The sequence below is a fragment of the Streptomyces sp. NPDC045021 genome (genome assembly GCF_056432645.1).
The window spans coordinates 397,951-455,270 of the sequence record NZ_JBWKIQ010000007.1; the positions used below are offsets into that span (position 1 = coordinate 397,951).

Consider the following 57,320-nt stretch of genomic DNA (forward strand, 5'->3'; position numbering starts at 1 on the left):
CGCCGCCCGGGCGGCGGGGGGGGGGGGGGGGGGGGGGGGGGGGGGGGGCCCGCCGCCCCCCGGGGGGGGGGGGGGCGGGGGGGGGGGGGGGCGCGCCCCCCCCCCCCCCCCCCCACGTCCGGGTCCTGCTCGAACGCGGCCTCCACCTCGGCGGGTTCGATCCGCACACCGCTGATCTTCACCTGGTTGTCGAGCCGGCCGAGGAACTCCAGTCGCCCGTTCGGCCGCATGCGCACCCGGTCCCCGGTGCGGTAGAAACGGTCCGTGCCCGGCGCGTCCAGCCCCTCGGGCGGGGCGGTGAAGCGCCGGGCCGTCAGCTCCGGGTCCAGATAGCCGATCGCCAGACAGGCGCCGCCGATGAGCAGCTCGCCCGCGTCTCCGCGATGGGCGACGCGGCCGTCCGCACCGGTGACGACCACCGTCGTGCCGGGGATCGGCGATCCGATCGGCGGCGCGGCCGGGTTGTCCGGCTCGCCGTCCGTGGCCCGCATGGCGTGCGTGGTGGTGACGACGGTGGCCTCGGCCGGCCCGTAGGCGTTGTGCACCGTGGCGGTCACGTCGGGGCCTGGCCGGCGGCGCATCCGGTCGCCGCCGACGACGAGATGGCGCAGCTTCAGATCCTGCGGCCAGGGGCGGTCCAGGATCGGTTCCGCCATGGGGGTGGCCGCGACGCAGACGGTCAACGAGGCGTCGCGCCACCATGCCGTGAGCTCGGCCGGGTCCCAGCGGACCGCGTCGGGGGCAGGCACCAACGCGGCGCCCGAGGTCAGTCCGGCCCACAGCTCCAGCACATGCGGGTCGAACGCGACGCCGATCAGCAGGGACTGCCGGTCGCCGGGGACGAGGCCCGTCTCCGCGCGGTACCAGTCCAGCAAGGTGGACAGGGCGGGCTCCGCCACCGCGAGTGCCTTGGGGCGGCCGGTGGAACCGGAGGTCAGCACGGCGTAGAACGCCCCCGGCGGTGCCGGGCGGGCGCCGGCCGCGGGCGGGGCGAAGGCCGCGACGACCGTGCGGGCGGCGTTCGTTCCCTCGGCGGGCAGCGCCAGTTCGATCCGCTCGGCGGCCCGGTGGTGGGCGGGCAGTACGGCGGGGTCGCCGATCAGGCCGACCACCGCGACATCCTCGGTGACCGCGCCGATGCGGCGCTCTCCGGGGCGCGGGCCCAGCGGCAGATAGACCGCGCCGAGCCGGGCCAGCGCGATCGCGGTGACAACCAGCGCCGCCGAGCGGTCGAGGCAGACGCCGACGATGTCGCCGGGGCCCACTCGGCCGCCGAGTGCGCTGACGACCTCGTCAGCCGCCTCGTCCAGCTGCCGGTAGCTCCAGGTGTGGGTGCCGTCCACCACGGCGGGGGCCTGCGGGGAGCGGCTCACCCAGTCCTCGTAGCGGGAGAGCACTCCGGACGTGGCGGCCTCGGGGAGGGGTGCGCCGTGCGCGACGCTCGGAAGGACGGTCGGCGTGGTGGTGCTCATGTCGCGGGTCAGGGTGTTCGTCATGACGACTCCTTCGGCGTGGTCGTGGCGGCGGATACGGGGACGCGTGAGGGCGCGAGCAGCCCCAGGGCGCGGGCCTGGTCGGCCAGGACCGGGTTGCGGAAGAGCAGCCGCAGCGGCGGCCGGTCGCCGAGCCGTGGCTCCAGCCAGGCCGCCAGATGCGCGGCGAGCACGGAGTGCCCGCCGATCTGGAAGAAGTGCGAGGAGGCGGTGAACCGGCTGTGGCCCAGCACCTCGCGCCAGCCCTCGGCGAGCAGCGCCAGGGCCGGATCGGCGGCGAACGCGGCCGGATCCATGGCGGGGGGCGCTTCGTCCGCCTCGTCCGCCGGGGTCGCGGGCTCCAGCGCGGCGGCGAGCCGGGCGAGCGCGACCCGGTCGGGCTTGCCGCCGGCCAGCGTCGGCATGGCGGCCAGCCGCGCCCAGCGGCCCGGTACGAGCGCGCCCGGCAGCCGGTGGCTCAGTTCGATGTGCAGCGTCTGCTCGTCCCACGGCTCCCGCTCGTCGGCGCTCTCCAGGAAGCCGACCAGTCGGGGTCCGTCGGTCGCCTCCCGGTCCAGGACGACCGCGCAGGACCGGCCGCCGAGCACGGCCGAGGCGGCGGCCTCCACCTCTTCCAACTCGATGCGGTAGCCGCGCAGTTTGATCTGGTTGTCACGCCGTCCGAGGAAGTGCAGGAGCCCGTCGCGGTCCCGGTAGCCGAGGTCGCCGGTGAGATAGACCCGCTCGCCGCCCAGCGCCGCGATCGTCACGAACCGTGCCGCGGTCGCGTCCGGGTTGCCGGCGTATCCCTCGGCCAGGCCGGCTCCGGCGATGGCGAGTTCACCGACCGCACCGTCGGGCAACGGACGAAGTGCCGTGTCCAGGACGTGGATCCGTTCGCCGGGCAGTTCGGTGCCGAGCGGGATCTCGGCGCCGTCGCCGAGGTTCTCGCGGGTGATCTCGTGCACGGTGGAGCTGATCGCCGCCTCGGTGACGCCGTAGACGTTGAGCACGGCGGCGTCGGTGTCGGCCAGGAACGAGCGCATCGCGTCGGCCGGGATGCGCTCGCCGCCGAGCACCAGCAGCCGCGGTGCCCAGCGGCGGTCGCGCAGCACGGGCCGCAACTCCTCGCGGGTGGCGAGGAAGTAGCTGGTGGGCAGGTTCGCGACGGTGACCCGGGCGGCGGCCAGCAGCTCGGCCAGTTCCGCACCGGTGGGCACTTCCCGCTCCGGCACGACCAGGCAGGCGCCGGCGTACAGCGACGGAAGGACCTCTTCGAGGGCGACGTCGAACGACGGCTGGGCGAACAGCAGCACCCGGTCGCCGGCCGCCAGCGCGAACCGCTCCGCCGCACCGGTCAGATGGATCTCCAGCGCCGGCCTGCCCACTGCCACGGGCTTGGGTATGCCGGTCGATCCGGAGGTGTGGATGATGTACGCCGCACCGGGCACCACCGGCGCCGGGTGCGCGGCCGGGAAGACGTCGGCGTCGAGCGCGGTCACCGGAAGGCCGTCGGGCAGGGTCGCTCCCGCGGCGGCGGAGGTCAGCACGAGCGCCGGCCCCAGCCGGTTCAGCAGCAGTTCCAGGCGGGAGTCCGGGTCGGACGGGGAGAGCGGGCAGTACACCGCTCCGGTCCGCAGGCAGGCCAGCAGCGCCACCACCGAGTCGGCGCCGCGCGGCAGTACGACGGCGACCGGCTGGCCCGTTGTCACGCCCGCCGTCAGCATCCGCCGCGCGACCGCGGCGACCTGTTCGTCGAGGTCGCCGTAGGTGAGCCGGCGGGCGCCGATCAGCAGCGCGGGCAGCGCGGGGTCGTGGGCGGCGGCCGGATCGAGCGGATCCCGACCCCGAGCCACTGCGGGCTGGGCCGGCACCGGTCCGGCGGCGGGCGCCGGGAGCGCGAGGTCGGCGAGCAGGGTGCCGGGAGCGTCCAGATAGGCGCGCAGCAGGTCGAGGAAGCGTTCGGTGAGCAGCTTCGCGGTGTCCTCGCCGAAGAGGTCGGCGTCGTAGTCCCAGACCAGGGTCATGCCCGGTGCCCCGTGCCGGGGACCGACGCCGCGCCGGTCGTCCGGGAGCAGCACCACGTCGAGGTCGAAGCGGGTGGTGCCGGTGTTGAAGCCTTCGAAGAGGGTGATGTCCAGGCCGGGCACGTCGATCTCGGGCAGTGCGGCGTCGTGCGCGCTGAACATGACGCTGAACAGCGGGTTGTCCGCCCCCGAGGTGTGCAGGCCCAGGGCGCGGGTCAGCTCCTGGACCGGTACCTCCTGGTGCGGCAGGGCACGGAAGAGGGTGTCGGTCACCTCGTCCATGGTGTCCTCGGCGGGGGCCGCCGGGTCCAGCCGCAGCCGCAGCGGGATCGTGTTGACGAACATGCCCACGGCGCTCTCGAAGCCGCGCGGTCGGTTGCCGACGGCGGTGCCGACGACCATCTGCTCGCGACCGCTGTGCCGGCGCAGAAGTTCGGCGAACAGCCCGAGCAGCGTGGAGAACGGGGTCAGCCCGCGCTCCAGGGTGTGCGCGCGCAGCCGCTCGGTCAGGTCCGCGCCGATCGACTGGCGCAGCTGCCCGCCGTGGTGCCGGCGCCGCGCTCCGGGCCGGGCCAGACCGGGCAGCGGCATGTCGAAGGAGGCGTCGCGCAGTTCGGCGGCCCAGTACTCCAGACTCGACCGCCGCTGCGCTGTCGCCCGGTCGTCGTCCGCGTCCAGGGATCGCACATGGTCGACGTAGGAGGTGGCGGGCGGCAGCACGACCGGCTCACCGAGGACGTCGGCGCGGTAGACGGTGAAGACATCGTCCAGCAGGATCGCGAACGAGTGCCCGTCGTGGATCAGGTGGTGCTCGACGTGGATGAGCCGGTGCTGGTCGTCGGCGAGCCGGGCCAGCGTCCAGCGCAGCAGCGGCGCCTGATAGGTGTCGAGCGGGGTCTCCGCCTCCGTGCGGAGCAGCTGCGCGAACGCGGCCTCCGGGTCCGCCTCCCCTGTCAGGTCCACGGTTCGCAGGCGCGGCTCGCAGAGGTCGGCGTCCCGCTGCGCGGGCATCGCGCCGGGGACCGCGACGAGTTCCAGGCGCAGTCCGGGGTGGCGGTCGAGGGCCGCGGTGAGTCCGCGGCGCAGCGCTTCGGTGTCCAGCGTGCCCCACAGGTCGAAGGAGGCGGTGAAGTTGTAGGCGCGGCTGCCCGGCTGCACTTGTTCGTGCAGCCAGACGATCTCCTGCGACGGAGAGAGGGGGAGCATCGGCGATCCCTGGGGTTGTCGGGTCGGTTTCTTCGGGTGCGGGGGGAGGCATGGTCGTGCTTCCGCCCCGCTTTTCAGCGGCCGGTCCGCGGATCACGCGGTCCGGTCGCACTGGTTCGGGATGTCATGGCCCTATGGCGGGACGGGCAGGGCGGTGCGACGGGTGCGGCCAGGTGGGACATGGTGCGGCTGTGGGACATGGCGCGGCTGTGGGACGTGGCGCGCCGGGTGAGGCGACGCGCCGGTCAGGGTGCGGCTGTCAGCCGACGGGGACGTCGGACCGAATGGGGGCGCGCACCGCGTCGTGGAAGGCTGCGAAGCCGTCCTGGGCCGCGTCGTCGTCGAGCACCGAGCGGTCCCACACCATCCGGATGTGGAGTTCTGGTCCGTGGGTGACGGAGACCGCGAACGGGGCGCGCACCTGCCGGCCGTCGATGTGGACCTCGCGGCCCTCCACCCCGCCCAGCCGCAACGCGGAACGGCGCCGGGCGTCGTCCACCGTCAGCAGGCCGTCCAGCCGGCCGGACCACTGGGAACCGGCCGACCGGGCGGCGTGCACCACCTCGTCGAACGGGGTGTCGGCCCGGTCCAGGTCGTCCCACCACTGGGTGGCCGTCTCGTCCGGGGCGTGCGGGACGTCGACCGTCGCGGCCGGGAAGACCACGGTGTTGAGGAAGCAGCCGAGGACCGGCGGCGCGCCGGGCGGGCGGCCGCCCCACGGGTAGCCGATCGGGGGCACATGGCCGGGCCCGTAGAGCACTCGGGCCGCGGCCCGGCAGGCGTCGAGCAGTGCGGGGAACGGTACGCCGGGAGCGGGTGCGGGCAGCCGCAGTTCGGCGGCGCCGGTGGGCAGGGCGCCGGGGGCGGGTGTCCGCGGCCGGAGCTGCGGGGCCCGTTCGTGCACCGCGCGCAGCCGGTCGCCCCAGTACTCCAGCGCGGCGGAGGATCCCGCGCGTCGCTCGGCGTCGAGCTGCAGTTGGACCGCCTCGCGGTAGGCGGCCAGTTCGGCGGCCGCCTCGGCGGGCTCCGGTCCTGCGGATCCCGGTCCCGCGGATCCCGGCTCGTCGCGGTAGGCAGCGCTCAGCTCCTCGACGATGCGGGCGAGGGACTGACCGTCGCACGCGGTGTGGTCCAGGACGACGGCGAGCACTTCCTCCCCGGCGGCCGGCCCGTCCTGGGCCAGGTACAGCCGCAGCGGCGAGCCCTGCGCGGTCCAGGCGCCCAGCACCCGGCGCAGCGCGGCGGCCGCGTCCTCGCCGGGGGCGCGGACGACACGCTCCACCGGTACGTCCGGCTCCGCCAGGCGGAGCACGGGGGTGCCGCGCACCACCTCCGGGTGGGCGCGCAGCACGGGGTGCAGGGCTGCCAGCCGGTTCGCGGCCGCGCGCAGCCGGATCGGATCCACGGTGCCGCGGGGGAAGGCGAAGAACATCGGGACGATGTCGGGCCGTCCCGAGGGGTCCATGGAGCGGACGAGGACGAAGCGCCGCTGGGCTCCGGTGACGGGTAAGAGGGAAGTACCGCCGTCGTCGGCGGCGATGCGCTGGAAGCGGGCCAGGTACTGGCCCGTGATGGTTCGGGGCACGTGATCCTCTCTGACGTGGCAGGGCGGTTCGGGGCGGGGGATCGGTCGGGGCGGAGTGATCGGTCCCGGGCGCGGCGATCGGTCCCGGAGCGCGGCCGGGCCGGGTCAGCCGACGGAAGCGGACTCGGTCCGGCCGCCGGAGTCGCCCGCGAGGGCGCCCTCGGAGTCGTCCGGGGCGGTCGGCAGATCACGCATCCGGCGCAGCGGGGACAGCAGCAGCCGCAGCGGTACGACGAGGAAGCCGACCGCGCAGACCCACAGGGCGGCGCGCGCCCCGAAGCCACTGGCCACGGCGCCGCCCACCAGGGCTCCGAGCGGCAGCGTGCCCCACACCAGGAAGCGCAGCGTGGCGTTCATCCGGCCCAGGAGCCGGGGCGGGCAGAGCGTCTGGCGGAAGCTCACCTGGGCGACGTTGTAGACGACCGCCCCGAAGGAGACCACGCCGGAACCGACGGCGAACAGGACGGCGGCGGCCCCCCGGCCGGACAGCGGCCACAGCAGCGCGAACGGGCCGGTCGCCAGCGCGGACAGCCAGATGATGCGGGCCTGGCCGAGCCGGGCGGCGAGCCTGCCGGCGCAGAGCGCACCGGCGAGTCCGCCGGCGGCGGACGCGGAGAGCATCAGACCGATGGCGGCCGGCTGCAGGCCGATCACCCGTACCAGGAAGATGGTCTGAGTGGCCATCAGCATCGCGGTGAAGAAGTTGCTGAGGCCGGTGGTGGCCGCGATGACCCGCAGCAGCCGGTGGCCGAGCACGAAGCGCAGCCCCTCGCCGATCTCCTTGCGCAGCGACGCGCCCGGCACCGGTTCCGGCTTGCTCTCCGGCTTGTCGATGCGCGCCAGGAACAGTGCCGAGACGACGTAGCCGATGGCGTCGGCCCCGATCGCCAGATGCGCCCCGACGAGCTGTACCAGCCCGCCGCCGAGACCGGGTCCGGTGACCTGGGCGGATGAGCGGACGGTCTCCAGCGCTCCGTTGGCCGCCATCAACTGTTCCTTGGGCAGGAGTTCGGGCAGATAGCTCTGGTCGGCCACGTCGAAGAAGACGGTGGCCGCGCCGGTGACCAGGGCGACGATGTACAGCTGCACCATCGTCAGGACGTCGGCGACCGCTGCCAGCGGGACACTCGCCATGGCCAGCGCCCGCACCGCGTCGGCCCGGATCATCAGCGAACGTTTGCGCATCCGGTCGACCAGCGCCCCTGCGGGCAACCCGATCAGCAGGAACGCGGCGGTCTCGGCGGCGGTGAGCAGCCCCACCTGGAACGCGGGCGCCTTGAGCTCGAGGACCGCCACCAGCGGCAGCGCGACCAGGGTGACCTGGGCACCGACCTGGCCGGCCGCGGCGCCGGCGAGCAGCAGGCGGAAGTCGCGCATGCGCAGCGGACCGCTCGACGCGGTTCGGGGTAAAGGGGACATGTGCCTGACCTTCACCGCAAACAACGTCAACAGTCAAAGCGCAAAGAACACTTTCGGTCGAATCTTTTGCACTACCTCCACTAAATCAGCAAATCTTCCGTCAGATCCGGGCAACCTCGGGATGAACTATGCACGTTGCAGCCTTGTGGCAAGAGGATCCGACAGCTCCTGCCCGGCCGGGGCCGCCCGATCACCGGCAGTGCGCCAGGAATCGCACCTCTGACCGAAAACAGTCCTCGTCCCCCTTCGATGCCTTATGCACCTACCGACCCGTCGTGATGGCCGGACCGTCGTATACCGTGCTGCTCGACAGCGAAGGCGCGGATGCGAGGGCGGGTTTCCATGGCGGAGCGGGCACTGATTGCCGATGTGGCGGGACGCAAGCCCCAGGTGGATCCGGCGGCATTCACCGCGCCCACCTCGGTCGTCGTCGGAGACGTCACGATGGCGGCGGGCTCCAGCGCCTGGTACCACGCGGTGCTGCGCGGCGACTGCGAGTCGATCAGCATCGGCGCCGAGAGCAACATCCAGGACAACTGCTCGGTCCATGCCGACCCCGGCTTCCCCGTCGTGGTCGGGGAGCGGGTCTCGGTGGGTCACAACGCGGTGCTGCACGGCTGCACCGTCGAGGACGACGTACTGATCGGCATGGGCGCCACCGTCCTGAACGGCGCGCACATCGGAACCGGCTCGCTGGTCGCCGCGGCCGCGCTCGTACCGCAGGGGATGCGCGTGCCGCCGGGTTCGCTGGTGGCCGGGGTCCCGGCCAAGGTGCGGCGCGAGCTGACCGCCGAGGAGCGGGAGTCGGTGCTGCTCAACGCCGCGGGCTACGTCGAACTCTCCCGCGCCCACCGGGCGGCCTTCGAACGGGCCGAAGAAGGACCGGTCGACGAGGCCTGAGGAGCTCGGTGCCCGGTCCGCCGGGTCACTCGCCGGTGGGGGCCGCCACGGATTCGGCCGCGCCTTCCACCGGTGCCTCCGACGTCTCCGCCGGTGCGGCCGCCTTGGCGCGCCGCTGCACGAACAGGAACGAGCCGATCCCGAACAGCACGGCCGCCGCCAGCCCGAAGTAGCCGAACCGCTTGATCCACGGTTCCGCCACCACTCCGACGTTGTAGATGACGGCGGTGGTGCCGCCCGCCCAGACGATGCCGCCGAGGGCGTTCGCGATGAGGAACTTCCAGTACGGCATCTTCAGGACGCCCGCCAGCGGGCCGGCGAAGATCCGCAGCAGCGCGACGAAGCGGCCGACGAAGACCGCCCACATGCCCCAGCGCTCGAACGACCGCTCGGCGGTGGCGACATGGCCGGGTGAGAAGTGTTTGGGGAACTTCCGGCCGAGCTTGTCCAGCAGCGGTTTGCCGCCCTTGCGGCCGATCGAATAGCCGATGGAGTCACCGATCACCGCACCGGCGATCGCGCAGGCTCCGACGATCCACGGGTTGACCGAGCCCTGCGAGGCCATCAGCGATGCGGTGACGAGGACGATCTCACCGGGGAGCGGGATACCCAGGCTCTCGATCCCGATGACCAGCCCCACCACCAGGTAGACGGCGAGCGGCGGAATCGTCTCGATCCATTCCTGCACGTGCACTGCCGAGTCCTCCCCTGGACACCATCCGGACCGTGTGCCGTGGCGCACGTCAGTGAAGCCTAACCGAACCGTTCCGCACGGCAGTGCGGTCGGCGGAGCGCTCCCCCGGGCCCTGTCACCACAGGTCCGGGTCGTCCGCCAGTCGCTCCTTCGCGCGGTCGGCCAGCGCCGGGTCCGGCAGTGGTGCCAGGTCGGAGTGCTTGACGGACCAGGCCGCCACGTACGGGCACAGCGGTACGACGGCCTTCCGCTCCGCGGCGGCCAGCTCGTACAGCGCCCCCGCGAGCGCGCCCGCGATGCCCTCGCCCTGGTGCCCCGGATCGACCACCGTGTGCACGGCCACCAGCGCGCTCCCAGCACCGGTCCCGTCGTCCTCCAGCACGAAATAGTCGATCCGGCCGATCAGTTCGTCCCCGGCCCACGCCCCCAGGCGGCCCGCCGCCCTGTCGTCACGAATATCCATGGGGTCCATCATGCGCGACGGCCGCCGGGTGCGCGGTACCGGCGGGGCGGATCGCGGTGGGGCCGAAGCGGGCGCGGGCGCGGTCCGCGGCGGCCTCGATCAGCCGGGACTTGTCGTCGCCGGGTTCCAGGCTCAGCTGCCGGGAGGTCAGCTCCTGCGCCAGCAGGCCGTCGGCGCGCAGGGCGATGGTGCGGACCCGGGCCCGCTGCAGGCCGAGCGCGTCGTAGAGCTGGTAGGCGGTGCTCCGCAGCGCCGCGCTGTGGCCCGACGACTCGTGCAGGGTCCGGGTGCGGGTCGTCGTCGAACGGTCGGCGTACCGGACGGTGAGGGTCAGGGAGCGGGCCGCCTGGCTCTCGGTGCGCAGCCGCGCGCCGAGCTCCTCGGTGAGCGACAGCAGGGCCCGGCGGTGCCGCACCGGGTCCAGCTCGTCCTGTCCGAAGCGCCGTTCACCGCCGATCGAGCGGGCGGGAGCGCCCCGGACGACCGGCGTCGGGTCGATACCGCGGGCCCGGTCGTACAGCCGTCGGCCCGCGGTCGCGCCCAGCGCGCGCTGCAGGGTGCCCAGCGGGGTGGCGGCGATGCGTCCGACGGTGTCCAGCCCGTAGCCGGCCAGCGTTTTCGCGGAGGCGGGCCCGATGCCGTCCAACGCGGCGGCCGGCTTGTTCCGCAGGAACGCCTCGACGCCCCGCGCGTCACCGCCCAGCACCCGGACCGCGCAGGCGGGGCCGTCGGCGGCGGCCATCCGGGCCAGGAGCGGATTGGGGCCGACGCCGATCGTGGAGTCGACGCCGTGCAGGGCCAGGGCCCGTACCCGGATGAGGTGGGCGAGGCCGGCGGCGTCCCGGTCGAAGTACCGCAGCGCGCTGCGGACGTCGGCGAGGGCCGCGTCCGGTGGCAGTGCCTGGACGACCGGGGTGATGCCGCGGAGCAGGTCGAGGAGCATCTCGTAGACCTCCTCGTGCGGCACGGCGCCGGCGGGCGCGTGGAGGTGGACATAGAGGATGTGCGGCGCGGTGACGTGCTGTGCGGGGCCGGCCGTCCGATCGGCTGCGGGATCGCTCATCCGGCGCTCCCCGGGCTGGAGTGCCACAGCTTTCTGCTGGGGGCGGTGCGGTCGCCGGGCGGCTGGAGGTCGGCCCAGGGGTGCAGGTCGGCGCCGGTCTCCAGTCGGATGCGCCGGCCGCCGACCGGATCGACGACGGGCGCGCCGGGCCGTGCGCCCTGATCCGCACCGGAGTCCGGGTCCGTGTCCGGGTCCGTGTCCGCCTTCGCCGCCGGTTCAGCCGTCTGGCCGGCCGCCGGTGCAGCCGTCGGTTCCGCCGGCTCCGCCAGGCGTGCCGCGACCGCCACGAGGCCGCCGTCCTGGCGGATGTCGGCGAGTTCCGCGAGGTCCCAGGCGGCGGAGCCGACGACGCCGAAGGCACGTTTCCCGCGCCGCTGGAGGGTGCCGCGGACCAGCAGCAGGCCGGAGTGGAAGACCGTGTGCGCCGCCTGCTGGTGGCTGTCCTCGAAGAACGCCAGGTCCACGAGGCCCGACCCGTCGTCGAGCGTCACGAAGATGATCCGTTTCCCGGACGCGATCAGCGGTGTCTGGGTGGAGGCCCTGATGCCCGCGACGAGCACGGTCTCGCCGTGCCGTACCTCGTGCAGCCGCCGGGCCGGCGTCGTGTCCAGTTCCTCCAGCAGCGCGTGGTGGTGCTCCATCAGGTGCTGGGTGGTGTCCATGCCCAGCACCTCCAGCTCGGCGCCGGTGCGCTCGCCGGCGTTCATGTCGGACAGGCCGGGCGGGACCGCGGACTCCTGTGCGGCGAGCGGCAGCTGCCCCCCGGGCACGGCGGCGCGCCCCTGCCGCTGGAGTTCGGAGACCTGAAGCAGCAGGTCGCGGCGGGTCAGTCCGACGGCCAGCGGGTCGAGCGCTCCGACCTGGACGAGACGTTCCAGCACGGGACGCGACGGCCGGGCCCGCTCCCACAGGTCGGCCGGCGAGGAGTAGGGCTGCCCGGCCTCGATCCGCCCGGCCTCGGCCGCCGACATGCCGCGTACCTCGGAGAGGGCGAGCCGCAGCCCCCACTTATCAGACTCCAGTTCGATTACATAGGCGGAGCGCGACGCATTCACATCCAGCGGCAGGATCGGCACGCCGCGCCGGCGGGCGTCCGCCAGGATCACCCGCTTCGGCCACATCCCCGGATCGTGTTCCAGCAGCCCGGCGTAGAGCGCCGCCGCGAAGTGCGCCTTCAGCCACGCCGACTGCAGCGCAGGAACGGCGAACGCGGCAGCGTGGGCGCGCGCGAAGCCGTAGGCGCCGAACGCCTCCAGGATCCCCCAGACCTCGGCCAGCACCGTCGGTGAGTAGCCGTGCGCCGCCGCTTCGCGGTGGAACCACTTCCGCACCCGCAGCCGTCGGACGGGGTCGGCCAGACAGCGGCGCGCCTCCTCCGCCAGATCCGGCTCGCAGCGGGTCAGTGCCGCGATGATGCCGATGACCTGCTCGTGCCAGATCGTCACTCCGAAGGTGTCCCGGAGCACCGGCTCCAGGTCCGGGTGCGGATACCGCGGCGGCCGGGTGCTGTGCCGGGCGGCGATGTACTGCTCCGGCATGCCCCCGGCGACCGGCCCGGGACGGAACAGGCTGATGTCGGCGACGATGTCGTCGACGGTGGTCGGCTGCAGCCTGGCCAGCAGGTCGCGCTGGCCGGGCGATTCGAGCTGGAACATGCCGAGCGTGTCCGAGGCGCGGATCAGCTCGAACGCCGCCGGGTCGTCCGGCGGCACCTGGGCGCGGTCCTCCAGGTCGACGACCCGGCCGGTGGCCCGCCGGATCTCGGCGGTGGCGTGCGCCATCGCCGACCACATGCGCACCCCGAGGATGTCGAGCTTCAGCAGGCCCATGGCCTCGACGTCCTCCTTGTCGAACTGGCTCATCGGGAACGCCTCCCCGCTGGTCGGCACCACCGGGGTGCGGTCCAGCAGGGACGCGTTCGACAGCAGGACGCCGCAGGGGTGCATCGCCACCCCGCGCGGCAGCCCGTCCAGCGCCTCGACCAGTTCCCACAGCGGGCCGTACCGGTCCGCGTGGGCGGCGACCTCCCGCAGTTCCGGCAGTTCGGCCAGGGCCGCCCGCACGTCGCGGGCCCGGATGTGCGGGAACGACTTCGCCAGCCGGTCGATCTCCCACGGCGGCAGGGACAGCGCGGCCCCGGTGTCCCGGATCGCGTGCCGGGCCCGGTACGTCTCGGGCATCGCGACGGTCGCGATCCGCGCGGGGCCGAAGCGGTCGATCACCGCGCGGTAGACGTCGAGCCGGCGTGCCGACTCGGTGTCGAGGTCGATGTCCGGCAGGGAGTTGCGGCGCAGCGACATAAAGCGTTCGAAGACCAGATGGTGTTCGAGCGGGTCGACGTTGGAGATGCCCAGCGCGTAGTTGACCATCGACCCGGCGCCGCTGCCGCGGGCGGCGACCCTGATCCCCAGGTCCCGGGCGTCGGAGACCACGGCGGCGACGGTGAGGAAGTACGTCTCGAAACCGAGCCGGCCGATGATCGTCAGTTCCGCGTCGAGCCGGCGCCGGGCGTCCGGAGCGTGCTTCAGGCCGCGCCGGGTCAGGCCGGCTTCGGCGCGCTGGCGCAGCACCCGGCCGGCCGTCGCCTCGGTCGCCCCGGCCAGCTCGGGTTCCGGGAAGTGCGGCCTGCCCATGCCCAGATCGCCCTTCGGGTCGATCCGGCACGCGTCCGCCGTCTCCCGCGTCACCGCCAGGAGCCAGGCGGCGCCACCGCGCCCGCGCCCGGCGGCCCCGGCGATCCGTTCCGCGGCCTGCGCCATGTCCTGCGGGCTCTTCAGCCAGCGCTGTCCGGAGTCCAGCCGACGGCGGTCGATCGGCCGCAGCAGCCGGGCCGCGTCCAGCACATCGGCCACCCGGTGCTGCGCGGGATCCGCGTACCGGACAGCGTTGGTGACGACGGCGGGGATGCCCAGCCGGTCGGCCAGCCCCACCGTGTGCGCGGCGAGCCGCAGGGATCCCGGTCCCGTGCCGGGGATCCCGTGGTCCACCGCCTCCAGCCGCAGGTCCTCGCCGAACCGCTCGCGCCACGGTGCGAGCAGCCGCTCCGCGACGTCCGGCCGCCCCGCGGACAGCGCCCGTACCGGCTCGGAGGCCGGCCCCAGCAGCACCGTCAGACCGTCGGCCGGCTGCCGCTCCAGGTCCGCCCAGCGCAGCACGGGACGGTCGCCGCCCGCATGCGCGGCACTGACCAGACGGCACAGCGCGGCCCATCCCGCCACGTCCCGCGCCAGCAGGACGATCCGGGCCGCCGACTCGTCGATGTACGCACCGCCGCGTACCGGGGTGCGCCGCCGGGCCGGGGCGGGTCCGGGAGCCGAGCCGGGGACGGAAGCGGGAGGGGCGGGCTCGACGGCGAGGTCCACGCCGAAGACCGGGCGCACTCCGCCGGCGGCGCACGCGGCCGCGAACCGTACGAGGCCCGCGACGGTGTCCCGGTCGGTCAGTGCGAGGGCGTCCATGGCGTGCCCCGCGGCCCGCTCGACGAGGGCACCGGGGTGACTGGCCCCGTAACGGAGGGAGAAACCGCTCGCGGTGTGGAGGTGCGTAAACGACATGCACGCCTCCTGCCGCTCATCGCCCCCTGCCCCCGGTCCGGCCCTCGGACCTCCCTGTTCACCATAAACCACAGATCGAATCTTTGTTCGATACGCAGGGACGGGGGAGAGGTGACAAGACCCACCTGGGGACCGTCGGCGGGCGCGGCCGAAGGGAACGGCCGCGCCCGGCGCGGGTCAGCGGTTGAGGCGCAGCGTCCAGATGATGCTCATCTCGCCGGTGACCGCGCCGTCCTCGCGGCGGATCGTGACGCGGACGGGGAACTCCGGGCGCTCGCCCGCGTCAAGTTCGGCGATGACGTCCGCGGCGGGGCGGCCGAGCTCGGCGGTGGCCGTGACCGGGCCCATCGCGAGCTTCGCGTACGCGATCTCCGCGCGCACCGCCAGCGGCACGGCGCGGGAGAGCTGGTCGCCGAAGGCGCTCAGGACGATCGCGCCACTGGCGGACTCGGCCAGGGTGAACATGGCACCGGCGTGCGGGCCGCCGACGTGGTTGTGGAAGTCGGGCTGGTCGGGCAGCGTGACGACGGCACGCTCCGCGCTGGTCTCCCCGAACTGCAGGTTCAGGGTGCGGACCATGGGCACAGTGGCCGCAAGGAGTTCGCCGGTCGAAGGCAGGGTCTCGGACATGGCCTGGATGTTACCAGCGGGTAGCATCCCTGCCCAGGACATCCTTTTGGCGATCACCCGAAATTACTGACCAGTAATGAGGGGCGGCGTGGAACCGGAAGCCCTCACCCCCTAGTGTTTCTGGCCATGTGGCCAGGAGAGCAGCAGCCCGGGGGACAGCAGTACCCACAGCAGAACCCACAGGGGCAGTACCCGCAGAACCCGAATCAACCGAACCAGCCGAACCAGCCGAACCAGCAACCGCCGTACCAGGCGCCGTCGCCCTACCAGACGCCGTCCCCGTACCAGGCACCCGGCTACGGCTACCCGCAACAGCCCCCGCAGCAGCCGGAGTACCAGCAGCCCGGCTATCAGCAGCCCGGCCAGCCGCCCGGTCAACCGCCGCAGTGGGGACCCCCCACCATGCCCGGCGGCCCCGGCCCCGGCGGCCCGCCGCCCGGCAACCGCAAGAACATGACGATCGCCGTCTCGATCGTCGCCGCCGTGGCGGTGATCGCGGCCGTGGTCATCGGCGGCGTCTACCTGACGGGCGACGACAAGGACAACGTCGCCGACCCGAGCAAGAGCCCCATTGCTTCGCAGAGCGCCACATCGACCCCCACACCCTCCCCCTCGGACACCACGGCGGCGGGCACCGGCGGGACCGGCGACGACTCGCGCGGCAATCCGAGCGACGTCGAGATCAAGCCGGTCGTCCCGGGTTGGCAGGTCGTCCGCCGCGCCGAGCGCAACGTCGCCTTCGACGTACCGCCGAACTGGACGCTGGGCAGCGAGGGCACCCTCATCGGCTTCGAGGACAAGGGCAAGCCCGCCGTCACCATGGGCGCGCCCGCCTTCTTCAAGCAGAACTGGTGCGACAAGGACGACCGCGCCGCGGTGGGGACCAAGGGCGCCAACGGCGCCAAGAGCGTCCAGGAAGCCGCCGAGGTCCAGGCCGAGTCGTGGGCGTACTGGGGATACCAGGAGGACGGCAAGGTCACCGTCGCCAAGACGGCCGCCAAGCCGTTCACCAACTCGCACGGCATCTCCGGCTACTCCTCCTCCGCCACCGCGAAGAACGTGCCCAAGAAGAACAAGTGCACCTCCGACGGTGTCGTCTACACGGTGGCCTGGGTGGACTCCGCCAAGGCCCTGACCGTGTGGGTGCTGTACGCCGATCGCGGCGCGGGCGTCACCGACGGGGTACCGGACGCGACCATCACCACCATCATGGGCAGCATCCGCGAGCTGAAGAAGAAATGACCGCCGCCGGCGGTGGGCCCCGGCGGCCCACCGCCGAAATCCGGTGGCACCGCGGCGGACGGGCCGCGATAGTCGCCAGGTGACTCACGACGCCGCACTCCGGCCCCCCGGCCGCCCGCCCCGGCTGCCCTCCTGGGCCGGGCGCAACTTCCGGCTGCTCACCGCGGCGTCGGTCATCACCAGCCTCGGCAACTCCGGTGCCCTCATCGCGGCGGCCTTCGCGGTCATCGAGTCCGGCGGCAGCGCCACCGATGTCGGCCTCGTGGCCGCGGCCCGCACGCTCCCGCTGGTGGTCTTCCTGCTCATCGGCGGAGCGCTGGCCGACCGGCTGCCCCGCAACCAGGTCATGGTCGCCGCGAACGTGCTCAACTCCGCCTCCCAGGCGGTCTTCGCCGCCCTGATCATCTCGGGGCACGCCCAGCTGTGGCAGATGGCCGCGCTCACCGCGGTCGGCGGCACCGCGCACGCGTTCTTCGCCCCCGCCTCCGAGGGCATGCTGCTGGCGACGGTCGACCCGGCACACGCCAACAAGGCGTTCTCGGTCTTCCGGGTGGGCATGAACGGCGCGAACATCGGCGGCGCCGCGCTCGGGGGCGCCCTGGTCGCCGCCATCGGACCCGGCTGGGTCCTCGCGGTCGATGCCGCCGCCTTCGCGGTCGCGGCGGCGCTGCGCTCGTTCCTCACCAGCACCGAGAACCTGCGGGCAGCCGAGGCCGGCGGGGGGATGTTGCGGGATCTGCGCGACGGCTGGCGGGAGTTCGCCGCGCGCCGCTGGCTGTGGGGCATCGTCGTGCAGTTCTCCGTCGTCAACGCGGTCTTCACCGCCGCCGAGGCGGTCTACGGGCCGCTCGTCTCCAACGAACGGCTGGGCGGCGCCGGGCCCTGGGGCCTGGCGCTGGCGGCGTTCGGCGCTGGCACGGTGAGCGGCGGCGTGCTGATGATGCGCTGGAAACCGCGCCGCATGCTGCTGGCCGGCACGCTCGCCGTCTTCCCGATGGCGCTGCCGCCCGCCGCGCTGGCCCTGGTGGTGCCCGCCGCCGGGCTGGCGGCGCTGATGTTCGTGACCGGCGTCGCGATCGAGGTCTTCGCGGTCGGCTGGATGCTCGCGCTGCACCAGGAGATCCCCGGCGACAAGCTGTCGCGGGTCTCCTCGTACGACTGGTTCGGCTCGGTCGCGATGATCCCGGTCGCCACGGCGCTCGCCGGGCCCGTCATGAACGCGGTCGGCCGGCCCGCCGCTCTGTGGGGGTGTTCCGGTCTCATCGTGCTGCTCACCGCCGCGGTGCTCCTGGTGCCCGAGGTCCGCCGGCTGACCCGCCGCGAGACCGTCTCCGTCGCCGAGGCCGCTTCCGTCCCCGGAACGGCTTCCGTCGCCGGGATTGCCTCTGTCCCCGGGGTCGCTTCCGTCCCCGGAACCGCGCCGGAACAGTCCGACGAGCCGGCTCAGCCGACGGTGAAGGCGCCGTCCGGCGGCTCGGGCGACGGCACCGCCGTGGCGTCGTAGACCGGGGACGCTCCGGCCGCGAGTCGGGCCAGGGCCTTTCCGTCGACCACCCGGGCGGGGAACGCGTCGGCCGCCGCGAGCCGGGCGAGCCGGTCCAGCGGGAGCGGGCCGTGCGAACCGAGCAGCACCGCGTTCCCGAAGCGCCGGCCGCGCAGCATCCCCGGTTCGGCGATCACGCAGTAGTGCTCGAAGACCGCGCGCACCGTGGCGATCTGGGAGCCGAGGAACGCGAACGGCGCGGCATCGGCGAGATTGGCCAGATACAGGCCGCCCTCCGTACGCACCACGGACGCGGCCGACCGCAGGAACTCCACCGACGTCAGATGCGCCGGCACCCGCGAGCCGCCGAACACGTCCGCCACCAGGACGTCGGCGCTGTCCGGCGCCGCCCGCCCCAGCCAGGCGCGCGCGTCGTCGGTGTGCACGACGACCGCCGGATCGTCCATCGGCAGGTGTTCCGACACCAGCGCCACGAGTCCCCGGTCGGCCTCCACGACGTCCTGCCTCGATCCCGGACGCGTCACGGACATCCGGCGCGGCAGGGTGAGCGCGCCGCCGCCGAGGTGCACCATGTCCAGCGGCCGGCTCTCGTCGAAGACCGCGTCCACGGCATGAGCGAGCCTCCGCACGTACTCGAACTCCAGATACGCCGGGTCGTCGAGGTCCACGTACGACTGGGGTGCGCCGTCGACGGTGAGCAGCCAGGCCCGTGCCCGGTCCACGTCGGGCAGCAGTTTGGCGGTGCCGAAGTCCACGGCACGGGTCACCGGTACCGGTTCTGGATCCGCCGCGCCCCTGTCATCCGCCGCGCCGTTGTCGTCCACCGCGCCATTGTCCCAAGCCGGACGGGTCAGCCGCACCACACGTCGCGGACCTGGCCGGCGTGCGCGGCGCTCTGGGCGCGGCCGGCGCGGGCGGCGGCGGCCCGCCTCGTCGGATCGAGCACATTGCGCCCGAACGCGGTCCGCGACGCCTGGTCGGGAGTGATCAGCACCACGCGCGCTCCCGCCGCCTCCAGTGCGGCGGTCTGTGTCCGGGGCGCGGGGACCGGGCCGCCGCCACGGGCCACCGGTGCGAGGACGACCACCCGCTCGTAGCCGGCGGCGAGGTCGGCGTTGGCGCAGGACCGTACGCCCCCGTCGATCCAGCGCCGCCCTCCCGCGGTGATCGGCGGCCAGACGCCGGGCACGGCGCAACTCGCGCCCACCGCGTCGACGATCCTGATGCCGGCGGCGCTGTCGAATGCGGTGAACTCGCCGTTCTCCGCGTCGACCGCGGTCACCAGCAGCCGCTGCTGCGGCCAGTCGTGCGAGACCAGCCGTCCGGCGATGGCGGCCCGTCGTTCCGACTCCGGGGCGGTGTGCGCGGTCCGCGCGATGTGGCCCATGCGCAGGAGATAGCTCTCCACGTCGCGCGAGCGCACTGCGGCCCAGATGTAGCGGGAGATGAGCCGGCGGCTTATCCGGGCGACGGTCTCGCCGCGCGGATCGACGAGTTGGCGCTCGTACAGCTCCTCGACGCCGAGCCGGCCGGAGGTGAGCTGCGCCCCGACGATGGATCCCGCGGAGGTGCCGATCACCAGGTCGGCCGTGGCGAGATCCACCCCGGCCTCCGCGAGTCCGGCGATCACGCCGATCTCCCATCCGACGCCGGTCACTCCGCCGCTGCCCAGTACCAGGGCTGTGCCCTTCATCGCCAGGATCCTCTCGCCACGGGCCGCGGTCGCCGGTTGGGGCGTTCCCGGGAACGGTGTGAGGAGCAGTGTGCCGTGCGCGCCGCGCGACGAACAGACGACGTGCCGTGTCCCCCGCACGGGGTGGTGCGGGGGACACGGCTCCGGACGACCGGGCTCTGGACGAGTCAGCTCCGGGACGACTCGCGGCCGTTACCGGTCAGCCGTCAATGGCGGTAACGGTCCCCGCGCCGACCGTCCGGCCGCCCTCGCGGATCGCGAAGCCGAGCCCGACCTCGAGCGGTACGGGCCTGCCCAGCTCCACCGTCATCTCGGCGGTGTCACCCGGCAGCGCCACCCCGGCCACGCCGAGGTCCACGTCCCCGACCACGTCCGCGGTGCGGATGTAGAACTGCGGCCGGTAGCCGGTGGAGACCGGGGTGCGGCGGCCGCCCTCGGCGGCGGGCACCACGTACACCCGCGCGGTGAAGCGGGTGCTCTGCGTCACGCTGCCCGGCGCCGCCACGATGTGACCGCGTCGGACGATGTCCCGCTGCACCCCGCGCAGCAGCAGCGCCACGTTGTCGCCCGCCTGCGCGGACTCCATCGGCTTGCCGAAGGTCTCCAGACCGGTCACGACCGAGGCCGTGTCCGCTCCGAGCACCTCGACCCGGTCGCCGACCCGCACCGTCCCGCGCTCGACGGCGCCCGTGACGACCGTGCCCCGCCCGGTGATGGTCAGCACGTTCTCCACCGAGAGCAGGAACGGCGCGTCGGTGTAGCGCACCGGCATCGGCACCTGGGTGTCGACGGCGTCCAGCAACTCACCGACCGCCGCGGTCCACCGCGGGTCGCCCTCCAGCGCCCGCAGCCCCGACACCCGCACCACCGCGGCCGACTCCCCCGGATATCCGTGCGCGCTGAGCAGGTCCCGCACCTCCAGCTCGACCAGGTCGGTCAGCTCGGGGTCACCGGCGTCGGCCTTGTTGAGGGCCACGACGATGTGCTCGACACCCACCTGCCGGGCGAGCAGAACGTGCTCGGCGGTCTGCGGCATCACGCCGTCGTGCGCCGAGACGACCAGGATCGCCCCGTCGAGCTGGGCCGCGCCGGTGATCATGTTCTTCACGTAGTCGGCGTGACCGGGCATGTCGACGTGCGCGTAGTGCCGAGTGGCGGTCTCGTACTCGACGTGCGAGATGGTGATCGTGATGCCGCGGGCGGCCTCCTCCGGCGCCCGGTCGATCCGGTCGAACGGCACGAAGGTGCCGGTCCCCCGGTCGGCGAGCACCTTGGTGATCGCGGCGGTCAGCGTGGTCTTGCCGTGGTCGACGTGGCCCATCGTGCCGATGTTGAGGTGCGGCTTGGTGCGCACGTATGCCGTCTTGGACATGGGTGGTTCGCTTCTTCCTCGGAATTCTGCGCGCGGCGGCACGACGGCATGGCCTACGGGCCGGATGACGTGGTGATCGCGCACGGGAACGCGGGGACCCCCTGGGCCGCACCGACCCTCCCCCTGCGGGGTCCGCCGGAATGTCCGGGGAGGGTCAGCTTCGGGCGCCGTCGAGGAATGAAGCGAGGGCAGCCTCCAGCGCGTCCGCGACTGCGGACGTATCTGCGAAGGCATACCGGTTCATGGCGTTGATGATCCGTCACCCGACGGCCCGGCGTCGAACGGTTTTCCGCCTGCGGGGATCCGCACTTCTGCCCGCGAGGACCCACTGCTCTTCGGCCTGCGCAGACCCCGCTCACTCCGCACGTTCACCCGTCTCGGTTACGCTCCTCGGATGCTCGACCGCCTCCCGACGTCCGACGGCCTCGCCGTGCGGTGCACCCGTGCGCTGCTGTCGCCGTGGGCGCGGCTGGCCCTGCTGGTCGCGCTGCTGACGGGCGCGGCCACGGCCGTCCTGCTCTGGCAGCCGCAGCACCTGATCATGGACGGCTGGCCCCGGCTGTCGGGCGGCGCCGCGGTGGTGCTCTTCGCGGCGGCTTACGGAGTGTGCGCGTTCGCCTTCGTGCCCCGCCCGCTGCTCAACGTGGCGGCCGGCACGCTGTTCGGGACGCAGGCCGGGGTGGGCTCCTCCCTCGTCGGCACCGTGTTGGGCGCCGGGCTGTCCTTCTGCCTGGGCCGCGTCCTGGGGCGCGACGCGCTCAGGCCCCTGCTGCGCGGTCGCCTGATCACCTCGGTGGACCGGCAGTTGAGCCGGCACGGCTTCCGCAGCATGCTCGCGATCCGGCTCTTCCCCGGCGTGCCCTTCGCCGCCGCCAACTACTCCGCGGCCGTCTCGCACATGCGCCTGGGCCCGTTCCTCCTCGCCACCGCGCTCGGCAGCATCCCCAACACGGCCGCGTACGTCATCGCGGGCAGCCGCGCGTCGTCACCGACCTCACCGGCCTTCCTGCTGGCCATGGGGTTCATCGCGGTGACCGGCGTGGGAGCCGTCCTGGTCGCCGTCCGGGCCCGCCGCACCCAGAACTCCAGGTCGTCCGGCTGACGTTCCGGCACCGCTTTCCACCGCCCGACGATCGCAAGGACCTGTGCCACCGTCCATGAGTTGGTTCGAATCCATCATTCTCGGCCTCGTCCAGGGATTGACCGAATTCCTCCCCATTTCCTCCAGTGCGCACCTGCGCCTCACCGCGGCGTTCGCGGGCTGGCACGACCCCGGCGCCGCCTTCACCGCGATCACCCAGATCGGCACCGAGACCGCGGTCATCCTCTACTTCCGCAAGGACATCGGCCGGATCATCTCCGCCTGGGCCCGATCGCTGTTCGACCGTCGGCTGCGCTCGGAGGCCGATGCCCGGATGGGCTGGCTGGTGATCGTCGGCAGTATCCCCATCGGCGTGCTCGGACTGCTCTTCCAGGACGCCATCAACGGCCCCTTCCGCGATCTGCGCCTGATCGCCACCACCCTGATCGTCATGGGCCTGGTCCTCGGCTTCGCCGACCGCCTCGCCGCCCGCGGCGGCCCCGCCGACCAGGGCGGCCGGCACCGCGCCGCGCCGCCCCGCAAGACGCTGGCCGACCTCACCACCCGCGACGGCCTGGTCTACGGCCTCTGCCAGGCGATGGCCCTGATCCCCGGAGTCTCCCGCTCCGGCGCCACCATCAGCGGCGGGCTCTTCCTCGGCTACACCCGCGAGGCCGCCGCCCGGTACTCCTTCCTCCTCGCCATCCCCGCGGTCCTGGCGTCCGGCGTCTTCGAGCTCAAGGACGTCGGTGGTGACTCACATCTCGCCTGGGGGCCGACGCTCCTCGCCACCGTCATCGCGTTCGGCGTCGGGTACGCCGTCATCGCCTGGTTCATGCGCTACATCTCCAGCAAGAGCTTCATGCCGTTCGTCATCTACCGCGTCCTGCTCGGCATCGTGCTCTTCGTGCTGGTGACGACCGGTGTACTGGACGCCGGGGCCGCCTCGTTCGAGTGACGGGAACCGTCCGGTCCACACCGGGCCGTGCCGGGCCGTTCCTGAGGCGCCACCGGCCGCAGGCAGCCGCCCACCGACCCCGTCCCGTTTCACAGCGTGACCATTCGCACACGCCTTTCGGCCCGCTTTGGTCGGAGCGGTCGCCGGCGCCCCGTAGCCTGGTCGGTATGCATGCAACACCCGTGGCCGAGGCGAACGACGCCCTCCGCGCCTACCTTCACGAGCACGGATCCCGTGCCTGGACCCCGGCCGAGCTCGCCGAGCTCGAACGCCTGCGGTCCGCTTTCCTGGCAGCGCAGCGCGCCCATTACCGGAAAGCCGCGTAGCGACCGACCGCCCTGCCGGGCCGCCGCTCACCGGCCGCCCGCACCCGACGACCGTCCCGCCGCCCACACCGCCAGCCGGTGTGGGCGGCTTCTGTTTACGGGCTTACGTGTTTGGCGTCGGCATGCCGGCCTACGTGGTGGTGTCGGCACGCGGGCTTACGTGGTGGTGTCGGCGGCGGGCCTACGTATTGGTGTCTGCGGCGGCGTCGCTGAAGGCGCGGATTCGGGCGGTGGCGCGGCTGGTGCGCCAGACCAGTCCCCACTCCAGCGGCGGGGCGTCGTCGAAGGGAACGTACGCGACATCGGGCCGCGCGTAATAGCGGGTGGCCTGGGCACCCACCGGGAAGGTGCCGTGGCCCGCACTGACGAGCGTCAGGATCTCCTGGAACGTCTCGACCGAGGCGCCCGACTCGATGGGGCGGCCCGCGGGCGTCAGGCGCGGCGAATCGGGATCCCGCCAGTGGTCGGGAAGCGAGCAGGGCGCCTGCAGCACCTTGTCGCGCGCCAGGTCCTCGACCGAGACCGACGCCCGGCGGGCGAACGGGTGCCCCGCCGCCACGGCCAGCACGCGCGGCTCGGAGAGCAGCACAGGACCGACGGCGAGATCGGGGTCGCGCTGGGGGAAACAGACCAGCAGCGTCTCGAACTCGTCGGCCCGCAGCCGCCCGAGCGCCTCGCCCATCTGGACCTCCCGGATCAGCACCTCGCAGTCCGGGTGCCGGCCGCGGAACCGGTCCGTGGCCTGGAGCAGCAACTGCCCCGCGGCCGCGCCGACAAAGCCGACCCGCAGCTCACCGCTGATCCCGCGACCCGCGCTGACCGCCCGTTCGAACCCGGCCACGATCTGCTCGTGGGCGGGCCGCACATCATCACGGAGCCGGGCGCCGATCGCCGTGAGCACCACGCGCCGGCTGGTCCGCTCGAACAGCGGGACCCCGACGCGGCGCTCCAACTTGCTGATGGTCTGGCTGATCCGGGCGGTGGTCACCTGCAGCCGCGCGGCGGTCCGCCCGAAGTGCAACTCCTCGGCGAGCGTGAGGAACGCCTCGATCTCGTGCCGTTCCACCGCGTCCTCCGACTGGTCGTCGCTCGTCGCACCCGGCGTTCTCAACACTCTTGTCGTTAAGCCGGGCTTAACGACTCTTCCACAGAAGGCCGTTGATCAACAGCCGGTTCCGGCGGATCTTTGAACCACCGGAACCGCAACGGAGCCGGCGACCCCGACCGAGAACGGAAGCGTCATGTACCTCACCCACGGACACGCACTGTCGGCCCGCACCACCGAGGACATCGTCCGCGAGTTGAAGGACCGCGAGGAGATCATCGACGCTCTCCACCGGTTCGGACTGGGACAGGACCTCAAGAACCGGGACCTGTTCGTCTCGTCCTTCTCCCCCGACGCCGAGCTGGACTTCCGCCCCGCGGCGGCCAAATGGGGTGCGCAGAGCCCGCTGATGGCCGGCCGCGACACCATCGTCGACGTGATCCTCGGCATGTTCACCGGCCGGGTCGACACCTCGCACACCGTCACCAACCCCCGTGTCCAGGTGGACGGCGACACCGCCCGGCTCACCGCACTCGTCGAGGCCCAGCACCTGCTCACGGCCGACCACAGCCGGAACGCCCTGCTCAAGAACGTCTACGCCGTCGACCTCGTCCGGGACGGCGAGCGCTGGGTCATGCGCCGGATCCACATCGACAACATCTGGTACACCGGCGATCCCGCCGCCGTCTTCGGCGGATAGCGCACCCGGATCCGGCCGCGCGTCAGCCAGTTGGCCAGTTGGCCCGTCGGCCAGTTGACCGGTCAGCCGTCGGCAGGTCGCCTTTGACGGCCCCGGAACATCCGGCACATCCTTGACCGGTGCCGCTCGTTGAACTGATCATGGGAGGTCTGGACCACGCGACCTCCACCGATCACGAGCCTTCGTACGCCGAGGGTTGGGGAGACCACCATGACTGACGAGAACAGCGGCCCGGGCCCCCGGGTCCTGGCGGACGACGCGTTGTCCGCGCTGCTCGGATCGCACCAGTTCGGGGTCCTGGCCACCAACAAGAGCAGCGGACACCCGCATCTGACGACGATGCTCTACCACTGGGATCCCCAGTCGCGGATCATCCGCTTCTCGACCACCGCCGACCGGCTCAAGGTCCGCCAGCTCAGGAACGACTCACGGGCCGCACTGCACGTCTCCAGCGAGGACCACTGGTCGTTCGCCGTCGCGGAGGGCGAGGCCGAGGTTTCGGAGATCACGACCCAGGCGGGCGACGCGGTCGGGCGCGAGCTGCTCGCCATGCTGCCGGCCTCGGCCCGGCTTGCGGACGAGGAGCCCTTCCTCGCGCAACTCGTCGCGGAGCAGCGGCTCGTCATCCGGCTGAAGGTCAACCGGCTGTACGGCACCGCTCTCGACGTGACCGGCCAGGGAACGGCCGAGCCGGCAGCGGTCACAGCAGGTCCTACCAGCGTTCCGGGTGGCTGAGCGCGGGCGGCAGCTTCGTTGCGGCATCCCCGCGCGCCGCGTCCAGCTGGGACTGGATGAGGAAGATGGCCCCGGTGAGGTCGGCGCCCCGCAGGTCGGCGTCCCTGAAGTCGGCGCCGATCACGTCGGCCGTCCGCAGGTCGGCGCCCGAGAGGTCCGCTCCGATGAGGTACGCCCCGCGCAGGTTGGCGCCCCGCAGGTCGGCGCCCTTGAGCTTGGCGCCGATGAGGTCGGCTCCCCTGCGGTCCTTCTTCTTGCCCCGGACCTCGGCCCGCACCAGCTCGCTCGCCCGCAGCAGTAGCGCGTTGACGTCGCGCCGGTGGGCGGGCACGTCCAGCTCCACGAGGAGCTCGGGGTTGTACCGGGTGAGGCGTTCGGTCTCCTCCAGGGCGGCCCCGAGCTCACCGTGCAGGGAGCCGGCCGGCCGCAGCGTCAGCGCCTCGGTCAGGTACCAGAGCAGCTCGTGAAGGTCCCTCATGACAGGGAAGACCTGGAACATCTGCTTCGCCGTGCGCGGCGCCTGCCGCCAGTCCTGGCCGCCGAAGGTGACCTGCGAGACCTTCTGCCCGGCGCCGAAGCAGTCGTAGACGGTGCAGCCCCGGAAGCCCTTGTCCCTGAGGCGGGTGTGGATGCCGCAGCGGAAGTCCTGCTGCAGATTGGGGCAGGCCTGACCTGCGTTCTTGTTGATCGCGAAGTCGACCGAGGCGGAGAACGCCGGCACGACACAGCACAGCGCGAAGCAATTCCCGCAGTCGGCTCGCAGGGCCGCCGGGCCACCACCGGAGCCGTGCTCCGGCTCGCCCTGTGTACGTTCGCGGTTCTCAGACAACGTGCTCGGTCTCCTGGTACGAAACGACCGTGCCGACCGCGGCCGCGCCGGCACATCGCCGAACGGACGGGTCCGGCACTCTCACCTCGCACTTTATCCGACCGCGTACCGCGCGATGAGGACGGTGGGACCAGCGAGACCCGCCCCGGGGTCCACCTCGCCCGGAGGTCATGGGCGACTTCGGGCGACTTCACCGGAGTCCTGACGTGGCTCATCAGCAGACCCCATTTGCGCTGCTGATATCTCGCCCCATGAACCAGGACCCGAACACGCGCACTCGTGTGCGACGGTAATTCGAACCTTTGGCCAGACAATCACCGCTCTGTGAATTCACGCGGAAAATTCCGCCGCGACGGCATTGATCCAGCCTGGACTGCGCCGCTACATATTCCCAGCCTTACGGTGTCCATTTCATGCACTCCGGCAAATACGGGTCCCCCGCGGCGGCCGTGGTGGATACTGCAATGTTGCCCTGGGAGCGTCGATGGCCCGACCTGGCCACACGAACCAGGTCGAGACGAACTAGGTCGAGACGATCGAGGTGAGATCCGTCAGGGCACCGATCCGCCAGTCGGCCGCGGCGATGGTCTCCGGATCGTCCGCCCACAGGTGGCCCCACGGCCCGCGCCTGAGATGAGCGACCAGCAGACCGGCGTCCTTCGCCGGGAACACGTCGTTGGCAGGATGGTCCCCTACGTACACGATCTCGTGCGGCTCGGCCTGCGCCAACTCGACGACCCGGGCGAAGAATTCCGGGCTGGGCTTGGCGACACCCCACTCCTCGGACGTCGCGACGACGTCAGCGGGCAGGTCCAGGCCGCGCAACAGCTCTCCGGCGCGGGCCGATTGGTTGCCCGCGACGAGCACGCGGATCCCCAGCTTCCGCAACCCGCCCAGCGCCGGGCGCACATCCGGATAGAGATCGGATTCGTCGAGGAACTCGCCGCGGCCGGCCGTCCGACGGGCCGCGTGGGCGGCCGGGAGATCGAGCCCGGGGCGAATGAGCCGCAACGCGTCCGCGTTGTCGCGGCCTTGGGACACGACGGCGCCGACCAGGGCGGACATCGTATGTCGCGGAATGCCGAGCCAGTCCGCCCATGACTCCCAGTACCGGGTGTCGCTGATGAGAGTCTCGCCGATATCGAACACCATTGCCTCGATCACCCCGTCAGCCTACGAGGGTTCGGGCCCGGCCCGGAATGCCGCGCCGTCTTGAGTTCGCATATGCCGTTCCTGGCACCTGGATTCCGAACGCCGCAAAGGACCCATAGTCTTATCGCATGCGCGGCACACCCTCGACCGATGCGAATGATCGCCTGCGCGCCTATGTCCAGGCGCACGGCGACCGATCCTGGACACCCGCCGAACTCACGGAACTCGCCCGCCTCCGGGACGCCTATCTGGCGGCGCGCCGCGCCGAACTCGCGAGCGCCACGAGCGCCGCGTAACCGCCATTCCCGGCGGACCATTTCGCTCGGCCCACCCGGCCCCCAACTCGGCTCACCCCTACGAGACGGGATCGATGGCAAGCACTGCCAGGGTCCCCCCGCCCGGCTACTCCCGGGGGCGTAGCTGGGGTGCCTACCGCCGGACGACGACATCCGGACGGCCACTCGGGATTCTGGGGGTATGGAAACCTACCGCGGGCCCGTCAAGATCACCCTCGCCATGCTGGCCCTGATGGCGGGGTCGATTCTCCTGCAGATGGCAGCGGGCGCGGACTACCCGGCCGTGCCGCCCGGCGCCGTCATTCCGGTGGTCGCGGCCGGGCTGCTGGCCTGGCGGCCGCGCCGTTGGACCGCCGCGGTCGCGACGTCCGTCGGCCTGTTCATCGGCATCGGATCGATCACGACGCCGAACACCGGCGATCACCTCGGGTCGGGCGACGTCCTGCTCATCGTCTCGACCGTGGTACAGCTCGCCACCCTCCTGGGCATCGTCGTAGCCGGCGCCGTCTCCGTCCTGTGCATGAACCGCCGCACGCAGACCGCGGTCCGCGCCTGACATCCGACCCCGACCCCGACCCCGGCCCCGATCCGATCCCGTTCCCCTGCCCTTGGTCCCACGCCTTCCGCCAGGAGATGTCCCATGCATGCGCGAGCGGCAGTGCCCCAGCCCGACCCTTCGACGCATACGAACCCATCGGGAGCGCCGGAGGCCACGGGAGCGCCGCCGGCGATGTGGCGCGGCGATGTGTGGCGGGCGGCGAGGCGCAGCGAACGGCTCTGCTACGCGACGGGTGCCGTCCTCGTCGTCTCCGGGCTGGTGCACCTGGGAGTGTTCGCCGTGGACGGGGGTCCGTGGGAGGGGCCGGTCTCCTGGCGGAAGCCGTTCACCTTCGGACTCTCCTTCGGCCTGACGTTGATCGCGATCACCTGGGTGACGTCGTATCTGCGGATGAGTGCGCGCACCCGCGCCGTGCTGCTCACCCTGTTCGCGGCCGACTGCGTGCTGGAGGTCGGCGGCATCACGCTCCAGGCGTGGCGCCGGGTGCCGTCGCACTTCAACATGGAGTCACCTTTCAATACTGCGGTGTCCATGTCCCTCGCCTTCGGCGGCGCGCTCCTCGTCGTCATCCTCTCCGCGTTCGCGATCATCTCGTTCACCCGGCGGCCGGAAGGCCCCACCGGCATGCCGCTCGCACTGCGGACCGGCTTCGCCATCCTGCTCATCGGACTCCTGTCGGGTGCCGCGATGATCGCGCGCGGCGTCATCCTGACCCGTACCGGCCATCAGGCCGCCGGCTACCGCAGCACCGCCTCCGTCAAGCCGCTGCACGGCGTCAGCCTGCACGCCATCCTGGTTCTCCCGGTGCTGGCCTGGCTGTTGTCGCTCACCTCGTGGAGTCCGCAGACCCGGTACCGGGCTGTGGTCGCGGGAGCGGGCTGCTACGCGGTGGCCGTCGCCGGTGCCCTGGTGTGGGCGATCCTGAAGTACTGACGACGGAGGTGCGCACTCCCGCGCGACCTCCCTGTCGCGACTCGGCGTGGGTCAGTGCCGGGGCAGGGACGGCTTGTTGTCGGACACCTCGGACACCTCGGACACCTCGAACACCTCGGACATCGGAGACGCCGGGGAAGTCGGCAGGTCACGGGTGCTGCGGACCGGCGAGAAGAGCAGGATCAGGCCGGCGAGCGGGACGCCCGCCGTCGTGATCCACAGGGCGGCACGGAGGCCGAGCACGGTACCCAGCGTGCCGCCGAGCAGCGCGCCGAGCGGGATCGTGCCGAAGTTGATGAACGACGTGCTGGCGGTGAGGCGGCCGAGCAGCTCCGGCGGGCAGTAGCTCTGCTGGAAGCTCGCCTTGATGACGTTGCCCGCCACCACCCCGGCGGAGACGCAGAAACCACCGACCACGTAGAGCAGCACCCCCGCACCGCCGACGGTGAGCGGGATGAGCAGGGCGAACACCGGGAATCCGAGCTCGAACAGGAGCGTGGCGCGCGCCGTCCCGACGCGGGCGGCGACCCGGCGGGCGGCGAACGCACCGGCGACTCCGCCGCTGCCGGCGGCCGCGATCAGCGCGCCGACCGTACCGGAACCCACGCCGACATTCCGCACCAGGAAGACGACCACGATCGACTGGAAGCCCATCAGCGCGAGATTGGATGTCGCACCGAAGAGGGTCAGGGTACGGATCCAGGGATCGCGGGTGGCCAGCCGAAGGCCCTCCCCGACCTCCTTGACCAGCGCCCTGGGCGGACGTTCGGTCCTGACGGCGCGCGGCTCGCGGTGCCGGATGCCCGACAGGCAGAGCAGCGAGACGAGGAACGTCGCGGCGTTGGCGAACATCCCGTTGACCGCGCCCGCCAACTGGGCGATGAGACCGCCGGATCCGAGCCCCACGATCTGCGCGGCCGACGCGCTCCCGTGCAGTTTGGCGTTGCCCTCGGGTTGGTCGGCCGGGGCCAGGATGCTGGGGAGGTACGCCGTGTAGGCGGTCTGGAAGAAGACCACCGCCGTACCCGTCAGCAGGGCGATGGCGAGCAGCAGGCCGATGCTCAGCGCGCCGGACCAGGCCGCGACCGGGACGCTGACGTAGAGCAGCAGGGAGACGGCCGCCGCGACCAGCATGATCGGCCGCCGGCGCATCCGGTCCACCCAGACGCCGACCGGGAGGCCGATGATCAGCCACGGCAGCCAGGTGGCGGCCGTCAGCAGGCCCACCTGGAAGGTGCTGGCGTGCAGCGCGGTGACGGCGACGAGCGGCATCGTCACCCCGGTGACGGACGCACCGAACTTGCCGGCCGTCTCACCGCACCACAGCAGCCGGAAGTCGCGATGCCGGCGCAGCAGGCCGCCGCGTATGCCGTCGTCCGAACGGTCGTCGTCCGAGCGAATGTCGTCGTTCAAGCGCGTGCCCTCTTCCAAGCGTGTGTCGTCGTCCATGTGCGTGTCTTCGCGCAGACCGTTGTCCGTGTCCTGGTTCATGCGTCGCCACGCTCCTTGCGGGGGAACGACTGGAGCTGAACGATGACGGGCAGCGCGTTCTCGCCGGGTTCCGCATCGGGATCCGGGGCGTGCCGGTCAATGACCTCCAGCAACTCCGCGTTGAGCGCGACAAGTTGATCCGGCGTCATCCTCAGGTCGGACCGGTCGACAAGGGTGCCGATGCCCAGCCACGGCCCCTCCCAGTCGTCGGCGAGGTAGTCGGCGACCCGGGAGAACGACTGCTGGACCAGTTCGTGCATGTAGACGGAGAGCGCGCCCCGGGTGTCGGGGTCGTAGCGGAACTCCGTGGTGTTGAGCGTGCGCCGCTCGTTGACCGCCTGCCACCAGCGTTCGCGCTTGGTGCCACGCCCGACCACGTCCTCGATGAAGCCGTGCTCCGCGAGCTGGCGCAGATGCCAGCTGACGGTGCCGGTGTTCTCACCCAGCCGCTCGGCAAGCCGGGTCGAGGTGGCGGGTCCGTCGAGCTTCAGCAGTTCGAGGATCCGCATACGCAGCGGATGCGCCAGCCCGCGAAGGCTACGGGCGTCGATGTTCCGGACGGGCTTGTCGCCTTCGTTCCGGATGGGCTTCTCCGGTTCGGACTCGGACGGCTGCGATGGGCGTGTGGGTTCGTCGGCCATGCCCGCCATCATATGTTGCAGAGGACTCTCTGCATAGAGTCATCTGCAGAGAGTCCTCTGCCAATTCTCTCCGCCGTCGCTCCCCCGTCGCTCCCCGGCTCCCGCCTGCTCACCCGCCTACTGCGCCACCGCCCGGGGCACCATCAGCGCCATGGGATCTCCGGACACGGCGTCGAGTACGGTCCGGTTGCCCAGCGGGCGCGCCAGCCGGAAGTGCGCGGGCGTCGCGCGCAGGGCCGCGTCACAGGCAGCGCCCTCGGGCAGCTTCCAGGGCCCGATACGGCCGATGAGGACGACGACCTCCTTCGTCTCGTACACCTGGCCGGGCAGGGCGTCGACGCACGACCCGTGCTGCACCCGAGCGGAGAGGACGAGGCCGTCGGTGGACGTCCCGCTCCAGTCCGCCACCGGGCCCAGACCCTTGATCTCGGGGGCCGGACGACCGTCCTGCGATCCGCCGGGCGGCTGGTCGGGGGCCACGGCCGCATAGACGAACGGCCGGGTGTAGCCGTCGATCGTGAACTCCCAGACGGGGATGGTGGCCATGCCCCGGCTCGTCGGCAGCGTCCTGGTGGCCGCCTTGGCACCGGTCACCCGCAGCCGCCGGGCGCAATCCGCCCCCTCGCAGGTGGACTTGCTCCGCACCAGCCCGTCGAACACCTGCCGAGCCGTCAGCAACGGTCGCTTCACCGTCGATCCGTCCGGCCACGTCACCGTGGTCTCCGGACCGGACGTCGGAAGCTGCGTGGCGAGTTCCAGATGCCCGTACATGAAGGCGGTCTTGTCCTCCCCGCTGCGGAACGCGTCCGGCGGAAGCCACTCCGCCCGGTCGAGCGGTCTGTATCCGTTGCGCCAGGCGCGTTCCGCCGCCGATCCCGTCCAGGCTTTGGCCACTTCGGCCGCCCGCCGGGCGGCCGCCCCGTCCGGACGCCCGGTGTCCCCGGTCACCAGCGCCCCCTGTCCGGCGGGCGCGTCCGACGCGGTCCGCACCCCCTCGGTGCCACACCCCGCGACGGTGAGCGACACGCTGAACAGGACGGCACTGACGAGTGCGGCGCGGCTGCGCATGACGGCTCCTCCATGACAACGCCCCGGCGGCCCCGGCGGCGTATCCCTTCGACGTGAGTCGGGTAACGGCGGTTCCGGGTAACGTGATCTCCGGATCTCCGAGGTGCGGGTCACGTCCGGACGTCGTTCGTAGTGGTGTGGTGAGTCGGGGGTAGTGGCGTGACGGTGAACGTCGAAGTGGCGAGCGTGCTCACGTACGGGAGCAGTGGCCAGCGCATGGATGTCTACCGGCCCGCGCCACCGTCGTTGTCGGCTTCACCCGTGCCGTCACCGTCGGCTTCGGCTTCACCCTCTCCGTCCTCGATGGCTTCGGCTTCGCCCGCTGTGCTGCTCTGGCACGGCCGCGGCCCCGATGAACGTGACGTGCTCGCGCCGCTCGCCCGGACCGCCGCCCAGCTCGGAATCGTCGTCTTCGTGCCGGACTGGCGTCCCGACGCTCCTGACGCCGGCCGATCCCACCTCGCCGAGTCGGTTGCGTTCGCGCGCGAGAACGCGGCCGGTTTCGGCGCGGACCCCGAGCGGATGGTCCTGGCGGGCTGGTCGCTGGGCGCCAACGCCGTGGTGGGCGTCGCTCTCAATCCCTCCGCGCTCGACGGCTGGCGGCCGCGAGCCGTCGTGGGCATCGCCGGCGGATACCGGTCCACGGCGCCGACAACGGGGACCGTCCCGATCGACGACGTGTCCCGGGACGGTGACCTGGTGCCACCGATTCCGGTCCACCTGGTGCACGGCACCGCCGATTCGATCGTGGACATAGAACAGTCCCGTGAGCTGCGCGACGCCCTGGAGAAGCGCGACTGGCCGGCGCCGCTCGCCGAGCTCGCGACCGATCACGCCGGTGTCGTGATGACCGAGTTCAGCCTCGAACACCAGCGCTGCCTGCCCGGCACGGCCGACCACGCCGTCGAGGCCGGGACGCGGACCGCCCACCTGCTGGCCCGCGCAGCCGGGATGACCGGCTTCTGACGCGCGGCGGCAGCGTCAGGGGACCATCGTGAGCCCCGCGGCGCCTCCACCGCGGCTCAGGACCATGGTGCGGATGTGATCGCGGGCCTTTACGTAGTCGGCCCGGCCCGGGTTCCGGCGCAGCGCGTCATTGAGGGTCACGACGCGGTACGGCGGTCCGAGGTCCATCAGCTGTGGAATGAACTCGGCCTTCCGCACGGTCCACCGCTGTCCGGCCGTCGCGGGCGGGACGAAGGTGAACCGGGCGATGGAACTCATGTTGCCGCGCGCGTCCTGCTTGTCGTCGTAGGTGAACATCTGCCCGGCGACCTGGTCGCCCATACCGTAGACGACCCAGGTGCCGTTGACCTTCTCGTACGCCTGGGGGATGTGGGCATGGGTGCCCAGGATCAGATCGATGTCCGGGCGTCCCCCGGTCCGCGCGGCGGTGAGCTGCTTGGCGACGGTCAGCTGCATCTCGTCGGGATCGTCCTGCCACTCGGTTCCCCAGTGCAGACTCACCAGCACCACATCCGCCCCGGCCTTCCGGGCGGCGCGCGCGTCGGCGATGATCCGCTCCGGCTCGATGAGGTTGACCGCCCACGGGTGCCCCTCGGGCTGCGGAAACCCGTTGGTGTCGTAGGTGTAGGCGAGCTGCGCGACGGTGGCGCTCCCCGCCTTGAGCAGCGCCGGCTTGCCGGCCTCCGCGGCGGTACGGGCCGAGCCGGCGTGCCGGACCCCGGCCGCGTCCATGGCGTCGAGCGTGTGCCGGATCCCGTCGGCACCGTCGTCCAGCGTGTGGTTGGACGCGGTGGAGCAGGAGTCGTAACCGGTGTCCTTGAGGGCCTGGGCGACCTGCGGCGGCGACTTGAACGTCGGATAGCCGGTGAAGGGACCACCCTTCGCGCCGTACACGGTCTCCATATGACAGATCGCCAGATCCGCCTGGCTGACCACCGGCTTCACACCCGCGAGCATCTTGTGGAAGTCGTAACCCGACCCTCCCGCGTCCGCCTGGGCCTGACGGATGATCACCGCGTGGGGCAGGACGTCCCCTGAGGCGACGAGCGTGAAGCCCTTCAGCTGAGAAGCAGCACCGGACGAGCCCGCCTGCCCGATGTCCCCCTTCGCTACGGGCCCGGCGTGCGGCCCGGCGGCACCGCCGCAGGCACTGACAGCAACGGTTCCGAGCAGAGCGGCGGCCACGACCAGCGCCCCCTGTCGTGTGCGGATCGTCATCGACGCGACTCCATGATCAGGAAATCTGACTGTCGTTTGATCCCACCACGCAACTGTGAGACCTGCGACAGCAGTCACCCATGGGAGGCAACGGCGTCAGCCCAGCCGGGCTACCGGCGATCCATGTGCCGCACGCTCAGGTGCCGGCGCCGGGCCAGTCCTCGAACCGGATGCGGGAGATCTCCAGGATCTCCCCGAGCGCACCCCACTCGTCCTTCCCCAACCGCGTCAGTGGCTGTAGCTTCCGCGCATCCGGATGACCGTCGACCAGCACCGCCTCGGACACGGCCGCATGCACGACCCGCCCGAACACCACCGTCGAGTCCCCCATCCGCAGCATGCTGTGCATCTCGCACTCCAGAGCCACCGGCGACGCCGCCACCCGCGCCGGCTTCACCCGCAGACTCGGCTCCCGCGCGATCCCCACCGCATCGAACTCACTCACCCCGGCCGGAAAGTCCGTCGCCGTCGCATTGATCTGCTCAAAGAGATGCTCCGGCGCAAAGTTCACCACGAACTGCCCCGTCCCCTCGATATTGCGCAGCGAGTCCTTCCGCCCGACCGAGGTGAACTGCACGATCGGCGGACTGACACAGGACACGGTGAAGAAGCTGTGCGGTGCCAGATTGTCGGTACGGCCGTCCGGGCTGACCGTGGACACCCAGGCAATCGGCCGAGGCACAACCACCGAGGTCAGCAGCTTGTAGAAGGCAGCACGGTCCACGGCCGCAGGATCAAAGTCGATGCGCATGCCAGCCAGTATCCACACAACCCGGACCACACTCTCCAACCCTCAACCCCGGCGCGGCCAAGCCCCTGAGTCCGACGAAAAGCGCCCGCTGTCGGACGGCCACGAGCACCCGAAGCCGAACCGCCATCTGCCCCCCTTGTCCCTCTGGGACGACTTCGAGATCCCGCCGCAGGCCCGCAAGGGCAACGTCACCCTCAACCTGCTGCCCGTTTTAGGTGACCGGCGACGGTCCCGTCGCGGCTCCCCCATTTTCGCGTGGATGTGGGAGCCGGCCACGCACGCACGCGACCAGTCGAGCTCGCCGGGCGCGTGCAGTTTCGGGATTCGAACCCGAGACGTGAACCGTATTTCAGTAGTCGATGCGGTCGGACTTGGCCAGCCACGCGTCGAACGGCGCCGTACGATTCGGCATGTCCACTCGCTCGATCGCTATCGGCCACAGCTCGGCGGGCCTCCTTTCGAACAGGTCGTAGAACTTGCGGTCGTCGAAACCGGCCAGCGCAGCGTCATGCCGATCAGCGGCGAAGATGATCCGGTCGACTCGCGCCCACAGCGCGGAGGAAAGACACATCGGGCACGGTTCACAAGAGGTGACCAGGACACAGCCCTCGAGGGAGAAGGTGCCCAGCTTCTGGCAGGCGGCACGTATCGCGCTCACCTCGCCATGCGCGGTTGGGTCCAGGTTCGAAGTGACCTTGTTGTTCCCGATCGCGACAATCTCGCTACCCATGGTGATCAGTGCGCCGAACGGACCGCCTCCGTTCTTCACGCTGGCGGTGGCAAGGCCGATGGCCTCGTCCATCCACATGCGCTCGAGCTCCTGGATGCTTGTTTTTTGGGTATGCACGGTCATGGTCACTCCTTTGTCGCAGACGATGGAGACTCCCCGAATGCTCCGTGCGGGACACGTCACAGGCAGAGCCTTCGGGGCAACAAGTGGGGCTCCGTGGGTGCCGCCGTGAGATCAGCTCGGTCGGCGACACCAGCAGGACATCAGCGCCGCTAGGCGCAGACAATGCGCTCCGGTGAGGCGGGAGAAGTCTGGTTGGTCATCAGGAAGCCTCCACTGTCCCTTCCATGACTTGTTCAGGTGCTGGTAATGCGGAATAGCGCAAGTACATCCGCCGGGCCCTGTCGAGGGTCAGTCACCGAAACCATGAAGGAGTTGGCTGGTCGGCCGGCCTCTCTTGTGGATACGCACGAAAGGTAGGACTCAGTGAACCCTTCGTGAACCCTTCTTCGTGAGCGCCAGGCGATCTCGATGGCGTGAACGGCGGCGGGGGTGCTGCTGATCCGGTTGGTGCTGCACCGGCGCTTTGCGGAGGATCTGCCACTGCTTCCGGCGGGCGAAAGCCCGCTCGTCCGGTGTCCGACGCCGGGTGTGGTCCTTACTGCTGACCATCCATGGAGTCGGTCCCGAAACGCCGCCCGTCTCCTCGTTGCTGTCGGCGACCATCCCGAACGCCTGCGCTCCGAGGCAGCCTTCGCCCATCTGCGCGACGTTGCCTCGCCATGCGGCTGCGCGCACTGCTGGAAACCGAGGCGCTCGGGCTGCGACTCCTTGGCGACGAAGAAGAGCGTCAGATGTCCGGCGAGCAGGCCGGCGAACCACGAAGCGGTCGCACACCAGCCCTCCTGAGCTGCAGTTCCGTAGGAACACACGAACTAGGGATCTCAGGATGATCAAGGTTTCATGTTTTCACCACCTGGCTGGGACAAGCCAGTTGGCGATCTACTCCTCGGACAAGCCCAACCAACGAACGGGGAGAAAGCCTTGTCCGAGAAGCTGCCTGGCCGTCAGATCGAGATCTCCTGGCCGGACCTCGGCATCACGGTCTCCGCCGACCTGGACGACCGCAACCCGGCACTTGCCGACGCCCTGTGGGAGTCGCTGCCCTACCAGAGCCTCCAGGGGCACGCCCTCATCGCGGGAGAACACCTCTACCACGTAGCGCCGATACCCACCCTGCTGCACACCCCCCACGCCACCCGTATTCCCGACCGGCGCGAGGCTCCCAACGGCTCCGTGTTCTGCTCCGGTTTGCAGCATCTGGGCATCAAGTACGGCACCCTGACCGAGCCGATGCCCGCCACCCCCGTTGGCCAGATCCGTGAGGCGGACATGCCCGCCCTGCTGGAAGCCGGGGCCGCGATCTGGGACGCCGTCTACTCCACAAAGAAGCAGATCGTCGCCGAAGTCCGTCGCGCGGGCGAGCCGGGCGGCCAGCGCATCCCGATGCTGCACGCCACCAACACGGCCGCCAGCCACCTGATCGCCGACATCTTCGCCGAGACCGAGAAGATCTGGCTCGCACCCCCGGCCGAGTTGGACGACCTCCACCAGGGCATCATCCCCTCTCAGGCAGGCAACTTCGGCACCGTCCTTCCCACCCTGCTGTTCGTCAACGGGGAGACCCGGCCCCTGGGTTACGCCGCCTACGGCGGACTCGTCCGCGCCGCCGTGCAGGACATGCCCATGGCATCCCTCGTCCACATGACCCGCCTCCTGGTCGGCGTCCCCGCCGAGTTCCTGGGCTACTGCGGCCTGGAGAAGCTGTGGGGGTTCACCCAGCGCTTCCTTGACGTCCTCGACCGCCTCGACCGTGACGACTTCTACGCCGTCACCAGCCAGATGGCCCTCTACATCAACTGCCTGGGCGGCTGGAACCTCCAGCTGTACCCGTGGGAGACCGGACACCACCTGCGCCAGCAGGGCGCCTATGAAGACGCGTAGCCATGCCCGGAGCGGAGTCCGCCGGCCAGATGACGACACCGGCACTCATCCCCCCTACCGGAAGCCCACACCACAGGAGAAGATCTTGAGCGCCCTGCCTGCCCGCGCTGACGCCGTCGTGATCGGCGGGGGAGTGATCGGCACCTCCGCCGCCTACCACCTCGCCGAAGCCGGCGTGAACACCGTGCTGCTGGAACGCGGAAGCCTCGGCGGCGGGGCATCCGCGCACACCGCGGGCATGGTCCGCACCTACTTCCCCGGTGACCCGCACACCGGGCAAATGGCCGTGCGCAGCCTGAACGCCTACCACGACTTCGCCCGCCACACCGGAGCCCCTCTCGGCCTGAAGCGGCTCGGGTTCATGGCGCTGTTCACGGACGAACAGCAGATCGCCGAATTCGAGGCCACCCATCAGGCCCAGCACGCCGCCGGGGTCCAGGTCGACCTGATCAGTGCCCGCGAAGCGTCCGGACACAACCCGCTGATCAACGAGCGCGCCGTGCTGGCCGCCGCCTGGTCTCCGGAGGCGTACCACGTGGACGGCCTCGACATCGTCCGCGGTTACGCCGCCGCCGCCCGCAATCACGGCGCCAGTCTGTTCACCCACACACCCGTCACACGCATCGACGACGACAACACCGTCCACACCCCGCAGGGCAGCATCAAGGCAGACAGCATCGTGTGCACGGCCGGGCCCTGGTCCGGCGAGGTGGCATCCATGGCATCGGTCGACCTGCCGATGAGACCCCACGCGATCGAGATGCTGTTCACCGACGCCCCGCCCTCCCCGCACCGCGAGATGCCCATGACGATGCACGCCACATCCGGCCTGCGGATCCGCTCATGGAAGGACCGCATCCTCCTCGCCATGGGCGTACCCAAGGCCGGCGAACCACGCGAAGCCTGGCTCGGCCGCATCGCCGGCCATCTCGGCACCCTGTTCCCCGCCTTGGACGGCATCGGCCTGCATCGCGCGTGGAGCGGCGACTTCGACGCCAGTCCCAACAACACCGCCTTCATCGGCGAACACCCCACCCGCCGCTTCCTGTACGCGGCCGGATTCACCGGCGCGGGCTTGTGCCAGGCACCCGCGGCCGGGGAGAAGCTCCGCGACCTGCTGATCGTCAAGTAGCCCCATAACAGGAAAGATTGCCGTGATTGTTCTCGGATGTAATGGTTTCAGTCGGGTGTCGGAGTTCTTCTCCGAACGCCTCGGTGCGACCGGCATCAACAAGCATTACCTCTTGGGCCACGACGCCGCCGCCGCGCTCCTGGTGGACGGCCGCCTGGTCGCCGCGGTGGAAGAGGAACGCCTCAACCGGGAGAAGAAGACCACCGACTTCCCCACGAACGCGATCGACTGGTGCCTGAAGGAGGCCGGGATCACGTTCGATGACGTCGACCTGTTCGCCTTCCCCTGGAACTGGTCCACCCAGGTTCTGGACAAGACCCTGGACGGCATCCGCACCTCCCCGATGCCGGAGGCCGCGAAGGCCGAACTCGGTCGCACCATAGGCGACTTGTTCGACCAGGTCGTCAGCCCCGAAGCGATCCTCGCGGACTTCGAAGCCCGCACCGGACACCGCCCCGACCCGGCCAGGGTCCGCTTCGTCCCTCACCACCTGGCCCATGCCACGACCGGCTACTACCTCGCCGGCATGAAGGACTCCGCGTTCCTCGTCAGCGACGGCCGAGCCGAACGCTTCTCGACCTTGTCGGGCGAGATCCGCGAGGGCCGGATCACCGTCTTCGACGACACCGTCACCGGTTCCGAGTACTCCATCGGCACCCTGTTCTCCGTCATCACCCGCTTCCTCGGCTTCGTCCCCAACAACGACGAGTACAAGGTGATGGGCCTGGCCGGATACACCGACCCGCCGACTCCGAACCCGTTCATCGAGCACCTTCTGACGCTGCACGACGACGGCCGCTACACCTTCACCAAGGCCCTTCAGACCGACAACCTCCACAGTCACGACGCCCTGTTCGAGGAGTACTTCGGACCCTTCGAAGACACCCTCGAATACAAGGCCCGCGTCGCCGCCGCCGCGCAGCAGATGCTGAACATCGCCACCGCCCACCAGGTCCGCCACCTGGAGAGCAGGACGGATCTCGACCGGCTGTTGTTCGAAGGCGGCGTCGCCCTGAACTGCCTGAACAACACGCCGATGTTCGAAGGCTCGCGCTTCGAGGACATGCAGGTCAGCTTCGGCGCCTCCGACACCGGCATCACCATCGGAGCCGCAGCCCACGCCTGGCTCAACCACCCCGACACCGCCCCCGCGGACATCCTCGCCGCCGCACCCGCCACCCCCTATCTGGGACCGGCCTACGACGACGCCGCGATCGAGGAGGCCCTTGAGGGGTTCGCCGGCCGCGTCCTCGTCAAGCGCCTGGATGATGACGAGATCATCGAGCAGGTGGCGGAGCTGCTGACGACGAAGGTCGTCATCGGCTGGTTCGAAGGCCGTGTCGAGCACGGGCCACGCGCGCTGGGGCATCGCAGCATCATCGCCAACCCCGGTTTCACCGACATCAAGGACATCATCAACACCCGGGTGAAGCACCGCGAACCCTTCCGTCCGTTCGCTCCCCTTGTCCTCGAGGAGCAGGCGCCGAAGATCTTCGACATGGGGCGTAAGACCAGCTCCCCGTACATGACGTTCGTCTTCCCCGTCCGCGACGAATACAAGGACCGCATCCCCGGTGCCGTACACGTGGACGGCACCTCCCGTATCCAGACCCTGACGGACGAGGGCACCCCACGGCTCACGGCACTGCTGCGGAAGTTCATCGAACTCACCGACACCCCGTGCCTGATCAACACCTCGTTCAACGTCGCCGGCGAACCCATCGTCTGCACCCCGACGGACGCCCTGAACTGCTTCATGGGCACCGAGATCGACTATCTGATCCTCGGAAACCACATCATCGCCAAGAACGAGTCCCCGGAGTCCTCGGAGTCCACGCGATAACCACGTGGGCGCGCGTCGACGGGCTCGTCTTCGCCGCCGCCGCCGACGGCGCCGGGGGGCCGACGCAGCCCGGCCTCCCCAACCGCACCGCACCGTTCGACGTGTGGATCGCCAAGATCGACCGCGTCAACCACTAGAAGAACTAGAAGAAAGAGCACCCCGTGCCGATCCAGCGCAAGCACACCATGCACCACTCCACCATCCTCGAGGCCGACCCGGACACCGTGTGGGCGACCGTCCGCGACGCCATGCAGATCCTGGAGATCGTCTCCCCGGGCGACCTGGACATCCACACCGACGTCACGTGGACAGAAGGCGGCTCGGTCGACACGGTCCCGGCCCGCTACGACTTCAAGCTCACGCTCAACGGCGGCCTCGTCCAGCAGGAGATCGCCGCCCGAGACGAAATCAAGAAGCGCCAGTCCTACCGGGCCATCGCTCCCACCAGCGGAGTCGCCAGCTACGAGGCCACCATCCGCGTACGCCACATCACCAACGACCCGGCCCGCAGCTTCTTCGAGTGGTCACGGATCCTGGAGATCGCCGAGGACGCCGACCTGAACGTGGTCGAGGCCATCATCGACGTCATGGAGAAGCAGACCGACGCCGTACGAGACCACTTCGCCACGACCGCGAAGTGAGTGACGTGACGACGCTCCTACTGCTGCGGCACGGCGAAACCCTGCTCACCCCGCAACGGCGGCTCTCCGGCAGCGGAGGATCCAACCCGGGACTCTCACCGGCCGGACACAGCCAAGCCCAGGCGGTAGCAGACGCCCTCGCCCACCGCGGCGAAATCGAGGCGGTCGTCACTTCACCGATGCGGCGCTGCCGGGAGACCGCTCAGTCCGTGGCCGCGCGCCTTGGCCTGAGCGTCCAGGTCGACCGGGAACTGCGGGAAGCGGACTTCGGCGCCTGGGAGGGCCTGACGTTCACGGAAGTCCGCGAACGCTACCCGGACGACCTGAGCGCATGGCTCGCCTCGCCCGAGGTTCCGCCCTCGGGCGCAGGCGAGACCATGCAAGAGGTCACCCGCCGGGTCGCCGCCGTACGAGACGGCCTCTTGGCCCAGTACGCCGGCGCCACGGTTCTGGTCGTCTCCCACGTCGGACCACTCAGAACCCTGATCCGCCTCGCCCTCCAGGCCCCACCGCACTGCTTGTTCCGCATGGAAGTCGCGGCAGCCTCCCTGTCAACGGTGACGTACGACGAGGACGGCACCGCCACGGTGCAGTCCCTCAACGACACCCACCACTTGAACTGAACCGCACGCCAAGGGGCCCGGCACACGTGACGTGTGCCGGGCCCCTTGGCGTGGCTCACGCAGCCACTCTTGCCGTCACTGCGGCGCGATCGTCTGCTGGCGACGCCTCAGAGACACGTCACGCGGAAGCCGAAGCGAAATGGATGCGACCCTGCATGCGCTATAACAATCCAGGACATACGCTGACAAGCGGCCGCGCGGGGCCGGGTTCCATGAGCGTCTCCGCATTCACCGGGTGGAGGGCCGCCAGAGCATCATCGCCAGTCGTAACAGCTGTGGAAGGGAACACCCCCATGACGGCGCCCGGATCTTCGCTGCAGTACGACACGTTGTGCGCACGTCGACCGGGCCTTACCCGCGACTTGCCGCCCGGCAAGGAAGACCTCCAGTGGGTCGCCAACACCGCCACCCTGATCTACGGCGAGCGCGACGCCGTACTGGTCGACACGTTCCTCACCGTCGAACAGAACCAGGAACTCGTCGACTGGGTGAAATCCCACGACCGCAACCTGGCCTACATCTACATCACCCACGACCATGGCGACCACGCCTTCGGCGTCAAGCAGCTCATCGAGGCTTTCCCCAGGCCAAGGCGGTCTCCACCGCCGCAGTCGTGGCCAAGGCGATCTTCGAAGGCACCCCGCCGTTCATCGACACCTTCTGGGCCGCGCGCTTTCCCGGCCAGGTACCCCAGCCGCAGGTCTTCCCCGAAGCCCTCGACGGCGACACTTTCACCCTCGAAGGCCATCCGCTCCAGGTAATCGAAACAGGATTCACCGACACCGAGGGCAGCACCGCCCTGTGGGTGCCGGATCTGCGCCTCGTCGTGGCCGGGGACGTCGCCTACAACGGCATCCACCAGTACATGGGCGAGACCACCACGACCTCGCGCCAGGAGTGGATGCGGGCCACCGACACGCTCGCCGCACTCAACCCGGCCTTCGTCGTCGCCGGCCACAAGAACCCGGACCTGCCCGACGATCCGAAGATCCTCGCCGAGACGAAGCAGTACCTCACCGACTTCAACCGGCTCGACACCGAGACTCAGGCGCACACTGACCTGTACGAGGCGATGCTCGCCCTGCACCCCAACCGGGCAAATCCCGGGTCTCTGTGGGGCGGAGCGAAGAAGGCCAAGAACCTCTGACAACGATCGCTCACAAGGAGTCTTCGTCGATGCCAGTGAGATCGGCCTTGCGGCTCGGTACCGTGCCGTTCATGACTGAGAGCCCGGCTGATCGACGCCACGGACGCGGTCGGCGAACTGCGCGCCCTGCTCTGAGCTTTACGGCCGGCCTTGGCCCGTCGCCTGAGCTTGTCGTGCAACGCGTGGCGCGCTGACCTCGCCCTGCGCCAACCGCGGCCGGTGGGCGAGGTCAGCGCGATGTCACTCCGCTGACTCGGTCGCAGGTTGGCTGGTACGGAAGGGACGGAAGGTAGGCCGCCCATTCATCCGGGTTCAGGCCGCGTCCGACCGCGGTGCAGACGCGGGTCGTGGCCGCGGCAGGATCAAGGGCCCATCGAATGATCCTGCCGTCCTGGCCGCCGGAGACGAGGGCGCCGTCGGCGGTGAAGGCCAGGCCGCGGACTGTGCTGGTGTGGCCGGTGAGGGTGACGAGGCGGTGGCCGGTGCCGACCTCCCATGTCACCACCGTGTGGTCGTCACCGGCCGAGGCGAGGGTGCGGCCGTCCGGGCTGAAGGCGAGGACCTGGATGGGCGCGCTGTGCCCGCTCAGTACCGCGATCTGACGGTGGGTCACCGTGTCCCACAGTTTGATCGTGCGGCTGTCGCCGGCGGTGGCGAGGGTCGTGCCGTCCGGGCTGACGGCCAGGTCCTGCACCACGCCCTGGTGGGTGTCGAACCGGTCTGCCTGGACGCCGGTCGCGAGGTCGATGACGTTGACGAATCCCCCGACGCTGGTGGTCAGCAGGCGGCGCCCGTCGGGGCTGAACGCCAAGGCCGTGGCCAGGCGCGCACTCTTGGGCGGCGCCGGAACCGGCGACGCCGGATGGCTCATGTCCCACAGATAGGGACCGAGGGTGGCCGCGGCGAGGTAGTGGCCGCCGGGGCCGAACGCCACGTCGGTCGACGCGCCGACCGCGGGGATCTGGATGGGCGGGCCCACGGGCCGCCGGGTTGTGGTGTCCCAGATCGTCAGGGTGCGATTGCGGGACACGGCGGCGAGCAGGTGACCGTCCGGGGTGAAGGCGACCGCCTGCACGTCGTTGGGCTGATTTCCCAGCACGCCGACCGATTTCCCGGCGCCGTCCCACAGTCGCACGAATCCGTCGCTGCCCGCCGAGGCGATCGTGCGTCCGTCCGGGCTGACCTCCACATCGTTGACCTGTGCGTCGAACCCGCTGAACGGCTTGTTGCGGAGGTCGTGCAGCACGATTCCGCCGTCCCAGCCGGCGGAGGCGAGGATCGACCCGTCGCCGCTCAGGGCCACCGCCATCGTCTCGACGCGGCCCCGGTCCCGGAAGGCCTGCGGGGGTTCGACACCCCGCAGGTCCCGCAGTGTGACGGTGCCGCTCTCGTCCGCCACCGCGATCTTGTCGTTGACGGGAGCGGAGATCACCCATCCGAACGAGCCGTGCAGGGGAAGTGAGGTGGCCGGAGCCGTCAGATCGCCGTCGAGCCAGAGATACACCCCGCGGTCGTCCGCCCCGGCCGCCAGGCGGTGCCCGGAGGGCTCGAACGCCACCGAGTCGACGTGATCGGCGCCGCGCAGGGTGGTACCCGCTCCGGTGGCCGTGTTCCAGACGATGGGACTTTCCTGCGCGGCCGCCGATACGAGGTACCGGCGGTCGGAACTGAACGCCAGGGACAGGACGGTGTGCTGGTGGCTCCGCAACGTTGCGGACGGCGCACCGGATGCGTGAGTGAGGTCGTACAGGGCGATGCCGCCGGTGTCGGTGCCGGCGGCGATCGTCGCGCCGTCGGAGCTGAAGGCCATGGCCGGGGCGGGGTGGTCGATGGTCAGCCGGCGCACCTGGCGGTGGGTGTGGGTGTCCCAGACGGTGACGGATCCGGCCGTCCCGTCGATCGCCAGGGCGGCGAGCCGGTTCCCGTCGCCGCTGAAGGCCACGGCCATCACACGTCCCGAGTGCCCGTCGAGCGTGGCGATCAGGGCGCCCCTGACCGGATCCCACAGGCCGACCGTCCCGTCGACGGCCGCGGAGGCCAGCAGCGAGTGATCCGGGCTGAAAGCCAGCGCGTAGACGGCCGGACCACCGGCGTTGAGGACGACCGGTCTGGGTGCCGCGGCGGCGCTGAGCAGGCCGCCGCTGGTCTCGGTGTCCGGGTGCAAGCGGTACGCCTCCACCGCCAGCCGGCCGGCCAGAGCCGGATCGGTGGCGAGCAGATTCCTGGCCCGCAGCGAGAGCTGATCGGCGAACGTGACCTGCTGCTGGCGGCGGGCGTCCGTGCGCTGGCTCATGGCGACGAACCCGCTGACCATGGCCAGTGTCATGAGCAGGGCCATGCCCATGACGAGGCGCTTGAGGAGGCGGGTGCGGCGCCGGGCGCTGTCGTGTTCCGCTTGTTCCGCGGCGTTGCCCGCCGTGAGGAAGGCATCCTCCAGCTCGTTCAGGTTCCCGGGATGCTCCTGGGCCCAGGCGCGGGCGGCCGACAGCCGGCCGCCGCGGTACAGCACCCCGGCGTCACGGTCCAACGACTGCCAGCCGTGGGCGGCCTCGGTGAGCCCGCGGTGGACGAGCAGGCTCGCCCGGTCGTCGGTGAGCCAGCGGTGCAGCCGGGGCCAGGCCCGGATCAGCGCCTCGTGGGCCACCTCCACCGTGCCGTCCCCCAGCACGACCAGCCGGGCCTCGGCCAGCCGGTCCAGTACCTCGGCGACCACCGGCGCATCCGCGACGCCGTCGAGTTCGGTGCGGCCGATGGGCCGCCGGGTGTCGTCGGTGCCGTCCCCCAGCGCGGTGAGCCGCAGGAAGATCTTGCGGGCGATCTGCTGCTGGTCCGGGCTGAGCCCGTCGTGAACCCGCTCGGCGGTCTGGGCGATCGCTCCACGCACACCGCCGCTGGCCTGATACCCCGCCAGGGTGAGGGAGTTCACCGATCGCCGCTGCCAGGTCTCCAGCAGTGCATGCGAGACGAGCGGCAACGCGCCAGGCTCCCCGGCGGCGTCGGCGAGCACGGTCGCCAGCAGGTCCGGTTCGACCCGTAGCCCGGCGTGAGTGGCGGGCCCGACGATGATCTCCCGCAGGTCGGTGGCCGATACCGGGCCGACCAGCAACTGCGCCTGCTCTCCCAGCGCCTCGGCCAGGCCGGGATGCTGGGTGAGGTGCGCCAGGAAGTCCGCGCGCACGCCGAGCACCACCGTGGTGCGGCGTCCGGGGCCGTGGGCCGCGTCCAGCAGCGCCTCGATGAACCGGCCGCGTTCGCCTTCGTCGGTGCACAGGGTGAAAACCTCTTCGAACTGGTCCACCACCAGCAGCGCCCGGCATTCCTCCGGATCGGAGGCCAGCGCGCCGCGGATCGCGAGGTCCAAAGCGGCCGGATCCCGCGACAGATCCTCGGACAACCGGTGCACATCGGCGCCGGACAACTTCGCGATCAGGTCGGACAATTCGTCGACCGGATGGGCGGTCGGGGTCATCAGCAGGATCCGCCAGCGTCCCGCCGCCTCGGGATCGGTGGCTATCGAACCGAGCACCCCGGCCCGCAACAGCGAGGACTTCCCGCTGCCGGACGCCCCGAAGAGCGCGACGAACGACAACTGCTCGACCCGGCTCACCAAGCGCCCGACCAGCTGCGAGCGGCCGAAGAACCGCGCCGCCTCCTCGGCCTGGAACGCCGTCAGCCCCTGATAGGGGCACTCCTCCCGCTCCCCCGCGCCTGCCTCGTCGACGTGTCCGGACTCCTTGGGACCGGCCGCACGCGCCTTCGCGGCCGCCGACCACCGCGCGCGCCACTCGTCACGGTCACCGCCGCACGCTTCGGCGTAGGCCAGGACCACCTCCAGAGAAGCGAGCCGCTCACCCCTGGCGGCATCCGCCAGCGTGCTCGCCGAGAAGTGCACCCGCTTGGCCAACAGGCGATATCCCGGGTTTCCGGCCCGCTGCCGCAGCTGCCGCAGCTGCCAGGCCAGCGCCTGAACCGCTCCGGCCTCCGGATCCACCGGTTTCTCCAGACGACCCACCACAACCCCCCGACGACCGTGAACGCGCACCGCGCCACGACCACTTCGACAAACCCCGACGAACCCCCTGGACATGCTAAAGCCCACGGATCATGCAGGGCCTCCCCCGCCCGAACGCGCCTGCTCCGTCCCGCGTCGTTTGTCCGGCGTTGTTTGTCCGACGCCCCCACACCTGTCGGACAAACCCCCGGCGAGCGAGGTTGTGGCACATACGGCAAGGGCGCAGCACGAAGGCCCGGCCCGGTCCGTCACACCTCACACGGGAGTGCACATGCTTCAACGCAACACACAAGGCCGCGCACAAGGCCGCACACGAGGGCGCGCCACCATGACGGGCCTGGTGCTGTTCAGCGCACTGGCCGCGGTCCTCTCGCCGGCCTCACCCGCCCTGGCCGACCCACCGGGCGGGGGGCTTCCCGGCACCGTCTTCATCGGTCGCTCCTGGTACGCGCAGGAGAACGGCAACTTCTGCGCCCCCGCCTCCGTCCAGATGGCGTTGCAGTCCCGGCTCGGCTACACGCCGCACAGCCAGACGACCTACGCCAATCACATGGGGACCGACGGCGACGGCACGGACAGCGCCCAGGAGGTGGCGACCGAACTCAACAATTCCGGCAACACCCGGTGGTACGAGTTCAAGAAGATCGACTGGAACCCGACGCAGGCACAGCGGAACCTCTTCAAGTACAACGTGATGTTCGACATCGACCGGGGCTACCCGATGGTGGTGAACCTGTGGATCCCGGCCGGCTACACCGGGGCGCCGCCGAACTACCCCAACCAGAACCGCACGATCTTCCACTACGTGACGGTCGTCGGGTACGCCAACAACGGGGACACGGTCTACGTCTACGACCCGGCCGCGGAAGGCGCCGGCGGGCCGAGCTGGGGCAACGTACCTCGGCAGTGGACCATGTCGACCTACGACCTGGAGACCCTCATCGGCGGTAAGGGCTACGCCGCCTGACGGTGCGCCGCCTCACCGTGCGCCGTCGGTGCGCCGCATGACGCCATGCCGGGTGCGCACAGGACACGACCTTCCGTTCGGGGGTGTGTCCCGGGCGGCACCGTGCCGCTGGCCCCTCGCAGCAGTCTCCAGAAGAGGAACGTCCATGAAACTGACACGACTTGCCGCCTGCGGCGCCACCGCGCTGGCCCTCGTGGCGGCGTGTGTCGGGACCGCGACCCCGGCCGCTGCCACGTCGGGCAGTTGCACCACCCGCTACGAGCCGAAGACCTATCCGTCCGGATACGTGGTCGACACCGTCTACTACTGCGACAGCTGGCAGAAGGCCCCGGTCTACGGCCGGACGCTCATCACTCAGCACAGCTGGATGTACGCCGGCAGCAATTGGTACACCTGCCAGCGCCAGGACATCGGGCATCAGAACCCGGTCACCTACAACGCCGACGGATCGGCGAACCGGAACGACTGGTGGCTCTTCACCCTCGCCGACGAGAGCGTCGACGGCGGCCCCGGCTACTGGGGTTATCTGCCGGCGACCTACGTCGTCCAGGGCGACAACTGGCAGCGGGTCCCCGGCGTGCCGAACTGTTGAACCGCCGGTCGGCACCGTCGTGAACCGCTCACCCCATCGCACCCATCACCCTGTGGTGCGCCGTTTTCCGAAGGGAAGCCATGAAACGTTTCTTGCGGCTGCTGCTGGCCCTGGCGTTGCCAACTGGAACGGCAAGGGGTCCTGGATCAACAACCAAACCCCTGGCACAAAGGCGGAGGTTCAGTACGAAAATCATCAGCCGATCTTCTGGGCCTCCAGCCGTTGGTACTCCGAGGACTGGAGCTTCGCCTGGTATGTCGTGCCGTGCGGCACCAACCACTGATTTCGCAGACAACCGTCAGAGAATCACACACCAGAGGATGTCACTCACCATGGCAATACGTCAGGTACTCACCAAGGCACTCACCGTCGGCGCAGTCGCCGCCATCTCGGTGATCGGCCTCACCGGCACGTCCACGGCAGCCGGCTCGGGCGACCACCTCAACCGGGGCCAGACCCTCAACGCGGGGGAATCCATCGAGCGGTACACCAGCACCGGGCACGTCTGGCTGGTCATGCAGAGCGACGGCAACCTGGTCGAGTACGGCAGCCACTTCGGTGCCTGCTGGGCGACCCACACCAACAACTCGGGCGGCACGTACGCCTCCTACCAGAACGACGGCAATCTCGTCGTCTACACCAGCGGCGGACGTGCCGTCTGGGCCAGCAACACCGTCGGCTCCGTCCAGGCAACGGGCTCGACCGTCGACATGAACGACGCTGGCCAGTTGTACATCGGTACCCGGAGGTTCAACGACGGCTGCAGGTGATCCCACCCCGCTGCCGCTGGGCCGTGTCCAGCGGCAGCGGGGGGAGAACGTGCGTGCCAGCCACCGCGGGCCAGGCGGGATCTGTCGCGGACTGCTCCGGTGTCGGACACAGCGCGTCGGAGCGGCTCAAGGCACCAGCCTGCGGTGGCCCTCAGGCGGAGAGCCGATCCGACCCGTTGCCCCTGGCGAGTGCTTCGTGCGCCGCGTCCATCGCCGCCTCTCGGTCGGAGGGAACCAGACCGGTGCGAGTACGACGATCCAGCAGGTCGGACGCGTCCAGTGCTCCTTCGTGGAGCACCGCCCAGACCAACTCGGCTGCTGTGACGGTGTGGCCGGGGGCAATGGGGGTGCGCAGCGCGGGGTCCGCGGCGCCCAGGGCGTGGACTGCCGGCGCCTCGATTCCGTAACGCTGGACCAGGCGGACGGGTGCGTCGAGCGTCGTCAGGGTTCGCGGCGGCGCGGCTCCGACCAGCGGAATGGATGCGGTACGGCACGGGCCGGCGGCGAGGCGACGTGTGGTGACGGCGGCGTCCACGGCGTCCTGGGCCATCCGCCGGTACGTGGTGAGTTTGCCGCCGACGATCGTCGTGACTCCCTGGGGCGAGGTCAGAACCGCGTGTCGGCGGGAGATGTCGGCGGTGCGATCCGGTCCGTGGGAACCCGTCTCCGTGGCAGCGATGTCGAGCAGCGGACGCAGGCCGGCGAACGCACCCACCACGTGCGTACGGTCGAGGGACACCTCGAGAGCTGACCCCAGGACGTCGAGCAGGAAGCCGATGTCCGTCTCGGGCACTTCCGGGAGATCCGGGACCGGTCCCTCGATGGGCTCGTCGGTCAGTCCGACGTAGACCCGTCCGTCGCCCTGCGGCAGCACGAGTGCGAAGCGGTTGCTCTCGCCGGGAATCGGGATGTGCATCCCGGCAGCCATCATGCCGAGGTCTTCGGATCTCAGCACCAGATGGGTTCCGCGGGACGGGCGCAGCCGTACTTCCTCGACGAGACCGCCTGCCCATACTCCGGTCGCGTTGATCACGGCGCGGGCCCGTATCTGCGATTCCTCACCCGTCAGTTCGTCACGCACCCTGGCTCCGGCGCCGGTGAGCTCCAGCGCACGGACACGGGTCAGGATCCTTGCGCCGCGGGTCGCGGCGGTGCGTGCGAGAGCGGTCACCAACCGGGCGTCGTCGCTCAGTTGGCCGTCCCAGGACAGGAGTCCGCCCCGCAGACCGGACTGGCGCAGGCCGGGGGCGAGATGCCGGGTCTCCACCGCGGACAGGCGGCGGGGGGCAGGCAGGGTGCGGCGGGAGGTGCCGGCCGATGCGCGGAGCAGGTCGCCCGCTGTGAATCCGGCCCAGGTCAGTGCGGCCTGCTGCCGTGTGACCAACGGGGTCAGCGGCAGAACGAAGGGCTGGGCATGGACCAGGTGCGGGGCGGTGCGCTGCATCAGCACCCCCCGCTCGACGGCGCTTTCGTAGGCCACGTCCAGTTGGCCGGAGGCGAGGTAGCGCAAGCCGCCGTGGATCAGCTTCGAGCTCCATCGAGATGTCCCGAAAGCGAGATCGTGGGCGTCGATCGCGGCCACCGACAGACCGCGGGACGCTGCGTCGAGGGCGACGCCGGCGCCGGTCGCACCGAGCCCGACGACCAGGACGTCGACTTTCATGCCGTCGGCGACCTCGGCCAGCTCCCGGGACCGGCGCCCGGCGTTCAGCGAGGAAGAGGATCGGGCCGGACGGGTCAGCGGGTGGGAGCTCATGGCGTGAGGGTCCTCTCCAGGATCGTCCGCAGTTCAAGGTCGAAAGCTGCCGCGGTCAGGTCGGGGTCGGTCTCGTCGGACATCGTGCGCAACGACAGCGTGAAGGCCTGGGCGATGAGCAGCAGGGAACGGGCCTGCCGGACCGGGTGGTCCGCACGGACGGATCCGTCGGCGTGTCCCTCTCGCAGAGCCGCGACGAGGAGCTCCAGCAGTGCGTCCTGACTGGCCCCCCGACGGTCGAGCACATAGGGGAGCAGCAGTTCGGGATCGACATCGATGATCTTGTGGAAGAGCGGATGGGCGCGGAACGCCCGCACGCCGGCCGTCAGGCCCTCGACCAGCCGCACGAGGGTGGGAGCCGAGGGATCGTGCCCGGGCAGGGCGTCCCGTGCGACGGCGACCCACTCGCGGGTCATCAGGTCTCCCACGAGTGTCCGTACGTCCGGCCACTTGCGGTACAGCGTCATACGCGAGACCCCGGCACGCCGGGCCACGTCGGTCAGGGTGGTCCGGCGAACGCCGACGGCCAGAACGCAATCGCGTGCCGCGTCGAGAACAGCGCTGCTGTCCGAGTGCTTGTGACGAATGGGCGTCATCTGTCACAGTGTAATACCAGCGGGGGGCGAGGAACACAGCGCCCGCGGATCCGATCGGTAAGGAAGCACTGATGGTGGACATGTTGTGGAGCGGCTGGGGCGACCCGGCCAAGGCGGCATCGCTGCCCGACTCAGCGCTCGGCCTGCTGCGAGACCTGCTCGGCGTCAAACCCCGGAGCGCCGAGCCGGCCGTGCTCGGCGACATCGTCGTCCCCGAGTCCGGCCTCGATGCCGAGACCCGCCGAGCCCTCGCCGAATGTCTCGGCGACCCGGTCCATCTGCGGACCGACGCGGAGACCCGGATCCGGCACACCCGCGGCAAGTCCACCCCCGACCTCCTGCGGATCCGCGCCGGCGAGGTCGACGACATACCGGATGCCGTGCTGCTGCCGGGATCCCATCAGGACGTCCTCGACGTTCTGCGGGTCTGCGCCGAGCACCGCGTGGCGGTGGTTCCTTTCGGTGGCGGCACATCGGTGGTCGGTGGACTTGCTCCGACCGGACCGGGTCCCTTCGTCGCGCTGGACCTGCGCCGGCTGGACAGCCTGGTGTCCGTCGACGAGATCTCCCGCACCGCGACCCTGCAGTCCGGGCTGCGTGCACCGCAGGCGGAGGCCCTGCTCGCCGCACAAGGCTTCACCCTGGGGCACTTCCCGCAGTCGTACGAGTGGGCGACCATCGGTGGATTCGCGGCGGCTCGCTCCAGCGGGCAGGCCTCGGCCGGCTACGGCCGTTTCGACGAGATGGTGCTCGGGCTGACGGTGGCCACTCCTGAAGGCACCCTGGAAGTGGGCCGTGCGCCGCGGTCCGCCGCCGGCCCGGATCTTCGTCAGCTGATCCTGGGTTCCGAGGGCGCGTTCGGTGTCATCACCTCGGTGACCGTACGCATCCGACCGCTCCCGGCGGCCAAGCTCTACGAGGGCTGGAGATTCGCCACCTTCGAGGCCGGGGCGACCGCACTGCGCCGACTCGCCCAGGACGGCCCGCTGCCCACCGTACTGCGCCTGTCGGACGAGACGGAGACGCTGGTCGGACTGGCTCAGCCGGACAGCATCGGCGGACAGTCGGCGGATCCCCAACCGGCCGGAGTCATGGCCATCGCCGGGTACGAGGGCACCGCCGAGGACACCGAGAACCGGCGGGCCCGGGCAACCGCCGTCCTGCGTTCCTGCGGAGGGGAGCTCGTGGATGCGGCAGGTGAGAAGTGGGCCCATGGCCGTTACAACGCGCCCTATCTCCGCGACGCGCTGCTCGACGCGGGTGCGTTCGCCGAGACCCTGGAGACCGCGGCCTTCTGGTCCCGCATCCCGGCACTCTACGAAGCCGTACGCAATGCGCTCACCGGCACCCTGACCGAGGCGGGAACCCCGCCCCTGGTCATGTGCCACATCTCCCACGTCTACGAGACCGGCGCATCCCTCTACTTCACCGTCGTCTCGGCTCAGGGGGAGGATCCGGTCGCCCACTGGGCACCCGCCAAGCGTGCCGCCAACGACGCCATCCTCGCCGCCGGCGGCACCATCACCCATCACCACGGCGTGGGGACCGATCATCGCGACTGGTACGCCCAGGAGATCGGCCCGCTCGGGGTCGACATCCTGCAAGCCGTCAAGGCGGCCCTCGACCCCGCGGGAATCCTCAACCCCGGCATCCTGCTTCCCATCCGCTGACTGGTCACCCATGCCTTTCGGAGGCACCTTCATGCGACAGTTCACAGCGGTCGTCAATCCCTCGGCCGGGGGCGCCACCGGAACAGCAGCGCTCCTCCCGCTGGCCCGCCTGCTCCGGCAAGCGGGAGCACAGCTCGACACGCAGTACAGCCACAGCTTGGAACACGCCCGGGAAATCGCGCTGAAGGCAGCCGAGCAGGGGCACATCGTCCTCGCCGTCGGCGGCGACGGAATAGTGGGCTGCATCGGCGGCGCCCTCAGCGGCACCGGCGCCGTCCTCGGAATCGTCCCGGCAGGCCGCGGAAACGACTTCGCCCGCGCCCTCAGCCTTCCTGACGAGCCCTCGGCTCTGGCCAAACTGCTCCTGAAGGGCACACCGCGACGGATCGACACCATCGAGGTCGAGTCGGCGGCCCACACCAGAACCGTCGTCCTGGGCAGCGTCTACGCCGGCGTCGACGCGGTGGCCAACCGTCACGCCAACACCTCACGCCTGCTGCGAGGTTCCGCCTCCTACTACGCGGGCGGCCTGCGCGCGGTGGCCACCTGGTGGGCTGCCGACTTCAGCATCACCGTGGACGGCGTCTCGCGCGAGCGACGCGGCTACACGGTCGTGGCGGCCAACTCCGCCTACTACGGTTTCGGCCGCCTCATCGCCCCGGACGCGCGCCTCGACGACGGGCTGCTGGACGTCGTCATCATCCGCGACGCGCCCAAGCGCTTGTTCTTCACCATCATGAACGAACTGAAGACCGGCGCGCACATCAACCGCCCCGAGATAGAAGTCCTCCGTGGCAGGGAAGTTCACATCGAGGCGGACCGCGAGATCCCCTACGGGGCGGACGGCGAGGTCGACAACGTCCTCCCCATGACGGCGAGGGTGCAGCCCGGAGCGCTTCGCGTCCTGTGCTGACGAGTCGACCACTCCAGCGGGGAGTTCAACGATGAGCCGCGATGTCGCCGGCTTCCGCCGGTGCGACACCGTGTAGTACCTCGAAGTACTTGACGGCCTCGTCGGGTCGCTGCATCGGACAGCGGTCCCCGGGACGACGCAACGTGTGGTGCGCTCGCACCGATGTGTGCGGCCGGCCGGTACGGCCTCGGCCGCACACATCGGCGATCAAGACCGCGACAGCGATCGCCCGGTCCCGATCAGCCCAGCGCGGCCGGCCCGACCGAAACGGCGACTGATCCGCATCAGGATTGGTTGGGGCGGTAACGCCTGGATGGCACCCGTCATGCTAACCGACTGACCAGCAGACATAACGCAGCGTCAAATATCTGCCGGAGCACGCGGGTTACCTTTGGATTGGCGACCGCGAGGGCGAGTTGGCGGCCTGAAAGGGTTGACGCCGAAAGCTGGTCTAGTCCAATGTTGTGCCCAGGGTCCGTGCGCGTGTTCATCCTCCTGAGGGGTGCAGTCCGCCGCCCTCCGACCGCCATGGGCTCCACGAAGGTCGTGACCAACGCGTCCGCAGCGAGCTGCCCGCCGGCAGTCAACCCTGGATTCGCTGTGCTCTCGATCCGCCCCGCCGCCGAAGTCCCGAGCTTGGAAGGACCGCATGACGGAGTCCGACCGATACCTCCACCCGTCCTGCAAAGCATCGCCCGCGATTGCCCCGAGAATGCCGTCCGGGCGGCCAGGTGCAGCGCTGACCAGACCGGGGCGGCCCCCGCTCAGCGCAGCTCTGCACGCCGCCCTCGCAACCGAGCCCGAGGACCGGATCATCTACGACCTCGCCGGGATCGGCGAACGGTACCGGTCCCTGATCGAGGAACTGCCCGGCGTCGACATCCGGTTCGCCATGAAGGCGTGCCCCGTCGACGAGGTGTTGACCCACCTGGCGGCGCAGGGCGCGGGCTTCGACGCGGCGAGCCCCAACGAGATCGCCCAGGCGGTCAGGACCGGCGTGCCGGCCAGTCGGATCCACTACGGCAACACCGTCAAGTCCGACCGGAACATCGCCGAGGCGTACCGGCTGGGTGTCAGGGACTTCGCCACGGACAGTCTGGAGGACGTCGCCGCGATCGCCACCCACGCTCCCGGCGCCCGGGTGTTCTGCCGGCTGGCCACCAGCGGGGAGGGCGCGCTCTGGGGGCTCAGCCGGAAGTTCGGTTGCTCAGCTGCCGACGCGGTGCTCGTCCTGGAGGCCGCGCGGGCGGCGGGCCTGTCACCGGCCGGCCTGTCGGTGCACGTCGGCTCGCAGCAGATGACGTCCGACGCCTGGCGGGAGGCCTTCGAACGCATCGGTGACCTGCTGGCGAACCTGCGGCAGAGCGGGATCCAGCTGGACCACGTCAACCTCGGCGGCGGCCTGCCCGCCCTCGGCTATCTGGACCGGCGGGGCAACCCGCTCGACCCGCCGCTGGACAAGATGTTCGTGGTGATCCGGGAGGGCATGCAGCGACTGCGGGAGATCTGCGGCTCCGAGCTGGACTTCGTCATGGAGCCGGGCCGCTACCTGGTCGCCGACCAGGGCGCGATCAAGGCGCATGTCCTGCGCCTGTCGTCCCGCCGGCAGCTCAACGGCGAGCGCGAGTACTGGCTCTACCTGAGCTGCGGGAAGTTCAACGGGCTCTACGAGATGGACGAGCTGCAGTACCGGCTGGTCTTTCCGTCCCACCCGGAAGGGGAGTACGTTCCGGCCGTCGTCGCGGGCCCCAGCTGTGACAGCGACGACGCCTACGCCCAGGAACACAGTCGCGTCCAGGTGCCCAGGGCGGTCGCCTCCGGAGATCCGGTGTGGATCCTCTCCAGCGGCGCCTACGCGACCAGTTACATGACCCAGGGGTTCAACGGCTTCGATCCGCTTCCGTGCGGTTGGACGGCCGGCGAACCGACAGGTCCGCGGTGACGGACGGCGAAGCGAGTCAGCCTGCTTGATCCCCGCGTGCGCGCTCCCGCTGTTCGCAGCCACCGGCGCGAAGCGCGCGTGCCCCTACACCCACCTGACCCACCCCGGTTTCTGGAGTTCATACATGCCCGCCCCCGATCAGTATCTTCACCGAGCCGCCTCCCGCCGCCCGTATTTCAGTGCGGACGGTGAGACGTACCTCGCGCCGACCCCGCTCAGGGACCTCCGCAAGGAGCAGCCCCTGCGCGTGCTCTCCGAGGCGGACTTCGCCTTCTGGCGGACCTACGGCTATGTCGTGGTCAAGGAGGCGATCCCCGCCGAGTCCGCCGGGCGCCTGCTGGATTTCGCCTGGGACTTCCAGGGCCTCGACCCGCACCGTCCGGACACCTGGTACGAGCAGCGGCCCTAC

Annotated in this window: 49 protein-coding genes and 2 pseudogenes (1 of these 51 running past the window's edge); 27 read left to right on the top strand and 24 right to left on the bottom strand. The window is 70.8% G+C overall.

Features of this window, described 5'->3' with window-relative positions:
- The 4 genes from AC07DC_RS23310 to AC07DC_RS23325 all read right to left on the bottom strand — a co-directional run.
- Positions 1-1,496, bottom strand: a 1,496-nt coding sequence (locus tag AC07DC_RS23310) for an AMP-binding protein (RefSeq protein WP_478916353.1), incomplete at its 3' end; no start/stop codon positions are given.
- Entirely contained in the window at positions 1,493-4,705 is a 3,213-nt protein-coding gene (locus AC07DC_RS23315; RefSeq protein ID WP_478916354.1) for a non-ribosomal peptide synthetase, read from the bottom strand. The genes AC07DC_RS23315 and AC07DC_RS23310, both read right to left, overlap by 4 nt.
- 259 nt (positions 4,706-4,964) lie before the next feature.
- Entirely contained in the window at positions 4,965-6,290 is a 1,326-nt protein-coding gene (locus AC07DC_RS23320; protein ID WP_478916355.1) for a condensation domain-containing protein, read from the bottom strand.
- 105 nt (positions 6,291-6,395) lie between these two features.
- Entirely contained in the window at positions 6,396-7,709 is a 1,314-nt protein-coding gene (locus AC07DC_RS23325) for an MFS transporter (protein ID WP_478916356.1), read from the bottom strand.
- Between the two features lie 342 nt (positions 7,710-8,051).
- Between AC07DC_RS23325 and AC07DC_RS23330 the strand changes: the two genes are divergently transcribed.
- Positions 8,052-8,609 carry a gamma carbonic anhydrase family protein gene (locus tag AC07DC_RS23330; RefSeq protein ID WP_478916357.1) on the top strand — a complete coding sequence of 186 codons (558 nt, stop codon included), beginning with the start codon at positions 8,052-8,054 and terminating at the stop codon, positions 8,607-8,609.
- A gap of 25 nt (positions 8,610-8,634) precedes the next feature.
- On the opposite strand, the gene AC07DC_RS23335 is transcribed toward AC07DC_RS23330, so the two are convergent.
- The 5 genes from AC07DC_RS23335 to AC07DC_RS23355 all read right to left on the bottom strand — a co-directional run bounded on the left by AC07DC_RS23335 (position 8,635) and on the right by AC07DC_RS23355 (position 15,013).
- Positions 8,635-9,303, bottom strand: coding sequence for a DedA family protein (locus AC07DC_RS23335; RefSeq protein ID WP_478916358.1), 669 nt, complete (start codon positions 9,301-9,303; stop codon positions 8,635-8,637).
- 115 nt (positions 9,304-9,418) lie between these two features.
- Positions 9,419-9,775 carry a GNAT family N-acetyltransferase gene (locus AC07DC_RS23340; protein ID WP_478916430.1) on the bottom strand — a complete coding sequence of 119 codons (357 nt, stop codon included), beginning with the start codon at positions 9,773-9,775 and terminating at the stop codon, positions 9,419-9,421.
- Positions 9,753-10,829, bottom strand: a complete 1,077-nt coding sequence (locus tag AC07DC_RS23345) for a DNA polymerase Y family protein (protein ID WP_478916360.1) — start codon at positions 10,827-10,829, stop codon at positions 9,753-9,755. The genes AC07DC_RS23340 and AC07DC_RS23345 overlap by 23 nt, the downstream gene beginning before the upstream one ends.
- Positions 10,826-14,383, bottom strand: coding sequence for a DNA polymerase III subunit alpha (locus tag AC07DC_RS23350; protein ID WP_478916361.1), 3,558 nt, complete (start codon positions 14,381-14,383; stop codon positions 10,826-10,828). The genes AC07DC_RS23345 and AC07DC_RS23350 overlap by 4 nt, the downstream gene beginning before the upstream one ends.
- Before the next feature lie 177 nt (positions 14,384-14,560).
- The gene (locus AC07DC_RS23355) at positions 14,561-15,013 is read right to left on the bottom strand and encodes a DUF4442 domain-containing protein (RefSeq protein WP_478916362.1); all 453 of its coding nucleotides are present in this window, start codon (positions 15,011-15,013) and stop codon (positions 14,561-14,563) included.
- Positions 15,014-15,139: 126 nt separating this feature from the next.
- On the opposite strand from AC07DC_RS23355, the gene AC07DC_RS23360 reads away from it, so the two are divergent.
- Together AC07DC_RS23360 and AC07DC_RS23365 are read left to right on the top strand one after the other, a co-directional pair.
- A complete protein-coding gene (locus AC07DC_RS23360) occupies positions 15,140-16,255 on the top strand; it encodes a DUF8017 domain-containing protein (RefSeq protein ID WP_478916363.1) in 1,116 nt (371 codons plus the stop codon).
- A 79-nt stretch (positions 16,256-16,334) separates the two neighbouring features.
- Complete coding sequence (locus tag AC07DC_RS23365) at positions 16,335-17,759, top strand: MFS transporter (protein WP_478916364.1); 1,425 nt, start codon at positions 16,335-16,337, stop codon at positions 17,757-17,759.
- Here AC07DC_RS23365 and AC07DC_RS23370 read toward each other — a convergent pair.
- The 3 genes from AC07DC_RS23370 to tuf form a co-directional block, all read right to left on the bottom strand.
- Complete coding sequence (locus AC07DC_RS23370) at positions 17,699-18,583, bottom strand: spermidine synthase (protein ID WP_478916365.1); 885 nt, start codon at positions 18,581-18,583, stop codon at positions 17,699-17,701. The two genes, AC07DC_RS23365 and AC07DC_RS23370, sit on opposite strands and share 61 nt — an antisense overlap.
- Before the next feature lie 26 nt (positions 18,584-18,609).
- A complete protein-coding gene (locus AC07DC_RS23375) occupies positions 18,610-19,452 on the bottom strand; it encodes a patatin-like phospholipase family protein (protein WP_478916366.1) in 843 nt (280 codons plus the stop codon).
- A 199-nt stretch (positions 19,453-19,651) separates the two neighbouring features.
- Complete coding sequence (gene tuf / locus AC07DC_RS23380; protein ID WP_478916367.1) at positions 19,652-20,824, bottom strand: elongation factor Tu; 1,173 nt, start codon at positions 20,822-20,824, stop codon at positions 19,652-19,654.
- Between the two features lie 394 nt (positions 20,825-21,218).
- Here tuf and AC07DC_RS23385 point away from each other — a divergent pair, with 394 nt between their 5' ends.
- From AC07DC_RS23385 to AC07DC_RS23395, 3 genes are all read left to right on the top strand, one after another.
- On the top strand, positions 21,219-21,926 hold the full coding sequence (locus tag AC07DC_RS23385) for a TVP38/TMEM64 family protein (protein WP_478916368.1): 708 nt from the start codon (positions 21,219-21,221) through the stop codon (positions 21,924-21,926).
- A gap of 55 nt (positions 21,927-21,981) precedes the next feature.
- Entirely contained in the window at positions 21,982-22,863 is an 882-nt protein-coding gene (locus AC07DC_RS23390; RefSeq protein WP_478916369.1) for an undecaprenyl-diphosphate phosphatase, read from the top strand.
- Positions 22,864-23,030: 167 nt separating this feature from the next.
- A complete protein-coding gene (locus tag AC07DC_RS23395; protein ID WP_478916370.1) occupies positions 23,031-23,189 on the top strand; it encodes a hypothetical protein in 159 nt (52 codons plus the stop codon).
- A 181-nt stretch (positions 23,190-23,370) separates the two neighbouring features.
- Here AC07DC_RS23395 and AC07DC_RS23400 read toward each other — a convergent pair whose 3' ends face one another.
- Positions 23,371-24,300 (bottom strand): LysR family transcriptional regulator, encoded by a 930-nt coding sequence (locus AC07DC_RS23400; RefSeq protein WP_478916371.1) that lies wholly within the window; start codon positions 24,298-24,300, stop codon positions 23,371-23,373.
- 130 nt (positions 24,301-24,430) lie between these two features.
- Here AC07DC_RS23400 and AC07DC_RS23405 point away from each other — a divergent pair, with 130 nt between their 5' ends.
- Together AC07DC_RS23405 and AC07DC_RS23410 are read left to right on the top strand one after the other, a co-directional pair.
- Positions 24,431-24,934 (top strand): nuclear transport factor 2 family protein, encoded by a 504-nt coding sequence (locus AC07DC_RS23405; protein ID WP_478916372.1) that lies wholly within the window; start codon positions 24,431-24,433, stop codon positions 24,932-24,934.
- A gap of 210 nt (positions 24,935-25,144) precedes the next feature.
- Positions 25,145-25,669, top strand: a complete 525-nt coding sequence (locus AC07DC_RS23410) for a pyridoxamine 5'-phosphate oxidase family protein (protein ID WP_478916373.1) — start codon at positions 25,145-25,147, stop codon at positions 25,667-25,669.
- Here AC07DC_RS23410 and AC07DC_RS23415 read toward each other — a convergent pair.
- A complete protein-coding gene (locus AC07DC_RS23415; protein ID WP_478916374.1) occupies positions 25,647-26,498 on the bottom strand; it encodes a pentapeptide repeat-containing protein in 852 nt (283 codons plus the stop codon). The genes AC07DC_RS23410 and AC07DC_RS23415 overlap by 23 nt on opposite strands.
- A 522-nt stretch (positions 26,499-27,020) precedes the next feature.
- The gene (locus AC07DC_RS23420) at positions 27,021-27,662 is read right to left on the bottom strand and encodes an HAD family hydrolase (protein WP_478916375.1); all 642 of its coding nucleotides are present in this window, start codon (positions 27,660-27,662) and stop codon (positions 27,021-27,023) included.
- Between the two features lie 116 nt (positions 27,663-27,778).
- On the opposite strand from AC07DC_RS23420, the gene AC07DC_RS23425 reads away from it, so the two are divergent.
- The 3 genes from AC07DC_RS23425 to AC07DC_RS23435 all read left to right on the top strand — a co-directional run bounded on the left by AC07DC_RS23425 (position 27,779) and on the right by AC07DC_RS23435 (position 29,438).
- On the top strand, positions 27,779-27,946 hold the full coding sequence (locus AC07DC_RS23425) for a hypothetical protein (protein WP_478916376.1): 168 nt from the start codon (positions 27,779-27,781) through the stop codon (positions 27,944-27,946).
- A gap of 181 nt (positions 27,947-28,127) precedes the next feature.
- Entirely contained in the window at positions 28,128-28,502 is a 375-nt protein-coding gene (locus AC07DC_RS23430) for a hypothetical protein (RefSeq protein ID WP_478916377.1), read from the top strand.
- A gap of 174 nt (positions 28,503-28,676) precedes the next feature.
- Complete coding sequence (locus AC07DC_RS23435; RefSeq protein ID WP_478916378.1) at positions 28,677-29,438, top strand: hypothetical protein; 762 nt, start codon at positions 28,677-28,679, stop codon at positions 29,436-29,438.
- A 51-nt stretch (positions 29,439-29,489) separates the two neighbouring features.
- Here the strand turns inward: AC07DC_RS23435 and AC07DC_RS23440 are convergent, their stop codons facing one another.
- The 3 genes from AC07DC_RS23440 to AC07DC_RS23450 all read right to left on the bottom strand — a co-directional run bounded on the left by AC07DC_RS23440 (position 29,490) and on the right by AC07DC_RS23450 (position 32,638).
- Entirely contained in the window at positions 29,490-30,929 is a 1,440-nt protein-coding gene (locus tag AC07DC_RS23440; RefSeq protein WP_478916379.1) for an MFS transporter, read from the bottom strand.
- Complete coding sequence (locus tag AC07DC_RS23445) at positions 30,926-31,570, bottom strand: ArsR/SmtB family transcription factor (protein WP_478916380.1); 645 nt, start codon at positions 31,568-31,570, stop codon at positions 30,926-30,928. The genes AC07DC_RS23440 and AC07DC_RS23445 overlap by 4 nt, the downstream gene beginning before the upstream one ends.
- Before the next feature lie 117 nt (positions 31,571-31,687).
- On the bottom strand, positions 31,688-32,638 hold the full coding sequence (locus tag AC07DC_RS23450; RefSeq protein WP_478916381.1) for a hypothetical protein: 951 nt from the start codon (positions 32,636-32,638) through the stop codon (positions 31,688-31,690).
- A gap of 303 nt (positions 32,639-32,941) precedes the next feature.
- Here AC07DC_RS23450 and AC07DC_RS23455 point away from each other — a divergent pair, with 303 nt between their 5' ends.
- Positions 32,942-33,604 (top strand): alpha/beta hydrolase family protein, encoded by a 663-nt coding sequence (locus AC07DC_RS23455; protein WP_478916383.1) that lies wholly within the window; start codon positions 32,942-32,944, stop codon positions 33,602-33,604.
- A gap of 15 nt (positions 33,605-33,619) precedes the next feature.
- Here AC07DC_RS23455 and AC07DC_RS23460 read toward each other — a convergent pair whose 3' ends face one another.
- From AC07DC_RS23460 to AC07DC_RS23470, 3 genes are all read right to left on the bottom strand, one after another.
- A complete protein-coding gene (locus tag AC07DC_RS23460; protein WP_478916384.1) occupies positions 33,620-34,822 on the bottom strand; it encodes a CapA family protein in 1,203 nt (400 codons plus the stop codon).
- A gap of 136 nt (positions 34,823-34,958) precedes the next feature.
- Entirely contained in the window at positions 34,959-35,573 is a 615-nt protein-coding gene (locus AC07DC_RS23465; protein WP_478916385.1) for a flavin reductase family protein, read from the bottom strand.
- A gap of 349 nt (positions 35,574-35,922) precedes the next feature.
- On the bottom strand, positions 35,923-36,426 hold the full coding sequence (locus AC07DC_RS23470) for a nucleoside deaminase (protein ID WP_478916386.1): 504 nt from the start codon (positions 36,424-36,426) through the stop codon (positions 35,923-35,925).
- A gap of 921 nt (positions 36,427-37,347) precedes the next feature.
- Between AC07DC_RS23470 and AC07DC_RS23475 the strand changes: the two genes are divergently transcribed.
- The 7 genes and pseudogenes from AC07DC_RS23475 (at position 37,348) to AC07DC_RS23505 (ending at position 43,693) form a co-directional block, all read left to right on the top strand.
- Positions 37,348-38,307: a cucumopine synthase-related protein gene (locus AC07DC_RS23475; RefSeq protein ID WP_478916387.1), complete on the top strand. Its 960-nt coding sequence runs from the start codon at positions 37,348-37,350 to the stop codon at positions 38,305-38,307.
- Positions 38,308-38,392: 85 nt separating this feature from the next.
- Positions 38,393-39,439 (top strand): NAD(P)/FAD-dependent oxidoreductase, encoded by a 1,047-nt coding sequence (locus AC07DC_RS23480; RefSeq protein WP_478916388.1) that lies wholly within the window; start codon positions 38,393-38,395, stop codon positions 39,437-39,439.
- Positions 39,440-39,494: 55 nt separating this feature from the next.
- Complete coding sequence (locus tag AC07DC_RS23485) at positions 39,495-41,282, top strand: carbamoyltransferase family protein (protein WP_478916389.1); 1,788 nt, start codon at positions 39,495-39,497, stop codon at positions 41,280-41,282.
- 161 nt (positions 41,283-41,443) lie between these two features.
- Positions 41,444-41,923, top strand: coding sequence for an SRPBCC family protein (locus AC07DC_RS23490; RefSeq protein WP_478916390.1), 480 nt, complete (start codon positions 41,444-41,446; stop codon positions 41,921-41,923).
- Positions 41,924-41,931: 8 nt separating this feature from the next.
- Positions 41,932-42,546: pseudogene (locus AC07DC_RS23495) on the top strand (histidine phosphatase family protein); the annotation flags it as partial.
- A gap of 293 nt (positions 42,547-42,839) precedes the next feature.
- A pseudogene (locus tag AC07DC_RS23500) lies at positions 42,840-43,127 on the top strand (MBL fold metallo-hydrolase); the annotation flags it as partial.
- A gap of 32 nt (positions 43,128-43,159) precedes the next feature.
- The gene (locus tag AC07DC_RS23505) at positions 43,160-43,693 is read left to right on the top strand and encodes an MBL fold metallo-hydrolase (protein WP_478916391.1); all 534 of its coding nucleotides are present in this window, start codon (positions 43,160-43,162) and stop codon (positions 43,691-43,693) included.
- Positions 43,694-43,922: 229 nt separating this feature from the next.
- Here AC07DC_RS23505 and AC07DC_RS23510 read toward each other — a convergent pair whose 3' ends face one another.
- On the bottom strand, positions 43,923-47,684 hold the full coding sequence (locus tag AC07DC_RS23510; protein WP_478916392.1) for an nSTAND1 domain-containing NTPase: 3,762 nt from the start codon (positions 47,682-47,684) through the stop codon (positions 43,923-43,925).
- A gap of 349 nt (positions 47,685-48,033) precedes the next feature.
- Here AC07DC_RS23510 and AC07DC_RS23515 point away from each other — a divergent pair, with 349 nt between their 5' ends.
- From AC07DC_RS23515 to AC07DC_RS23530, 4 genes are all read left to right on the top strand, one after another.
- Positions 48,034-48,672, top strand: a complete 639-nt coding sequence (locus AC07DC_RS23515) for a C39 family peptidase (protein WP_478916393.1) — start codon at positions 48,034-48,036, stop codon at positions 48,670-48,672.
- 145 nt (positions 48,673-48,817) lie between these two features.
- Positions 48,818-49,264 carry a hypothetical protein gene (locus AC07DC_RS23520; RefSeq protein ID WP_478916394.1) on the top strand — a complete coding sequence of 149 codons (447 nt, stop codon included), beginning with the start codon at positions 48,818-48,820 and terminating at the stop codon, positions 49,262-49,264.
- A 19-nt stretch (positions 49,265-49,283) separates the two neighbouring features.
- Positions 49,284-49,547: a hypothetical protein gene (locus AC07DC_RS23525; RefSeq protein ID WP_478916395.1), complete on the top strand. Its 264-nt coding sequence runs from the start codon at positions 49,284-49,286 to the stop codon at positions 49,545-49,547.
- 49 nt (positions 49,548-49,596) lie between these two features.
- Positions 49,597-50,034, top strand: a complete 438-nt coding sequence (locus AC07DC_RS23530; RefSeq protein ID WP_478916396.1) for a hypothetical protein — start codon at positions 49,597-49,599, stop codon at positions 50,032-50,034.
- 151 nt (positions 50,035-50,185) lie between these two features.
- Here the strand turns inward: AC07DC_RS23530 and AC07DC_RS23535 are convergent, their stop codons facing one another.
- Positions 50,186-51,790: a glycerol-3-phosphate dehydrogenase/oxidase gene (locus tag AC07DC_RS23535; RefSeq protein WP_478916397.1), complete on the bottom strand. Its 1,605-nt coding sequence runs from the start codon at positions 51,788-51,790 to the stop codon at positions 50,186-50,188.
- Entirely contained in the window at positions 51,787-52,386 is a 600-nt protein-coding gene (locus AC07DC_RS23540) for a TetR/AcrR family transcriptional regulator (RefSeq protein ID WP_478916398.1), read from the bottom strand. The genes AC07DC_RS23535 and AC07DC_RS23540 overlap by 4 nt, the downstream gene beginning before the upstream one ends.
- Before the next feature lie 74 nt (positions 52,387-52,460).
- Here AC07DC_RS23540 and AC07DC_RS23545 point away from each other — a divergent pair, with 74 nt between their 5' ends.
- The 4 genes from AC07DC_RS23545 to AC07DC_RS23560 form a co-directional block, all read left to right on the top strand.
- Positions 52,461-54,056 carry an FAD-binding oxidoreductase gene (locus AC07DC_RS23545; RefSeq protein WP_478916431.1) on the top strand — a complete coding sequence of 532 codons (1,596 nt, stop codon included), beginning with the start codon at positions 52,461-52,463 and terminating at the stop codon, positions 54,054-54,056.
- A 31-nt stretch (positions 54,057-54,087) separates the two neighbouring features.
- Positions 54,088-54,969 (top strand): diacylglycerol/lipid kinase family protein, encoded by an 882-nt coding sequence (locus tag AC07DC_RS23550; RefSeq protein ID WP_478916399.1) that lies wholly within the window; start codon positions 54,088-54,090, stop codon positions 54,967-54,969.
- 712 nt (positions 54,970-55,681) lie between these two features.
- Positions 55,682-56,911 carry a type III PLP-dependent enzyme gene (locus AC07DC_RS23555; RefSeq protein WP_478916432.1) on the top strand — a complete coding sequence of 410 codons (1,230 nt, stop codon included), beginning with the start codon at positions 55,682-55,684 and terminating at the stop codon, positions 56,909-56,911.
- Positions 56,912-57,035: 124 nt separating this feature from the next.
- Positions 57,036-57,320 carry the start of a phytanoyl-CoA dioxygenase family protein gene (locus AC07DC_RS23560; protein WP_478916400.1) on the top strand. 747 nt of this gene lie beyond the right edge of the window, so 285 of the gene's 1,032 nt are visible here — the first part of the coding sequence; it begins with the start codon at positions 57,036-57,038; the stop codon falls past the right edge of the window.

Excerpts from the sequence above, each read along its gene's own strand:
- AC07DC_RS23315 (WP_478916354.1), bottom strand. The coding sequence starts at position 4,705 with ATGCTCCCCCTCTCTCCGTCGCAGGAGATCGTCTGGCTGCACGAACAA.
- AC07DC_RS23325 (WP_478916356.1), bottom strand. The coding sequence starts at position 7,709 with ATGTCCCCTTTACCCCGAACCGCGTCGAGCGGTCCGCTGCGCATGCGC.
- AC07DC_RS23330 (WP_478916357.1), top strand. The coding sequence starts at position 8,052 with ATGGCGGAGCGGGCACTGATTGCCGATGTGGCGGGACGCAAGCCCCAG.
- AC07DC_RS23340 (WP_478916430.1), bottom strand. The coding sequence starts at position 9,775 with ATGGACCCCATGGATATTCGTGACGACAGGGCGGCGGGCCGCCTGGGG.
- AC07DC_RS23345 (WP_478916360.1), bottom strand. The coding sequence starts at position 10,829 with ATGAGCGATCCCGCAGCCGATCGGACGGCCGGCCCCGCACAGCACGTC.
- AC07DC_RS23350 (WP_478916361.1), bottom strand. The coding sequence starts at position 14,383 with ATGTCGTTTACGCACCTCCACACCGCGAGCGGTTTCTCCCTCCGTTAC.
- AC07DC_RS23355 (WP_478916362.1), bottom strand. The coding sequence starts at position 15,013 with ATGTCCGAGACCCTGCCTTCGACCGGCGAACTCCTTGCGGCCACTGTG.
- AC07DC_RS23360 (WP_478916363.1), top strand. The coding sequence starts at position 15,140 with ATGTGGCCAGGAGAGCAGCAGCCCGGGGGACAGCAGTACCCACAGCAG.
- AC07DC_RS23375 (WP_478916366.1), bottom strand. The coding sequence starts at position 19,452 with ATGAAGGGCACAGCCCTGGTACTGGGCAGCGGCGGAGTGACCGGCGTC.
- tuf (WP_478916367.1), bottom strand. The coding sequence starts at position 20,824 with ATGTCCAAGACGGCATACGTGCGCACCAAGCCGCACCTCAACATCGGC.
- AC07DC_RS23385 (WP_478916368.1), top strand. The coding sequence starts at position 21,219 with ATGCTCGACCGCCTCCCGACGTCCGACGGCCTCGCCGTGCGGTGCACC.
- AC07DC_RS23390 (WP_478916369.1), top strand. The coding sequence starts at position 21,982 with ATGAGTTGGTTCGAATCCATCATTCTCGGCCTCGTCCAGGGATTGACC.
- AC07DC_RS23395 (WP_478916370.1), top strand. The coding sequence starts at position 23,031 with ATGCATGCAACACCCGTGGCCGAGGCGAACGACGCCCTCCGCGCCTAC.
- AC07DC_RS23405 (WP_478916372.1), top strand. The coding sequence starts at position 24,431 with ATGTACCTCACCCACGGACACGCACTGTCGGCCCGCACCACCGAGGAC.
- AC07DC_RS23410 (WP_478916373.1), top strand. The coding sequence starts at position 25,145 with ATGACTGACGAGAACAGCGGCCCGGGCCCCCGGGTCCTGGCGGACGAC.
- AC07DC_RS23425 (WP_478916376.1), top strand. The coding sequence starts at position 27,779 with ATGCGCGGCACACCCTCGACCGATGCGAATGATCGCCTGCGCGCCTAT.
- AC07DC_RS23430 (WP_478916377.1), top strand. The coding sequence starts at position 28,128 with ATGGAAACCTACCGCGGGCCCGTCAAGATCACCCTCGCCATGCTGGCC.
- AC07DC_RS23435 (WP_478916378.1), top strand. The coding sequence starts at position 28,677 with ATGTGGCGCGGCGATGTGTGGCGGGCGGCGAGGCGCAGCGAACGGCTC.
- AC07DC_RS23440 (WP_478916379.1), bottom strand. The coding sequence starts at position 30,929 with ATGAACCAGGACACGGACAACGGTCTGCGCGAAGACACGCACATGGAC.
- AC07DC_RS23445 (WP_478916380.1), bottom strand. The coding sequence starts at position 31,570 with ATGGCCGACGAACCCACACGCCCATCGCAGCCGTCCGAGTCCGAACCG.
- AC07DC_RS23450 (WP_478916381.1), bottom strand. The coding sequence starts at position 32,638 with ATGCGCAGCCGCGCCGCACTCGTCAGTGCCGTCCTGTTCAGCGTGTCG.
- AC07DC_RS23455 (WP_478916383.1), top strand. The coding sequence starts at position 32,942 with ATGGCTTCGGCTTCGCCCGCTGTGCTGCTCTGGCACGGCCGCGGCCCC.
- AC07DC_RS23460 (WP_478916384.1), bottom strand. The coding sequence starts at position 34,822 with ATGACGATCCGCACACGACAGGGGGCGCTGGTCGTGGCCGCCGCTCTG.
- AC07DC_RS23465 (WP_478916385.1), bottom strand. The coding sequence starts at position 35,573 with ATGCGCATCGACTTTGATCCTGCGGCCGTGGACCGTGCTGCCTTCTAC.
- AC07DC_RS23470 (WP_478916386.1), bottom strand. The coding sequence starts at position 36,426 with ATGACCGTGCATACCCAAAAAACAAGCATCCAGGAGCTCGAGCGCATG.
- AC07DC_RS23515 (WP_478916393.1), top strand. The coding sequence starts at position 48,034 with ATGACGGGCCTGGTGCTGTTCAGCGCACTGGCCGCGGTCCTCTCGCCG.
- AC07DC_RS23520 (WP_478916394.1), top strand. The coding sequence starts at position 48,818 with ATGAAACTGACACGACTTGCCGCCTGCGGCGCCACCGCGCTGGCCCTC.
- AC07DC_RS23530 (WP_478916396.1), top strand. The coding sequence starts at position 49,597 with ATGGCAATACGTCAGGTACTCACCAAGGCACTCACCGTCGGCGCAGTC.
- AC07DC_RS23535 (WP_478916397.1), bottom strand. The coding sequence starts at position 51,790 with ATGAGCTCCCACCCGCTGACCCGTCCGGCCCGATCCTCTTCCTCGCTG.
- AC07DC_RS23540 (WP_478916398.1), bottom strand. The coding sequence starts at position 52,386 with ATGACGCCCATTCGTCACAAGCACTCGGACAGCAGCGCTGTTCTCGAC.
- AC07DC_RS23550 (WP_478916399.1), top strand. The coding sequence starts at position 54,088 with ATGCGACAGTTCACAGCGGTCGTCAATCCCTCGGCCGGGGGCGCCACC.
- AC07DC_RS23555 (WP_478916432.1), top strand. The coding sequence starts at position 55,682 with ATGCCGTCCGGGCGGCCAGGTGCAGCGCTGACCAGACCGGGGCGGCCC.